The 53,383-nt window shown below is 69.4% G+C and carries 32 protein-coding genes and 3 pseudogenes; 14 read left to right on the top strand and 21 right to left on the bottom strand.

Annotated elements, in window-relative coordinates; all coding sequences use genetic code 11:
• Positions 1–157 precede the first annotated feature (157 nt).
• On the bottom strand, positions 158–547 hold the full coding sequence (locus ACFXAZ_RS17140; protein WP_384591065.1) for a RidA family protein: 390 nt from the start codon (positions 545–547) through the stop codon (positions 158–160).
• A 39-nt stretch (positions 548–586) separates the two neighbouring features.
• Complete coding sequence (locus ACFXAZ_RS17145; RefSeq protein WP_384591068.1) at positions 587–2,053, bottom strand: FAD-dependent monooxygenase; 1,467 nt, start codon at positions 2,051–2,053, stop codon at positions 587–589.
• Between the two features lie 144 nt (positions 2,054–2,197).
• On the opposite strand from ACFXAZ_RS17145, the gene ACFXAZ_RS17150 reads away from it, so the two are divergent.
• On the top strand, positions 2,198–2,671 hold the full coding sequence (locus tag ACFXAZ_RS17150; protein ID WP_384591071.1) for a MarR family winged helix-turn-helix transcriptional regulator: 474 nt from the start codon (positions 2,198–2,200) through the stop codon (positions 2,669–2,671).
• Positions 2,672–2,690: 19 nt separating this feature from the next.
• On the opposite strand, the gene ACFXAZ_RS17155 is transcribed toward ACFXAZ_RS17150, so the two are convergent.
• The 3 genes and pseudogenes from ACFXAZ_RS17155 to ACFXAZ_RS17165 form a co-directional block, all read right to left on the bottom strand.
• Positions 2,691–4,256: a hypothetical protein gene (locus tag ACFXAZ_RS17155; protein ID WP_384591074.1), complete on the bottom strand. Its 1,566-nt coding sequence runs from the start codon at positions 4,254–4,256 to the stop codon at positions 2,691–2,693.
• 419 nt (positions 4,257–4,675) lie between these two features.
• Entirely contained in the window at positions 4,676–6,205 is a 1,530-nt protein-coding gene (locus tag ACFXAZ_RS17160) for a helix-turn-helix domain-containing protein (protein ID WP_384591077.1), read from the bottom strand.
• A 181-nt stretch (positions 6,206–6,386) separates the two neighbouring features.
• Positions 6,387–6,729 (bottom strand): annotated as a pseudogene (locus ACFXAZ_RS17165) (helix-turn-helix domain-containing protein); the annotation flags it as partial.
• 22 nt (positions 6,730–6,751) lie between these two features.
• Between ACFXAZ_RS17165 and ACFXAZ_RS17170 the strand changes: the two are divergent.
• From ACFXAZ_RS17170 to ACFXAZ_RS17180, 3 genes and pseudogenes are all read left to right on the top strand, one after another.
• Positions 6,752–7,087: pseudogene (locus ACFXAZ_RS17170) on the top strand (FAD binding domain-containing protein); the annotation flags it as partial.
• 304 nt (positions 7,088–7,391) lie between these two features.
• A complete protein-coding gene (locus tag ACFXAZ_RS17175; protein WP_384591080.1) occupies positions 7,392–8,558 on the top strand; it encodes an XdhC family protein in 1,167 nt (388 codons plus the stop codon).
• A gap of 78 nt (positions 8,559–8,636) precedes the next feature.
• The gene (locus ACFXAZ_RS17180; protein WP_384591083.1) at positions 8,637–9,221 is read left to right on the top strand and encodes a short chain dehydrogenase; all 585 of its coding nucleotides are present in this window, start codon (positions 8,637–8,639) and stop codon (positions 9,219–9,221) included.
• A 179-nt stretch (positions 9,222–9,400) separates the two neighbouring features.
• On the opposite strand, the gene ACFXAZ_RS17185 is transcribed toward ACFXAZ_RS17180, so the two are convergent.
• The 7 genes and pseudogenes from ACFXAZ_RS17185 to ACFXAZ_RS17215 all read right to left on the bottom strand — a co-directional run bounded on the left by ACFXAZ_RS17185 (position 9,401) and on the right by ACFXAZ_RS17215 (position 19,288).
• On the bottom strand, positions 9,401–10,543 hold the full coding sequence (locus tag ACFXAZ_RS17185) for a CaiB/BaiF CoA transferase family protein (RefSeq protein ID WP_384591158.1): 1,143 nt from the start codon (positions 10,541–10,543) through the stop codon (positions 9,401–9,403).
• A 177-nt stretch (positions 10,544–10,720) separates the two neighbouring features.
• Positions 10,721–12,640, bottom strand: coding sequence for an APC family permease (locus ACFXAZ_RS17190; RefSeq protein ID WP_384591160.1), 1,920 nt, complete (start codon positions 12,638–12,640; stop codon positions 10,721–10,723).
• Between the two features lie 707 nt (positions 12,641–13,347).
• Complete coding sequence (locus ACFXAZ_RS17195; RefSeq protein ID WP_384591086.1) at positions 13,348–14,802, bottom strand: ATP-dependent endonuclease; 1,455 nt, start codon at positions 14,800–14,802, stop codon at positions 13,348–13,350.
• Between the two features lie 195 nt (positions 14,803–14,997).
• Positions 14,998–15,156 carry a hypothetical protein gene (locus ACFXAZ_RS17200; RefSeq protein ID WP_384591089.1) on the bottom strand — a complete coding sequence of 53 codons (159 nt, stop codon included), beginning with the start codon at positions 15,154–15,156 and terminating at the stop codon, positions 14,998–15,000.
• Positions 15,157–15,637: 481 nt separating this feature from the next.
• Positions 15,638–16,669 (bottom strand): ATP-binding protein, encoded by a 1,032-nt coding sequence (locus tag ACFXAZ_RS17205; RefSeq protein ID WP_384591092.1) that lies wholly within the window; start codon positions 16,667–16,669, stop codon positions 15,638–15,640.
• Positions 16,666–18,179, bottom strand: a pseudogene (locus ACFXAZ_RS17210) (Mu transposase C-terminal domain-containing protein). Before ACFXAZ_RS17210 ends, ACFXAZ_RS17205 begins: the two are co-directional and overlap by 4 nt.
• 356 nt (positions 18,180–18,535) lie before the next feature.
• The gene (locus ACFXAZ_RS17215) at positions 18,536–19,288 is read right to left on the bottom strand and encodes a TnsA-like heteromeric transposase endonuclease subunit (protein ID WP_384591095.1); all 753 of its coding nucleotides are present in this window, start codon (positions 19,286–19,288) and stop codon (positions 18,536–18,538) included.
• A 303-nt stretch (positions 19,289–19,591) separates the two neighbouring features.
• On the opposite strand from ACFXAZ_RS17215, the gene acnA reads away from it, so the two are divergent.
• On the top strand, positions 19,592–22,306 hold the full coding sequence (gene acnA, locus ACFXAZ_RS17220) for an aconitate hydratase AcnA (protein ID WP_384591163.1): 2,715 nt from the start codon (positions 19,592–19,594) through the stop codon (positions 22,304–22,306).
• 67 nt (positions 22,307–22,373) lie between these two features.
• Here acnA and ACFXAZ_RS17225 read toward each other — a convergent pair whose 3' ends face one another.
• From ACFXAZ_RS17225 to ACFXAZ_RS17265, 9 genes are all read right to left on the bottom strand, one after another.
• Positions 22,374–23,774, bottom strand: coding sequence for a hypothetical protein (locus tag ACFXAZ_RS17225; protein ID WP_384591098.1), 1,401 nt, complete (start codon positions 23,772–23,774; stop codon positions 22,374–22,376).
• Between the two features lie 101 nt (positions 23,775–23,875).
• Complete coding sequence (locus ACFXAZ_RS17230) at positions 23,876–27,706, bottom strand: hypothetical protein (RefSeq protein WP_384591101.1); 3,831 nt, start codon at positions 27,704–27,706, stop codon at positions 23,876–23,878.
• Positions 27,703–30,072: a hypothetical protein gene (locus tag ACFXAZ_RS17235; protein WP_384591103.1), complete on the bottom strand. Its 2,370-nt coding sequence runs from the start codon at positions 30,070–30,072 to the stop codon at positions 27,703–27,705. The genes ACFXAZ_RS17230 and ACFXAZ_RS17235 overlap by 4 nt, the downstream gene beginning before the upstream one ends.
• Before the next feature lie 14 nt (positions 30,073–30,086).
• Entirely contained in the window at positions 30,087–34,142 is a 4,056-nt protein-coding gene (locus ACFXAZ_RS17240) for a DUF6603 domain-containing protein (RefSeq protein ID WP_384591106.1), read from the bottom strand.
• Positions 34,143–34,184: 42 nt separating this feature from the next.
• Complete coding sequence (locus tag ACFXAZ_RS17245) at positions 34,185–34,904, bottom strand: ribosome-inactivating family protein (protein ID WP_384591109.1); 720 nt, start codon at positions 34,902–34,904, stop codon at positions 34,185–34,187.
• 400 nt (positions 34,905–35,304) lie between these two features.
• On the bottom strand, positions 35,305–35,907 hold the full coding sequence (locus ACFXAZ_RS17250; protein ID WP_384591112.1) for an HAAS signaling domain-containing protein: 603 nt from the start codon (positions 35,905–35,907) through the stop codon (positions 35,305–35,307).
• Positions 35,904–36,278 (bottom strand): PadR family transcriptional regulator, encoded by a 375-nt coding sequence (locus tag ACFXAZ_RS17255; RefSeq protein ID WP_384591115.1) that lies wholly within the window; start codon positions 36,276–36,278, stop codon positions 35,904–35,906. Before ACFXAZ_RS17255 ends, ACFXAZ_RS17250 begins: the two co-directional genes overlap by 4 nt.
• A 190-nt stretch (positions 36,279–36,468) precedes the next feature.
• On the bottom strand, positions 36,469–40,293 hold the full coding sequence (locus tag ACFXAZ_RS17260; protein WP_384591119.1) for a GH92 family glycosyl hydrolase: 3,825 nt from the start codon (positions 40,291–40,293) through the stop codon (positions 36,469–36,471).
• Positions 40,294–40,516: 223 nt separating this feature from the next.
• Positions 40,517–41,155, bottom strand: coding sequence for a hypothetical protein (locus ACFXAZ_RS17265; protein ID WP_384591122.1), 639 nt, complete (start codon positions 41,153–41,155; stop codon positions 40,517–40,519).
• A gap of 284 nt (positions 41,156–41,439) precedes the next feature.
• On the opposite strand from ACFXAZ_RS17265, the gene ACFXAZ_RS17270 reads away from it, so the two are divergent.
• The 9 genes from ACFXAZ_RS17270 (at position 41,440) to dxs (ending at position 53,208) form a co-directional block, all read left to right on the top strand.
• Positions 41,440–42,048, top strand: coding sequence for a LuxR C-terminal-related transcriptional regulator (locus tag ACFXAZ_RS17270; protein WP_384591125.1), 609 nt, complete (start codon positions 41,440–41,442; stop codon positions 42,046–42,048).
• 578 nt (positions 42,049–42,626) lie between these two features.
• Positions 42,627–44,078, top strand: coding sequence for an N-acetylglucosamine/diacetylchitobiose ABC transporter substrate-binding protein (gene ngcE, locus ACFXAZ_RS17275; protein WP_384591128.1), 1,452 nt, complete (start codon positions 42,627–42,629; stop codon positions 44,076–44,078).
• 90 nt (positions 44,079–44,168) lie between these two features.
• Complete coding sequence (locus ACFXAZ_RS17280; RefSeq protein ID WP_384591131.1) at positions 44,169–45,095, top strand: carbohydrate ABC transporter permease; 927 nt, start codon at positions 44,169–44,171, stop codon at positions 45,093–45,095.
• 5 nt (positions 45,096–45,100) lie between these two features.
• Complete coding sequence (locus ACFXAZ_RS17285; protein ID WP_384591134.1) at positions 45,101–46,048, top strand: carbohydrate ABC transporter permease; 948 nt, start codon at positions 45,101–45,103, stop codon at positions 46,046–46,048.
• A 183-nt stretch (positions 46,049–46,231) separates the two neighbouring features.
• Positions 46,232–47,431, top strand: a complete 1,200-nt coding sequence (locus ACFXAZ_RS17290; protein ID WP_384591137.1) for an ROK family protein — start codon at positions 46,232–46,234, stop codon at positions 47,429–47,431.
• Positions 47,432–47,564: 133 nt separating this feature from the next.
• Positions 47,565–48,668 carry a sugar ABC transporter substrate-binding protein gene (locus ACFXAZ_RS17295; protein ID WP_384591166.1) on the top strand — a complete coding sequence of 368 codons (1,104 nt, stop codon included), beginning with the start codon at positions 47,565–47,567 and terminating at the stop codon, positions 48,666–48,668.
• A gap of 230 nt (positions 48,669–48,898) precedes the next feature.
• Complete coding sequence (locus ACFXAZ_RS17300; protein ID WP_384591140.1) at positions 48,899–49,690, top strand: ATP-binding cassette domain-containing protein; 792 nt, start codon at positions 48,899–48,901, stop codon at positions 49,688–49,690.
• Positions 49,687–50,979: a sugar ABC transporter permease gene (locus ACFXAZ_RS17305; RefSeq protein WP_384591143.1), complete on the top strand. Its 1,293-nt coding sequence runs from the start codon at positions 49,687–49,689 to the stop codon at positions 50,977–50,979. The genes ACFXAZ_RS17300 and ACFXAZ_RS17305 overlap by 4 nt, the downstream gene beginning before the upstream one ends.
• Positions 50,980–51,288: 309 nt before the next feature.
• Positions 51,289–53,208 (top strand): 1-deoxy-D-xylulose-5-phosphate synthase, encoded by a 1,920-nt coding sequence (gene dxs / locus ACFXAZ_RS17310; protein ID WP_384591146.1) that lies wholly within the window; start codon positions 51,289–51,291, stop codon positions 53,206–53,208.
• Positions 53,209–53,383 lie beyond the last annotated feature (175 nt).

Consider the following 53,383-nt stretch of genomic DNA (forward strand, 5'->3'; position numbering starts at 1 on the left):
TCGCCCCGCCGCCCGGGCCCCAATACTATCCCCCGTTTGTGTCTTTGGTTGGTGTTGGCCGGCGCCGCGGGGGGGGGGGGCCCCCCCCCGCGGCACGATCGAGAGCGCGATCGGTCGCCAGGACTCCCGAGAACGCCGTCGGTCCCGGCCCGGGGCCCTAGGCGTCCAGATCGATCACCGCGTTCACCTCGACGAGGACCTCCGGCGCGTACAGGGCTTCGACGCCGATGTACGTGCTCGCGGGCGGCGGTGCGCCGTTGGCCCGGAGGGTGGGCACGATCACGGCGGACAGTTCCGGCGTATGACCCACGACGAAGATCGTCTCGCTGACGATCGCCTCCGGGCCGACCCCGAGTTCATCGAGGACGTGCTGGAGGTTCCTGCTGATCTGCTCGGTCTGCTCGCGGTGGGTCGCACCGACGATGTTCCCCTGGGCGTCCCAGGCGACCTGCCCGGACACGAAGGCCAGCGACCCGCTCACCACGATCTGGCTGATCCGGTCCGGGATCCGGTGCAGGGTGTCCGGGTCGAGACGACGGACGGTCATGTCGATTTCTCTCCTGTCGTTGCGTGCTTGCCGGGTCCGCTACCGGGTCCCCGGCCGCAACCGGGCGGCGGCGTCCAGGAGTTCGGGATGCGCCCGGCGCTCGTCGGCCTCGGTGGCCCAGGCCACATATCCATCGGGGCGGATCAGCGCCGCGGTGACGCCCGCCCACGCGCCGCGCTCCTGGCGGGCGAGGGTCCGTACGGCGATGTCGTGGTGGTGGAGCTGTGCGGCCGTCGTCCCGTCGGCGACCCCGGGAGCCGCGACGACCACCGGCCGCGCCTCGCGCAGCGCGTCGAACAGACCGGCCTCCGCCCCGGCGAGGGGAAGGTCCGGCGCCCGGGACCCCGCGAGCGGATGCCCCGGCAGGGCGTACCGCACGGCGAAACCGGACAGCCGCTCCGCGAGGGCCCTGGAGAACTCCGGGACGGTCGCGATCAGTTCCGCCAGCAGCGCGCGCAGCGCCAGACCGTCGGTCGTGTACGAGCGCAGCGCGGCCTGCGCGCGCGTGGCGAGGAGCAGATCCAGCCCGACCGGACGGCGCTCGGCGTCGTACCGGTCGAGATACGACTCGGGCGCGCGGCCCTCGATGACGTCCGCGAGCCGCCAGGCGAGGTTGGCCGCGTCCTGGATGCCCACGTTCATGCCGACGCCACCCGCCGGCAGATGGATGTGCGCCGCGTCGCCCGCCAGGAAGACGCGGCCCGCCCGGTAGGACGCCGCGATCTTCGCCGCGTCCCCGTAGCGCGAGAGCCAGACCGGATCGCGCATGCCGAAGTCGGTGCCCGCGACATCCACGACCGCGGCCCGGAACTGCTCGAACGTCAGCTCATTGTTCTCGGCGAGGAGCGGCGAGCCGCCGACGATCCGGTACAGCCCGTCCTTCGGCAGCGGGACCACCATCAAGCCCCCGTGCTCGTCGGCCTTGCTGTAGACCGGCACGCCGGGCGGTTCGTCGAGGACCACATCGCCGAGGAATCCCCAGTGCGAGGAACTCGTGCCCTCGAACGCGATCCCGGCCGCGTGCCGTACGAGACTGCGCGCCCCGTCGGCGCCGATCAGATAGCCGGACTCGATGACGTACGTCGAGCCGTCGCCGCGCACCCGCGTGCTCACCAGACTGCCGTTGTCCTCGACGCCGAGGACTTCGTGCCCGCGGCGAATGACGGCGCCCAGCTCGCGAGCCGTCCGTTCGAGCAGGATCTCGGTGTCCTCCTGCGGGTACAGCAGCGTGAAGGGGTAGGGCGTGTCGAGCGGGCGGAAGTCCATCCGCTGGTCGAGGTTGGCGAAGTGGCCGCTCGGGAGCTGGATCCCCGCCCCGATCGCTTCCCCGACTATCCCGCGCTGGCCGAGAACCTCCAGGGTGCGCGGATGGATCGTGAGTGCCTTCGAGTGCGGGGAAGGGCGGTCGAGCTTTTCCAGCACGACGACTTCGATGTTCCGCCGCGCCAGCTCACCCGCGGCCCAGAGCCCGACCGGACCCGCTCCGACAATCGTGACGTCAACCATGGGTGACCACCTCTCGCACCAGGATCAGGATTTGGTCACTGAACAAGTGGCGCCATTGGTATCAGCGGGTGCCGGTCACGTCAACAGTTCGCGGAGCGCCTTCGCCTCTTTATTGACACATCAACAATGTGATAGTTTCGGCATATGTCCGAACCGCGATGGCTCACCCCGCGCGAGGCCGAGATCTGGGCGATGTACCGCCGGCTGGGCCGCGGCCTTCAGCGGGCCCAGGACCAGCAGTTGCAGCGGGATTCCGGTATCTCGGCCGCCGACTACGCTCTGCTCGCCCCGTTGTCGGAGTCCGAGGACGGCGTCCTGCGGGCCCGTGAACTCGGCGCGTGGGTCGACTGGGAGCGCAGCCGGCTGTCCCATCAGATCAGCCGTATGGAGAAGCGCGGCCTGGTCGTACGGGAAGCGTGTGCGGACGACGCCCGTGGCTCGATGGTGCGCCTGACCGCGAAAGGCAGGGAGACCGTCGAGGGAGCCGCGCCCGGTCATGTGGACATCGTGCGGCAGCTGTTCTTCGGCCCGCTGGACGCGGACGAGACGAAGACGCTCGGGGACCTCCTGGGCCGCATCGTGGCCGCGGTGGAGGGGGACACCGAGGGCGGCGCCTGAGCGCGGCCCGCGGCTCGTGTCAGACCAGGAACTCGGCGAGCGGGAAGGAGCGATGGCGGCGCGGTGGCACCAGATAGTTCTGCCGGTGGGTCGTCTGCAGGACGGAGTTGATGCCGGCGTGGGGGCTGCGCGGCGCGACAGGGAGTGTCCGGTCGGCATAGTGGCCGTCCATCGAGAGCCGAACGAGATTGAAGAGTCCGATCGTCGGCTGGAACTGAATGAAGTGCAACCCGGCCGCCGGACGCTCGCTGTAGTGATCCGCCACCGGATCTGAGGTGTAGTGGAACGGATTGTCCAGCGTGTCGAAATCGCCGCGCACCGGGATGGTCGTCCCCGAGGGATACGCCTTCCCGTAATTGCTGGTCATCGCCGATGTCGTGCTGTCCACCTCCGACATGCTCCCCGTGTGCCCGTAGGAGCGGTACCGCTCGACCCCGCGCGCCACTTCGGCCTCACTTTGACCTGGCGGTTGGAGGGCGAGGGTACCCGGAGCGGGCGCGGGCGAGAGACCGGGCTGGAGCATCGCCGTGACACGATCCGCGTACTGAGGGAAATTCTGCTCGTACCAGGTCACCAGATCTTGGAACAGGTGCGAGAGATGCATGGTGGTGCCCTGTTTGAAGTAACCGTTGGGCCACTGATCGGTGTAGCCGGGCAGGGTCTCCAGATTGGCGATGATGCCGGGGCCCATGTTCGAGTCCAGGGTGGTGGCGAAGCCGAGGAAACCCTGAGCCTGTCGAGGGATCGACTGTGCGCCGGGGATATCGGCCGCCAGCGCCAGCTTGCTCGGCAGGCCCTGCTGCCCGTAGAAACCGCCCCCGGAGAAACCCTGGCGGATACTCGTCACCTTGAACAGGTCCCCCGCCTGGTTGCTTCCGGACCCGAAAAGGATGTTGGAGGCTGCCTTGATATTGGCGAGCGAATCACTGCGGAGCAGCACGGCCACGTCATTCTGTTCCAGCCGGACCGGCCCGAATCCGGGCGGGGGCTGGTCGCTGGGGAACGTCCTGGCCTCTTGCAGCGCGTACACGGTACTGCCCGCCGATTTGGAGGTCACCAAATCGACCGGCAGATACGCTGGGTAGGACGTTCCCGCCTTGAAGAAGCCCGATGTCCTGCCCAGGGTCGGAATGTAGTGCTGGAAGTAAGGCAGTCCCCAGGCCACCGTGGTGCCCACGCCTGCGGGAGTGGACGGGAATTGGCGTTCCACATCGAGGAGGGCGGCCTCAAGATGATGCTGTGCCTCCCGCAACGCCTTGGCGTTCGCCGACACGTTCAGCCGTGCGGTGATGACATGGTCGTGCAGGGCAGGCACCCGGACCGCGATCGTGCCCTTGCTGCTCTTCACCCCCGTGCCATCGACCATGACCACCTGCTCGTTCTGCAGGATGTACTGTTCCTGGCCGGGCTGGGTGTCGGCGACCGTGGGCCGGTCCGGTGGTTTCGCCATGGTGTCGATCAGCTGGTAGACGCCGGTGGACGCCAGAACGGCACCGAAGGTGCCCGCTGTCCCTTGAAGAAGGCGTCGTCGGTTCAGACCGCCGAGTGATCTTTCCGCACCCGTATTTTCGTCGCCATCTTTCACGAGAACGTATTCCTTTACTGTGAACAGATGTCCGCCGTCGCCCGACATCGAACGTTGCCGTCGCGTCTCCTTCGCTGTCGCGATACAACCACATGATTCTGGGGCATTGAAGCCAACACGCGGCCGGGGGCATTGAAGCCGGCATGGTCCGGTGGGAATGTCAGCCCGCTGAATCGCCCTTCCTGTTCACAGCAATTGGGCGTCTTCCCCGAATTCCCGGACCTGCCACCGGACAAGTCAAGTCCCGGACCTGCCACCGGACAAGTCCCGGACCTGCCACCGAACAAGTCCCGGAGAAACTACCGGACAAGTCCCGGAGAAGCCCTCAGGGACGGACACCCCCGCATCCCCCGAACACAGCCGCACCCCGCCCGACTTGCGATCTCGCAGGACGGACGGAGTGCGACGGCGTCCATGCGTCAGATATCCCGGAAGATCTCGATCTGCGCCCCGATCGAATTCAGCCGCTCCGCCAGATCCTCGTACCCCCGGTTGATGACGTACACATTGCGCAGTACCGATGTGCCGTCCGCGGCCATCATGGCGAGGAGGACGACGACGGCCGGGCGCAGGGCCGGGGGGCACATCATCTCGGCGGCGCGCCAGCGGGTGGGGCCCTCGACCAGGACGCGATGGGGGTCGAGGAGCTGGAGGCGGCCACCGAGGCGGTTGAGGTCGGTGAGGTAGATGGCGCGGTTGTCGTAGACCCAGTCGTGGATGAGGGTCTTGCCCTGGGCCACGGCCGCGATCGCGGCGAAGAAGGGGACGTTGTCGATGTTGAGGCCGGGGAACGGCATCGGGTGGATCTTGTCGATCGGGGCTTCGAGCTTGGAGGGGCGGACGGTCAGGTCCACCAGCCGGGTGCGGCCGTTGTCGGCGACGTACTCGGGGCTGCGGTCGTGGTCGAGGCCCATCTCCTCCAGGACCGCCAGCTCGATCTCCAGGAACTCGATGGGGACCCGGCGGACGGTGAGTTCGGACTCCGTGACGACCGCCGCGGCCACCAGGCTCATCGCCTCCACCGGGTCCTCCGACGGGGAGTAGTCCACGTCCACGTCGATGGTGGGCACTCCGTGGACGGTCAGTGTCGTCGTGCCGATGCCCTCCACCTGCACGCCCAGCGCCTCCAGGAAGAAGCACAGGTCCTGGACCATGTAGTTCGATGACGCGTTGCGGATCGTCGTCACGCCGTCGTGGCGGGCCGCCGCGAGGAGCGCGTTCTCGGTCACCGTGTCGCCGCGCTCGGTCAGCACGATCGGGCGGTCCGGGCGTACGGCGCGGTCCACCAGCGCGTGGTACTGGCCCTCCGTCGCCGCGATCTCCAGGCCGAACCGGCGCAGCGCGATCATGTGCGGCTCGATGGTCCGGGTGCCGAGGTCGCAGCCGCCCGCGTAGGGCAGCTTGAAGCGGTCCATGCGGTGCAGCAGCGGGCCGAAGAACATGATGATCGAGCGGGTCCGCACGGCCGCGTCCGCGTCGATCGCGTCCATGTCCAGGTCCGCCGGGGGCACGATCTCCAGGTCCACCCCGCCATTGATCCAACGGGTGCGCACGCCGATGGAGTTGAGCACCTCAAGGAGCCGGTAGACCTCCTCGATCCGAGCCACCCGGCGCAGTGTCGTACGGCCCTTGTTGAGCAGGGAGGCGCACAGCAGCGCCACGCACGCGTTCTTGCTGGTCTTCACGTCGATCGCGCCGGAGAGCCGACGGCCGCCGACGACCCTCAGATGCATCGGGCCGGCGTAGCCCAGTGAGACGATTTCGCTGTCCAGCGCCTCACCGATTCGGGCGATCATCTCAAGGCTGATGTTCTGGTTGCCGCGCTCGATGCGGTTGACGGCGCTCTGGCTGGTGCCGAGCGCTTCCGCGAGTTGTGCCTGTGTCCAGCCTCGGTGCTGCCGGGCGTCACGGATGAGCCTGCCGATGCGTTCGAGGTAGTCGTCTGCCATGAGGTTGAGGCTATCTCAGATATGAGATGGCGCCTGCTGGGGGGTGCATTCGGGTGAAGGGGTGTCAATCCCGGCTGGTGGGGCGAGATGTGGGAGAAGGGGCGCAAGCGGCCTGGAGGGGCGTGAGGGGTAAAGATACTTCTAAATCGGGCTATGTCGTATTGATCGTGCACGCTGCCGCTCAGGCCCGCAAACCGCGCATCACCAGATCCAGCAACCGCTCCGCCCTCGGCTCCCAGTCGCCCGCCGGGTCGATCTGCCACAGGCCCGCGATCGCCAGGAGGAAGTCGTCCGTCGTGACCCCCGGGCGTACGGTCCCGGCCCGCTCGTTCGCTTCGAGGAGGAGTTCGATCGCGCGGAGGAGGGGCGTGGAGCCCGGGGCTGTTCCGCCACCCGGGGTGCTCGTCGCCCAGCGGATCGCCTCGGCCGGGCCGATCTTCGTCGACGAGCGCCTCGCGGTTCGGGAAGTGGCGGTAGAGGGTGCCCTGCCCGACGCGCGCCTTCTTGGCGATCGCGCTCAGGGGGCGACGCACGCCCCGCACCCCCATGAGGGAGTTCGGCTACGACCGGGCCCACGACGTCCCCGGCGCCCTTTACCTCGGCGGCGGCACCCATCTCGTCGATGTCAGCGGGCTGCCGCTGGACCGCGTCGAGCGGTCCGCCGAGGGCTCCCTGTGGATCGGCGCCACCGTCACCAACAGCGACCTCGCCGCCCACCCGGACGTGCGCCGCGACTACCCCGCCCTCACCCAGGCCGTTCTGGCGGGCGCCTCCGGCCAACTGCGCAACATGGCGACCGTCGGCGGCAACCTCCTCCAGCGCACCCGCTGCCCCTACTTCACCGACCCCACCGCCCCCTGCAACAAACGCGGCCCGTCGGCATCAAGGGCATCGGCGAGATCGGCATCGTCGGCACGGCGGCGGCCATCGCCAACGCCGCCTGGCACGCGACCGGCGTTCGCCATCGCGATCTGCCCCTGCGCCCGGACCGCGTCCTGATGGCCGGACAGCCACCCGCCCCCGCCCCGGCACCCGGCTCCTGAACCCGGCAACTCTCCGGCCCCCACCCCGAGAACCCCACAACCGACAACAACGTTCTCCTCAGACCACACACAGCACACCCTCGGTGAGCGGGACACCGAGGCCCGACCCGCCTGCCCTGACGGGCAGGTGCACGGAGGCCAGCATGTTCGACATCGCCCGTGAACTGGATCACTGGGTGGCCGAGGGGCGCGAATTCGCCATCGCCACCGTCGTGTCCGTGGGCGGCAGCGCACCCCGCGGCCCCGGCGGCGCCCTCGCCGTCGACCGCGAGGGCACCGCGATCGGCTCGGTCTCCGGCGGCTGCGTCGAGGGCGCGGTCTACGAACTGTGCGAGCGCGCACTCAGCGAGGGCCGGACGCTACGGGAGACCTTCGGCTACAGCGACGACGACGCCTTCGCCGTCGGCCTCACCTGCGGCGGCACCGTCGAGGTCCTGGTCACCCCGGTCCGTACGACGTCCCCGGACCGCCGGGCGTTCGCCACCGCCCTCGCCGCCGCCGCGCGGGGCGAGGCCGCCGCCTTCGTCCGGGTGGCCCGCGGCCCGGCCGGACAGCTGGGCCGGGCCCTGACGGTCCGCCCGGACGGCACGTACGACGGCGGACTCGGCCTCTCCCGGCAACTCGACCGGATCGCGGCGGCCGAGGCCCGCGCCCTGCTGGAGGTCGGCCGCACCGGCAGCGTGGACATCTCGGAGCACGGCTCGCACTGCCCCGGCGGACTCACCCTGTTCGTCGAGTCGAGCGTGCCCCCGCCCCGGATGATCGTCTTCGGCGCGATCGACTTCGCCGCCGCCCTCGTCCGCGCGGGCAAGTTCCTCGGCTACCACGTCACGGTCTGCGACGCCCGCCCGGTCTTCGCCACCCGGACGCGCTTCCCGGACGCCGACGAGATCGTGATCGACTGGCCGCACCGCTATCTGCGCGGTACCCCCACCGACGCCCGCACGGTCCTGTGCGTCCTCACCCATGACGCCAAGTTCGATGTACCGCTGCTGGTGGAGGCGTTGCGGCTGCCCGCCGCCTACATCGGCGCGATGGGCTCCCGCCGCACCCACGCCGACCGTGACACCCGCCTGCGCGCGGCGGGCCTGACCGACGGCGAACTGACCCGCCTGCGTTCCCCCATCGGCCTCGACCTCGGCGCCCGCACCCCGGAGGAGACGGCCCTGTCCATCGCGGCGGAGATCATCGCCACCCGCCGCGGCGGCACGGGCGCCCCGCTGACCGGCACGGAAACCCCGATCCACCGCGACACGGACGACCCGAACGGCATAGCCGGCACGGGCCGGGCGAAGGCGGTGGCGGCCTGAGCGGAAGGCACCGCCGTTGACACCGGGCGCCCGGAAATCCGCTCGCGACCGGGGCCGCCCACCCCTACCCTGCGCGCCATGAAGGTACTTGTGGTCGGGGCGACGGGCATGATCGGCGGCGCGGTGGCGGACACCCTGGAGGCTTCTCACGAGGTGGTCCGCGCCGCGCGCCGGGGACCGGTCGCCGTGGATCTGGCCGACCCGCCGTCCTTGGACGCCCTGTTCGACCAGGTCACCGCCCTGGACGCGGTGGTGTGCTGCGCCGCGAGCGGCCCCCTGGTCGACCTGGCGACGGTCACCGACGACGCCTTCGAGGCCGGGGTGCGCGGCAAACTGCTCGGCCAGGTCGCCCTCGCCCGCCGCGCGCTACGGCACCTGCGCGACGGCGGCTCCATCACCCTGACCGGCGGCACCTTCACCGACCCCCTGGAGCACGGCTCCCTGGGCGCCCTCGTCAACACCGGCCTGGAGGGCTTCGTACGCAACGCCTCCGCCGAACTCCCCCGCGGACTGCGCATCAACCTGATCAGCCCCGGCTGGATCAGGGAGACGCTGGAGGCGATGGGGCTGGACGGGGGAGCGGGAACGCCGGTGACCGAGGTGGCCCGCGCGTACGCGGACGCCGTGGAGGGCACGGGCCAGGGGAGGATCTGGCGGGGGTGAGCCGCCGCCCTGGCACCGCCGAGCAGCCGACGAGCCCCGACGCCGGTCGGCGGGCCGTGCGTGTGGGCGGTGCGTGTGGGCCGTGCGCGGGGGCCGTGTGCGGGGGCCGTGTGCGTGGGCCGTGCCCCGGCCTCGGCGGCAATTGGCCCCGGCGACGGCAGTCGGCGAGCCCCTCCGGCCTACTCCTCCCCACCCACCTGCCGCTCCGGCGGCGGCAGTCGGTACGACGGTGGTGTCCGGGACATCCCGATCGGGTTGCTCGGTGTCGCGACCTGACCGATATGGGCGATGGGGTTGAGGCCAAACGATTCTGCGAGGGCGAACGCGCCCGCGATGTCATTGACCGGCCCGGCGGGGACCCCCGCCCGGTTCAGCAGGTCGGCCCAGTGCGCCGTGGTCCCGCCCGCCAGCCGCGCCGTGAGCGCGGCCCGCAGGGCGGGGCGGTGGGCGACCCGGTCCGTGTTCGTGACGAAACGGGGGTCCTGGGCGAGGGCCGGGTCCCCCAGCCGCGCGCACAGCGCCGCGAACTGCCGGTCGTTGCCCACGGCGAGGGCCAGCTGTCCGTCCTCCGTCGGCAGGGTCTCGTACGGGGCGATGGACGGATGCTCGTTGCCGAGCCGGGCGGCGACGACCCCGCCCGCCGTGAAGCCGGTGGCCTGGTTCGCCAGCGCGGCGAGGAGGCTGCTGAGCAGATTCACCTCGACCAGTTGTCCCACGCCCGTGCGCTCCCGGTGCCGTACCGCCGAGAGCAGCCCCACGCAGGTGAACAGCCCGGCGAGGACGTCGACCAGGGCCACGCCCACCTTCTGCGGCTCGCCCTCGGGGTCGCCGGTGATGCTCATCAGGCCCCCGACGGCCTGCACGATCAGGTCGTAGCCGGGCACCGCCGCCCCCGCGCCCGAGCCGAAGGCGCTGATGGAGCAGTAGACGATGTCCGGCCGCTCGGCCCGCAGCTCCTCGTAGCCGAGCCCGAAGCGGGCCATCACCCCCGGCCGGAAGTTCTCCACGACGATCCCGGACTCGACGGCCAGCTCCCGCGCGGCCTTCTGGCCCTCGGGCGTGGTCAGGTCGAGCGTGACGCTCGTCTTGTTCCGGTTCGCGGCGAGGAAGTACGTCGCCGTGCCCGCCGCGTCGTACGGCGGCCCCCAGGCGCGGGTGTCGTCACCGCCGCCGGGCCGCTCCACCTTCACGACCTCGGCGCCCAGATCCGCCAGGATCATCGTGGCGAACGGGCCCGCGAGGACGCGGGAGAAGTCGGCGATCCGGATCCCGGAGAGCGCCCCCGGCTCCGCCGCTGACGGATCCGCTGCTGAACTGGCCATCGACAGGTCACCTTCCGTAGTGGACACCGGGCCGCTCCCTGGCGGAGGCGCGGTGTGCCCCTGTCCGGTCATCCGTATCAGCTCGGGCGTCCCGTCCGCCAGCCCCTGCGGGACACCACAAACCAAGGTCCCCTCGGTTCTCGGACCGGCCGGCAGGGGGTGGGTCGGCCCGTCGGCCTACACATGGAAGGGCACGGTGGTGATGACGATCTTGGTGAGGGGGCGCAGGGCGCGTCGCAGCCGTGGGGCGGTGCGGCTGTGCAGGAGCTGGTGGCGCCGGTGCCGGGTGATGATCTCCGGGAGGATCACCGTGAGGGTGAGGTCGGGGTGTTGCCGGTGCAGGGTCTCGATGTAGTGGGCGAGGGGTGCCACGGTCGCCCGGTAGGGGGAGACGACGATCTCCAGGGGGAGGTGGTCGCCCCACAGGGCCCAGTAGGCGCGCAGACGGTCGGCCTCCTGGTCGGTGAGGCTGATGTGGAGGGCGAGCACGGGCCGGCGGAGCGAGGCGGCGTAGGCCAGGGCCCGCATACCGGCGAGGTCGAGGGTGGCGAGGGGGACGATGAGCAGGTGGTGGATCTCCTCGGGTAGTTCCTCGTACTCCCCGTTCACCTCGTACTCCCCGTTCACCTCGGTCTCCCCGTTCACGTCGCTCTCCCCCTCCTTCACCCCCTTCACGCCCTTCACCTCCGCCTCTCCCTCCGCCTGCGCCTCCACCTCTGCCTCCGCCTCCCTTGTGACCCCCATCTCCCCCGGGGCGGGCAGCTCCATGGTGTGCGGGCGTAGCCGGAGGCGGGCGCGGACGTCGGTGTAGTGGCGGTGGATGCGCAGGGTGACCAGGAGGAACAGCCCGACGGCGACGATCGCGACCCAGGCGCCGGAGGTGAACTTGCTGATGCCCGCGGTGATGAACACCACGGCCGACAGCAGGGCGCCCAGGGCGTTGAAGAGCAGACTCTTGCGCCAGTGCCGGTCGCGCAGGCGCCACCAGTGCACGACCATGCCCGCCTGGGAGAAGGTGAAGGCGAGAAAGACGCCGACCGCGTACAGCGGGATCAGGGCCGCGGTCTGTCCGTCGAACGCCACGTAGACCAGGGCGGCGGCCACGGAGAGCAGGATGATCCCGTTGCTGTAGGCCAGCCGGTCGCCCAGGCGCATGAATCCCCGGGGCGCGTAGTCGTCGCGCGCGAGGAGGGACAGGACGCGGGGGAAGTCGTTGTACGCCGTGTTCGCGGCGAGCAGCAGGACGGCCGCGGTGGCCGCCTGGACGAAGACGTAGAGCCACCCGGAGCCGAAGCTGAGATGGGCGAGCTGGGAGAGCACGGTCTCCCGGCTGCTGGGCACCACCCCGGTGAGATGGGTCAGGGCGACGATGCCGGCGAACATCGCGATGAGCAGTCCCACCATCCAGGTGAGCGTCGTACGGGCCTGGCGCCACTCGACGCGCCGGAAGACCGGTACCGCGTTGGAGATGGCCTCGATACCGGTCATCGCCGTGGCGCCGGAGGAGAAGGCCCGCATGATCAGGTAGAGCCCGGCGCTCTCGGTGACGGTGATCACCGGGGTGGGGCGCGGCTCGAAGCCCCGCTCGGCGGACTGGACGAGTCCCCAGGTGATGAGGGCGAACATGGCGACGATGAAGGCGTAGGTGGGAGCGGCGAAAAGGGCCCCCGCCTGCCGGACGCCGCGCAGGTTCCCGGCGAGCAGGAGGACGATCACCGCGACGCCGATGGGCACGGCCTCGGGGGCCAGCGAGGGGATCGCCGAGGTGACGGCGGCCACGCCCGAGGCGATCGACACCGCGACGGTCAGGACGTAGTCGGTCATCAGCCCCGCCGCGGCGATCAGGCCGGGCACCGGGCCGAGGTTGTCACTGGCCACGATGTAGGAGCCGCCACCGTGCGGATAGGCGCGGATGGTCTGGCGGTACGACACGCCGACCGCCAGGATGAGGAAGACGATCGCGGCGGAGATGGGGAACGAGTACGCGAGCCCGGCCGTCCCGGCGAGGACGAGGATCGCCAGCATGGCCTCGGGACCGTAGGCGACCGAGGACAGCGCGTCGGCGGACAGCACGGGCAGGGCCACGAGCTTGCGCATCCGCTCGGACACCAGGGCGGAGCTGCGCAGCGGCGCCCCCAGGACGAGTTTCCGCGCCCACGCCGCGGCCCGACCGGAGAAGTGGTCCTCCGTGTCGACCTGCTCGCCCGGCGAGGTCGCGCCCAGGGGCGAGAGGGGGACGAAGCGTCCGAACCGGGCCGGCCGGAGCTGTTCCGCCGGAGGGAACGTGCCCAGGTCGGGGTCGACGGGCAGCGCCCGGCGCCATGCCTCGGGGGGCGCCGATTCCCGGCCCCAGGCCCGGCCCAGGTGGCGCAGGACGTGCAGTTGTTCGTTGTCCAGCTCGGCCAGTTGCGCGGCGGGTCCCGGCGGCCCCGCCAGTTTCGCGTCCCGATTGCTCTCCGTATCCGTCACGCCGCGCAGTGTGCTCGACGGGAAGCGCCGAGCGGCGATGACATGCCGGTACCGAACGCGCGCCCGAGCGGGCCGGGTCCCGCCACGGGTGTCCTGTCTCAACGAAGTTTGCCGACGCCGAGTCGCTGACGTGGGCGGACTCTCTTCGCTGAGACAGGATGTGAGCCCGGTAGACAGTGAGACGGGCCGCGGCAGATTGGTCGGCCGTGTTTCGTCTCAGCGAAATTAGTCGTCGCACCTAGGTCGACCTGCGTCAAGCACAGCATTTGCGCCCTTCGTGTGTTGTCCGGCTGAAGGGGCGCCCCAAGCGCTGTCCGCGTGTGCTTCGGGACGGGTCATGGCTGGTTGCTCTCCCGGCGGGGAAGCTTGTCGCCGATCGCCTCCACCAGAACCTTGACTTCCTCGGGGAACTTGTGGGCCCAGGTAGTCAGGAACGCGCTCTTTACGATGTGGCCGGAGGTGAAGTCCAGGTCGCCGCCGATCTGCTCCCAGACTATGTGCCTGTCCCAGTTGGTCAGTGCGCGCTCCTTCACGACCTTTTTCACTCGCTCCTGGTCGTGTAGGCCGAGGTGGAGGGCCACCGCAAGCCGACCTGCTTCTTCGTCCAGACAACCCAGCACCCGATTCAGCACGTGGGCCTCGGGCGAGCTGGCCCCGGGCAGGGCGAATATGCCCTCGTCGGGATTGGCGCGCTCGATCTGGTCACCGTCGAGAATGCAAATCGACGGATAAGTGCGGGTTGGGTCGATGTTGTGGTGAGCGTTGACCTTGATGGCCGGGTCGGCGCCGCCCATCGCATGAACCTTGACCTCATCCAACTCGACGCCGCCGTGGCTGCGAAGGGCGGTGGTGACCATGAGTTCGGCGAACTCGTCCTCGACGAAGATCGCAAGCTTGGCCTCAATCTGACCAGTAATGGTCCGCAGGGCTTTGACGTCGAGCTTTCCCTGGATCACGTTGCCAAGGTATGCCGCCCAGATGGCCTTGGAGGGCAGTGGGGCGAGCGCGTCATTTGAGTGCGTGGTGAAAATGACCTGGCAAGACTTGCGGTGGGCAACGCCGATCAAGTACTCGACCATGCGCTGAGTAGCCACCGGGTGCAGGCCGTTTTCGATCTCCTCGATAAAAATCATGGCCCCGGGGGAGGCAGCTTCGACACCGGCGACGATACGGATGACGCTCGCTTCGCCGGCTCCGAAGTGGAACTCGGAGTACCCATCACCCTGAGGGGTGAGCCCGGAGAAGAGCTTGACCTTGCCAGCAGCGTCCACGTAGAGCTGCTGGAACCCATTTATGGGCTTGGCCAGGATTTTCGTGGCATGCTCTGCGACCTCGGGGGCAAGGGTCACCTCGCGCACTGCTGCGAAGGACCCGCCGATGGCGACCTTGAAGTTAGACCGTTCTGTGGCGGGCACGGTCCGCTCGACTCCGAACACCAGCACTTCCCGCTCCGGGGCGGTTCGGTTCCACTTGAGCTGTTTGAAGCTCGCGGTGCGTGAGACCGACAGGCGAGGGTTGAGCCCCTTGTCGATAATTTCGTACTCGATTGACCAGTTCTGCATGCTTGCATCGTATTTACCGCTTTTGGCGAAGAATCGCCCCGGAGCAACACTCTTGTAGGCCAGTGCCGCCGCCCCCAGGACGGTAGTCTTGCCCCCGCCGTTCGGCCCGACCAGTGCGGTAACCGGGAACTCGAAAGTGACTTCACGGTCGGTGAAGCCTCGGAGCTTCCGCAAGGTCAGCCGCTTTAGGTACTTGCCGTAGTTCTCCTTGGAGACCTTGGTCTCCAAGTCGGTGATTACGCTCTGCCGGACTTCGCTCCTGTAGTCAGCCACCACTGCCCCGTCTGAGACTCGAAGAGTTATCGGGTTATCTTTGCAGATTCGACGAACTGGGAGGTGGTGTTCCTGCGTGGGGGTAGCCGCCAGAGCGTGTGATCTAGATTGACTGTTATGCGCATAAATGCGGCAATTCATCCATGCTGGTCAGGATTGCCACTGTGTCGCGTAGCGCTGAGGGAATCGATAGCGGACGTAGTGGCGGAGCAGGGTGTAGGACACGGAGACGTCGTGGTCGTCCATGAGGTTCAGCCAGATCTGTTTCGGTCCGAGGCCCTGATCCAGCATGGCCTGGATGGGCTCCATGAGGTCGTTGTCGAGATGCGAGTGGCTCCGTTCAACTCCTCGGGGAGGCGGCTGCATCGTGTCCAGGGCGAGGCGGACGAGACGGCGGGGGACGTGGTGTCGCAGGGCCAGGTCTTGAATGCTGTGGCCTCTGCGGGCGTCGATGTAGATGAGCAAGGCGAGGTGGGGCTGGCCAGGGAACAGTTCGGTTCGGGCAGTGCGCGGGTTGGGTTTCATGCGGCCACGAGGGGAGCTAGCGTCAGCGAGTGCCCGGTCCAGGGACTGCTCGGAGCGACCGGAAACCGCAGCCAGGCGGCCCAGCTGGGGCTTGCCGAACCAGAAGGGCGGTCCGTTGAGGAAGCAGTGGAGATAACTCGGCTTGAGATGGTTCGCGTGTGCGAGGCGGCGGACGTAGGAGTCAGTGATCTCGCCGACGCAGGGGCGTAGCCGGACGGGCAGCGGAGCCAGTGGGCGAGGCAGCTCTGGCAGCGGGCGGGACACTTCAGCGGCCCGTCTTCGCGGCTTCTGCGGTATGGTCCAGGGGGATTGCGTCGAGACCTGCCTTGGTCACACGTTCTGTGCCGCTGAGGATCGCGTCGATCGCGGCGCCTCGGACCGCATGGGAGAGCGCGCCGATCATGCCGTCGGCCCGCTTGTGGAGGTAGCGGTCCAGTTTGACCAGGCTGCCCGGCGGGTGATCGTGGAGCAGCAAGGTCTTGTCCATCGTTGCGACCAGTCCCTTCCACTCGTCGCCGTAGGGGAACGGGCGGGTGGGGACGAGGGTGAAGCGGCCTGCGATCTGGGAGCCCCGGGTGCCGGCCAGGAGCTCGCTGGTCTCAAGGTTGATCCCTGCGTAGACGAACGTCGCGGGGATGCGCTCGGAGAAATACTTCAGGGTGTCGGAGACCTCGGCCCCGGCCCGTGTGACCTGCGAGACGTTGTGGATTTCGTCGACGAGGACCAGACCGGTGCGGGTGTCCGTGCAGACGCCGACCACCGCTTCGATGATGTCGGTCATGTTTGACCTGGCCCGGATCGGCAGCCCCAGGAAGCGCGCGAACTCGGCCGCGACCATGCGGGCGGACGCCGCGGGCGGGACGGTGATGTAGAGCACCGGGATGCGGTCGGTGACGTTCGGGTGGCGGGCCCGGTCGAGGAGTTCGTGGGCGAGCCCGAGCTGGGTGATCGCGCTGGTCTTGCCCGTTCCGGGGAGCCCGGAGACCATCAGGCCGCGGTGGGCGCTGATCGCGTGCCGGTTGAGTAGGACCAGCCGTCGGCCGCAGACCACGGTCTTCTCGACGAACGAGGTGGCGACCACCAGCATCCGTGCGTGGTGGTCGAGCCGGTCGTCGTCATAGAGCACCCGCTCGGTCGGGGACAGCTTGGCCAGCTCGGCGGGAGTCAGCAGGACCGGAGGGCTGGGTGGGTCGGCGGCGAACTTCCGCCATCCGTCCAGGGTGGTCAACTGCCGGTTGGCCTCGGCATCCGCTCCCTGGAGTGTGGTGTGCCGGGTTGCTGGTTCGGAGATGGTCACGGACGCCTCCAGGGGTTCGCGAGCGGGTCGAACAGACCCAGCGGGATGACTTCGGCCAGCTCGGTGTCAGCCTGGTCTTCCTGAACGGTCTCGTCGGCGGGCGGATCGGGGGTCGGCCGGTCAGGGGCGGTGGCCCGGGTTCGTGCAGCGACGCGCCGGGACCGTTTGGCCGCAGGCCCCTGCTTGGGGGTGGGACCCTCGTGGGCCCTCCGCAGCAGCGCGGCGGCGGCGTCTGCGATCTGTTCCTCCGTGCCGCCGGGGACCTGCTCGCGGGCGTGGTCCCAGGCCAGTTCCCCGAATGGGATGCCGACGCGGTGCAGGTGTTTCCAGAACACGGTGATCCACCGATTGCGCTGGCGGTCGCGTACCCAGATCCGGGAGATGTCGTAGGGGTCGTGGTGGATCTCCCACAAGCCTTTCTTCTCCATCACCCCGGAGTGCTGGCGGCGCAACGGGCCCAGTTCGCCGTCGTCGTAGGTGCGGTGCTTGATCCGGATGCCGTAGCTGTTGATCGCCTGCCAGCGTTCGGGCAGCAACTCGACGTAGTCCTCGCCGTTCAGCGGAACCGGGACGTAGCCGCAGGAGTGAAGCAGCGTCGCGTACTTCTCGTTCGGCGAGAACGCCCGCCCCGGCGCCTGCGGATCACGCAGCCCGTCATGCGGCCTGGTCTGCCAGAGAGCGATGACCCACTCATCGAGCAGACTCTGGAGTTCAGGAAGAGACCACAGCGGCCCGTCCTCCAGCTTCCGGCCGCGGCGGTCCGTGGTCGAACCGGTGTAGCCCGCGACGAACTGGGCGAACAGCGTGGCCACCGAGCCCAGAGTCTTTTCGATCGTGCCCTTGTCGGTCGGCGTCGCCTTGTGGGCTGGTTGCAGGTTGATGCCCAGATACCGGCAGGAGGCCCGGAAGTTCTGCGAGACGAACACCTTGCCGTGGTCGCAGACGATCGTCTCCGGCACGATCACCGGCCGTGCCGCCGCGTGCTCCAGGCGCTCGTCCAACGTCAGCAACCGCCGGTGCGGCAGCACCGAACGGGACATCCGCAGGGCCTGTGACCAGCCGGGCCGCATCGCCTCCGGGGTGACGCTGCGGGCCAGCAGTGCGGAAGCATCCGCAGCCTTCGTGGTCGGCCGCAGCACCGCCGCAGTGATCGACCTCGTCGCGATGTCGACCATCGCCGTCAGCTCGACCTTCTCCGCGATTCCGTCGTCCAGCCGCACCAGCACATCCAGCGGGGTCGAGTCGATCTGCATCAGCTCGCCCGGCGCACTGGCCGGAACCTCTCCGAACGGGCCGGACGGCCGTGCCTTGACCGACCGGCGTGTGCGTGCGGAACCCGTCGCGTGCGTGCCCGTCGCCAGCTTGTTGTAGAGCCGGTAGAGAGTGGCCCGGGAAGGACCTCAACACCTGCGGCGTCCTCACGGCCGACCAGGATCTCCTTGGTCCGCCAGACGAGGAATCCGATCGTCTTCGACGAGTCCTCGGCCGTCTCGTCGATCGCCTGCCTCATTGCCTCCACCACCGCCGCATCGACCTTGCCGAAGGCCGGCATTTGCTTGGCCGACCGGCCGTCTGCCAGTCCGACCAGGCCGTCACGCTGGTAGCGCTGGCGCCGCTGCTTGATCCCGCTGGCCGTCACCTTGTGCCCGGCCGCCGTCAATTCGGCCGCCTTGGCCCGCTCGCGCTCAGCCAACGAGTGCTGTCCGGGGTCGAACTCCGGCCGAGGCACTGCCTCATCCGACGCCCCCGTCGGCAGCCCGTGCAGCAGCTCCAGGATGTGACTCTCCCACCAAAGTGCCTGTTCAGCCGCTGTCTCGGGAAACTCCGCGAGCCTGGCTGTGGGCGGGACCTTCCGCCCCTGCCTGTTCAATGGGCACCCCTTTCGACCTGGCCCACGCCCGTGCGCGGACCCAGCAACTGGACCGCCAAGTCCTCGGCAGCCAGTTCCTGACGCCAGAGCAGATGGAACAGCGCGGGCAGCGTCGTGAGCCGGTCACCCGCCGCGTCGGCCCCGGGCAGCAGCGGCCCCGGCGCCGCGAAGACCTCCCGCAGGCGGTCCGCAGCCGTGGGATGCAGGCACCGCGGGTGCCGGTAGCGGGACAGCCACCGGACATTCGCCAGCAACACCGGTTCCGGCATCCCGACCCGCTCGAAGTGCCAACCCGCCCGAGCGCAGGCGATGCGCATCACCTCGAACGCTTCCGCGTCCTTCGGCTCGATCCGCTCGTCGGCGCGGACATTGACGACCACGGCCGAGCCGTCCACGCGGCGCACGAAGTAGTCCGGAGCGTGCCGACGCTCCCGTTTCCCGTCGTGCCAGTGCAGCCAGAAGGGCTGCGAGGCGATCCCCGCCACCTGCGGATCGAAGTCCATGAGCACAAGCCGGTCCCGCTCCAGCCAGGACTCGAAGCCCACGTGCTGCACGGTCGTCGCCGCCCAGTACCAGCCAGCGAAGTGACGCTCACCACGAGACCACCGGAACGGCCGTACGGGAGCCGCGTCCTCGAACCGAGCCGTCACACAGTCCAGCAGGGGACGGCGCTGCCGCTGATGTACGGCGTCCACGTACGACAGCTCGACGTACGGCCCTGCGAGATCCACCCCAGCCGGTACGGCCACCAGTACCCCCAGCGTGTTTAGCCTGTACGGCTAGGTTCACTGAGACGGAAGGCCGAACGACTGGGTTCGCTGAGTAAACGCTTCGATTGGATGAGAGCGGACAACGGGCCCAGGGCATGACCAGCGCGCCCCCATGTACTAGAGTTATCTCGACATCGAGATATCTGCCGAGGCGTGCCGCAGCCACCCACCCCGGCGAGGTGCCGGTAAGGGTTACCTAACTTAGCCGTACCTTAGCGGATCGGCCAAGGGGGCGTGGCGGCAGGATGCGGTGGTACGCGCACATGAATGAAGGAGACTGTCGTGTCGGCGAACAGCTTCGACGCCCGCAGCACGCTGCGCGTGGGCGACGAGTCGTACGAGATCTTCCGGCTGGACAAGGTCGAGGGCTCCGCGCGCCTTCCCTACAGCCTGAAGGTGCTGCTGGAGAACCTGCTCCGCACCGAGGACGGCGCGAACATCACCGCCGACCACATCCGCGCCCTCGGCGGCTGGGACTCGCAGGCCCAGCCCAGCCAGGAGATCCAGTTCACGCCCGCCCGCGTGATCATGCAGGACTTCACGGGTGTGCCGTGCGTCGTGGACCTCGCGACCATGCGTGAGGCCGTCAAGGAGCTGGGCGGTGACCCGGCGAAGATCAACCCGCTGGCCCCCGCCGAGCTGGTCATCGACCACTCGGTCATCGCCGACAAGTTCGGCACCAACGACGCCTTCAAGATCAACGTCGATCTGGAGTACGGGCGTAACAAGGAGCGCTACCAGTTCCTGCGCTGGGGCCAGACCGCGTTCGACGAGTTCAAGGTCGTCCCGCCCGGCACCGGCATCGTCCACCAGGTGAACATCGAGCACCTCGCCCGGGTCGTCATGATCCGCGACGGCAAGGCGTACCCGGACACCCTGGTCGGCACCGACTCGCACACCACCATGGTCAACGGCCTCGGGGTGCTCGGCTGGGGCGTCGGCGGCATCGAGGCCGAGGCCGCGATGCTGGGCCAGCCGGTCTCCATGCTCATCCCGCGCGTCGTCGGCTTCAAGCTGACCGGTGAGCTGACCCCCGGCACCACCGCCACCGACCTCGTGCTCACCATCACCGAGATGCTCCGCAAGCACGGCGTGGTCGGCAAGTTCGTGGAGTTCTACGGCGAGGGCGTGGCCGCCACCAGCCTCGCCAACCGCGCCACCATCGGCAACATGTCCCCGGAGTTCGGCTCCACCGCCGCGATCTTCCCGATCGACGACGAGACGCTGAACTACCTGCGGCTGACCGGCCGCAGCGACCAGCAGGTCGCGCTGGTCGAGGCGTACGCCAAGGAGCAGGGCCTGTGGCTGGACCCGGCCGCCGAGCCGGACTTCTCCGAGAAGCTGGAGCTGGACCTCTCCACGGTCGTCCCGTCGATCGCCGGTCCCAAGCGCCCGCAGGACCGGATCGTCCTCGCGAACGCCGCCGAGCAGTTCAAGAAGGACGTCCTCAACTACGTCTCCACCGCCGACGAGGCCGGTGAGGAGTCCTTCCCGGCCTCCGACTCCCCGGCCAGCGCCAACGGCGTCCCGAGCAACCCGGTCACCGTCACCGCCCCCGACGGCACGTCGTACGAGATCGACCACGGTGCCGTGACCGTCGCCGCGATCACCTCGTGCACCAACACCTCCAACCCGTACGTCATGGTCGCCGCCGCGCTCGTCGCGAAGAAGGCCGTGGAGAAGGGGCTGACCCGCAAGCCGTGGGTCAAGACCACCCTCGCGCCGGGCTCCAAGGTCGTCACCGACTACTTCGACAAGGCGGGCCTGACCCCCTACCTGGACAAGGTCGGCTTCAACCTCGTCGGCTACGGCTGCACCACCTGCATCGGCAACTCCGGCCCGCTGCCGGAGGAGGTCTCCAAGGCGGTCAACGACCACGACCTCGCCGTGACCTCGGTGCTCTCCGGCAACCGTAACTTCGAGGGCCGGATCAACCCCGACGTCAAGATGAACTACCTCGCCTCCCCGCCGCTGGTCGTCGCGTACGCCCTCGCCGGTTCGATGAAGGTGGACATCACCCGCGACGCCCTCGGCACCGACCAGGACGGCAAGCCCGTCCACCTCGCCGACATCTGGCCCACCGAGGCCGAGGTCAACGACGTCGTCGCCAACGCCATCGGCGAGGACATGTTCAACAAGTCGTACGCCGACGTCTTCGCCGGTGACGCCCAGTGGCAGGCGCTGCCCATCCCCACCGGCAACACCTTCGAGTGGGACGCCCAGTCCACCTACGTCCGCAAGCCCCCGTACTTCGAGGGCATGCGGATGGACCCGACCCCGGTCACCGACATCTCCGGCGCCCGCGTCCTCGCCAAGCTCGGCGACTCGGTCACCACGGACCACATCTCCCCGGCCGGTGCCATCAAGGCCGACACCCCGGCCGGCCAGTACCTCACCGGGCACGGCGTGGAGCGCCGCGACTTCAACAGCTACGGCTCGCGCCGCGGCAACCACGAGGTCATGATCCGCGGCACGTTCGCCAACATCCGCCTGCGCAACCAGATCGCGCCGGGCACCGAGGGCGGCTACACCCGCGACTTCACCCAGCCCGACGCGCCCGTCTCCTTCATCTACGACGCGTCCCGCAACTACATCGAGCAGGGCATCCCGCTCGCGATCCTGGCGGGCAAGGAGTACGGCTCCGGCTCGTCCCGCGACTGGGCCGCCAAGGGCACCGCCCTGCTCGGCGTGAAGGCCGTCATCGCCGAGTCCTACGAGCGCATCCACCGCTCCAACCTGATCGGCATGGGCGTCCTCCCGCTGCAGTTCCCCGAGGGCCAGAGCGCCGAGACCCTCGGCCTGACCGGCGAGGAGGCGTTCTCCTTCACCGGCGTCACCGAGCTGAACGACGGCACCACCCCGCGCACGGTCAAGGTCACCACCGACACGGGCGTGGAGTTCGACGCGGTCGTCCGCATCGACACCCCGGGCGAGGCGGACTACTACCGCAACGGCGGGATCATGCAGTACGTGCTGCGGAACCTGATCCGCGGCTGACACCAGGCACGTCCAGGGCCGCACTCCCGAGTGATCGGGGGTGCGGCCCTCGTGCGTCGCGGGCCCGTCAGCTGTCGAAGGAGAGCGTCCACTGCGCCGAGTTCACGTCGTTGCCCGGCTCCCACACCGCCACTTGGCGGCGGTTGTCGTCGACGAACATGGTGGCGTAGAAGTAGCCCTGGTAGTGCTTGTTCCACAGCGAGACGGTGTCGTTGTTGGAGAACACCTTGTAGCCCTTGATCCAGATGTCCTCCGCCGTCTTGACGCTGCACCCCGAGAGCACCTCAAGGTTGCTGTTGATGGAGAGCTTCTCGCCGGAGGGGCCGCGCAGTTCGCGGATGCGCACGTAGTAGTCGCTGACCGCGTTGACCTGGCCGTAGGCGTTCAGTGTGCTGTTGGCGTTCAGGTCGCCGTTGGCGTGCAGGGTGCCGCTGACCGTGAGGTCGCTCCGGGCGTACACACTGCTCGCGGCGTTGAGGTCGCCGTTCACCGAGAGACTGCGCTGCGCGTAGGTGCTGCCGTTGACCGTCAGATCCCAGCCCACGCTGGCCGCGTTCTGCACGGTGAGGGAGGACCTCACGGTCAGATCGGCTCCCACCGTGGTGCTCCCGCGCACGTCCAGCGTGGACTCGGCCTCGACGTTCCCCCGCACGGTCAGCGCGCTCAGGGTCGGGTCCGTCACGGTGAGGGAGAGGGTGGAGTACTGGTAGACCGGCTCGAAGTCGTTGCCGCCCTCTCCGCTCCCCGAGGCGAAGGATGCCTCCAGCGTGTAGGTGGTGTCCGCGGTGAGTGACCCGGCGTCGACGGAGTAGAAGGTGTCGGGTCCCTCGTAGACGATGGTGCCGTCACCGTCGTACAGCCGGAAGTTGGAGCCGTTGCTCTCCCAGGAGAGGTAGGGGCTGCTGTCGCTGGAGAACCTCGTCTTCGGGGCGGTGGCGCTGTCGTCGTCGCGGGCCAGGAAGGCGTGCAGGTAGAGGACGGGCGCCGTGACGGGCAGCGGGACGACCTGCCGCCTGGCCGTGTAGTCCTCGGGGTCGGACGATGTGTCGGAGTGCTCCGTGATGTGGTAGTCGAGCGTGCCGGTGATGGTGCTCAGCGGGCCGCTGACGCCGAAGTGCACGGTGCCGCTGATCGGGTCGGTGTCGTCGCCCGAGTAGCGGAAGATGGCCCGGTAGTACTCGTCGTCGTCGTTCTTCAGGCCGAGGTGCTTCCCGGACACCTGGGCCAGGGATGCCAGGGCCCATTCGTCGTCGTCCGTGGAGAAGTCCGGCGTGTCGGTGAAGTAGGCACCGCCTGCCGGGCTGTTCTTCGGCACGGCGATCTGTATCCAGTCGCAGTACACATCGTCCTGGCCGGTGGTGACGGTGACGTTGATACGCCCTTGGCTGGCGGTTTCCGGAGTGCTGGCCTGGAGCGGTGACGGGCTGGTCGCGAAGCGGTAGGTGAGCAACGGGGACTGAGCGGACATGGCGGGGCCTCCTGCTGGTTCGGTTGCTGGTTCGGTGACTTCTGCTGCCAGGGGGTTGGTGCGGCTACTGCCGCTACTGCGGCTCGATCACTGCTGTTCGGTTACTGCTCTCCGGGCTGCGGCTCGGGCTCGGGGAGGAGACGGAGCAGACCGTCTTCGAGCGTGGGCGGACGGTCCGGGAACCGCGCGTCCGGCAGCACCGGGGACACGTCGTACGGCGTCCAGGCGCCGCCCGGCGGCGGGGCCGGGCGCAGCCAGGACCAGGTGCCGTGCCGGGTGCTGGGCCGGGGGAACGCGAGGGCCTGGTCCGGGCCGCCGTCGCCGCCGAGGACGGGGCCGAAGCGGAACAGGGCCTGGAGGCGGCGCAGCGCGGTGTCGACGTGCTGCGGCTGGACGGTGACGGCGGTCGTGGGGGTGATGCCGCTGATGGCGTGGACGCTCGCACGCGGGTCGACGAGCAGCAGCAGCCGGGTGGGCGCGGGGTCGCCGAACGTCAGACTCAGGTAGTTGGCGGGCTGCGGCGGGTTCGGGGCGGCGGCGCCGGGCGGGCCGATCCGGACGATGAGGTCCTGGCCGTCGTCGGGGGCCGTGACACTGTCGAAGCGCTCGTAGTCGTACCCGCCGCCCGGGGCGGTCCGGTAGAAGCCGATGAGGCCGTCGTCGCGGGCGGGCTGGTCGCCGAGCCGGATGTCGAACGCGTCGGCGGTGAAGGTGGCCGGCGGCGGGCGCAGGGTGGCCGCCCAGCCGGTGTCGGTCAGCGGCGGCCCGTCCAGGGTCAGCCGCAGGCCCGCCTGGACCAGGGCCAACGGCCGCCCGATGAGGGCGGACAGGGTCTGGTCGGTGCGGCGGCCGAGCGGGTCCGTCGTCCACAGCGTCGAGTCGATGACGTCCAGGAACGCGCTGAGGCCCGCCTCGCCGGCCAGGCCCCGCGAGCGCAGCAGACCGGCGATGGTCGGGGCGAGCGCCTCGACCTCGGCGAGGGTGGTGAGCGAGCCGTCGGGTGGCGGCTCCCACTGGCCGGTGCGCGTGCCGTCCGGGCCGGTGAGCAGCCGGTGGGTGCCCAGGAACCGGCCCGCCGGGTCGTACAGCAGCAGACTGCGGTCGAGGTGGTTGGGCAGCAGCCAGCCGGTGACGGGGCTCGGGTCGGCGGCCGTCTCCACCACGCGGGTGCCGGTGGCGGCGTCGAGGAGGTCGAAGTCGAGCCGGGCGGGCTTGAGAGGGCGCGGGGGCAGTTGCGCGACGGCGGCCACGGTCGGGGTGAGCGAGGACTGGGTGGTCAGGGCGGAGTCGATGACCAGCGGGAAGCTGCGGTAGTCGTGCAGACCGCCCTGCTGGAGGTCGGGGCTGACGACATCGAGGACCCGGCCGAACTTGTCGTAGAGGAAGAGTTCTTCGAGGTGGATCTGGCCCTGCCGCATCTCGTGGAACGTCCCGCTCTCGCCTCCGGGGAGGTACGGGACGCTGGTGACCCGGCCCCGGTAGCGGGCGGGCAGACCATCCTCGGTGGCGGCGTCGGGGTAGCCGACCAGGCCCGCGACCTGCGGAAAGTGCCGGTCCTGGGCGGTGGGGCGGCGGAAGGCCCGGGTGTCACGGGCGGCGACGCGGTCGTTGAAGCCGGTGAGTTCCTGGGCGAGGATGCCCCAGTCGCCGATCGCCCCGAGCCAGGAGTCGAGCTGGTCGCGCTGGGCGGTGGAGCCGTGCCGGGAGACGAACTCCTTCAGCCGGGCGGCGAACAGGGAGCGCGGGTGCGGGCTGAGCGGGGAGACACCCTTGACGGAGACCGGTTTCGGGGCGGGTGCCGAGCCGGGGACGTACCGGTAGTCGGTGCCGTCGAAGGCCCAGCAGCTCTGGCCTTTGCTGCTGTGCGGGATGTGGTGGTAGGAGGTCTTCCACTCCATGAACAGCGGCTGCCAGGGCTGGTTCCAGGGGTCCAGGCCCAGCGCGGGCAGGGTGCCGGTGTAGTCGCCGGGCCGGTGCGCGGCGAGGGCGGTGGTGAGGTCGGCCTCCGCCAGCCCGGTGGCCGAGGCGAGGGCGGCGGCGTTGCCCGGGTCCAGCAGGTAGTACTCCGTGAGCAGCCCGGCCACCTCACCCGGCAGCGCGCCGAGGCCCGGGAGGCCGGGCAACGGCCCCTGACCCGGCGTCGCGGTCACGGCCCGCCCCCGGACCGTGACGGCGCTGACCAGCGGGGCGGGGGTGCCGTCGGCGAGCGGCCGGACGGGTACGGGCTGGTCGGTGACGGTCGCGTCGGCCGGGGGCAGGACGCCCGACAGGCTCACCACCGGGTTGACGCTCTGCCAGTACGCGGGCCGGGGCACGGCCTTGAGCGTGGCGCCCCCGGACAGCCCCTTGGCCTCGGCGAAGGCGCTGATCCCGGCCTGGAGCGCGTCCTGGGCGCCCGTGTGCGCCGCGGCCGGATCCGGCTGGGGCACCTGGCTCGCGAGGGCACGCGCCCGCGTGGTCCGTTCCCGCAGGGTGTGCGCGAGGGAGCCCTCGCGGTCGGGGTCCAGTTCCGCCTGGATGTCGTCCTGGTCCGGCGCGTGGGCGGGGAGCGGGTCCAGGACGCCGAGGAGACCGTTCTTCAGCCACAGGGAGTTGAGCCGCCACTGAAGCGCCTGTACCTCGCCGAGCAGCTCGTCCAGCCGGCGCTGGTCGTCGTTGAGGGTGGTGAGCCAGGCGGGCGGGACGAAGGGCGCCGGGGGTGTTCCGTCGGGAGAGCCGGGGGAGTCAGCAGAGTCGGGGGAGTCGGGAGAGGGGTCGGCGGGCGGTGGGGTCACCGTCCACCGGTATCCGCCCGACGCGGCACCGAACGACGCGGCGTGCACGCCCCGCCGTACCCGCTCGTCGCCGCCCTTCTCGTCGGCGACGGGGAGCAGGTCGTGCAGGAACGCGCGCAGGAGCTGTATGTCCTCGGCGGCGGGCCGGGCGCCGGTGGCCTGGAGCGCGTGCCCGGCGAGCGCGGTGAAGGCGTCCTCGGTGGTGGTGCCGAGGGCGACGTTGAGCGCCCCGCTGTCCTTGACGGTGTGCAGGGGGTCGGGGGAGGGCGCGGCGGTGGCGGCCGGGTCCCAGCGGACGGTCAGCGCGAGGCCCTGGTAGAGGCTGCGCACGGCCGGGGTGACATCGCCGTCCAGGACGGGATTGCCGGTGAGACGCGGGTCCCGCCAGCCCAGCCGGGTGAGCCGGTCGGCGTAGGAGGTGCCCGGCGGCAGCGTGGCGAGGACGTCGGCGGCCGGGTCGGAGTACCAGCCGACGACCTGATACCCGAGGGTGTCCGCCGTGCCGAGGTCGGAGAGGTCGTCCAGGAAGGAGAAGACGTTGGTGTTGTGCGGGGTGTAGGTGGTGAAGTACGGGTCGCCCGTGTCCATGGCGGTGAGGAACAGCGGGTCCCGCGCGGCCCGTTCCGTCCAGGGCGCGCTGTCGGTGTGCGGGAAGGCGAGCCCGATGGGCCCCTGGAGCGCCTTGGACGTCCGGGCGCTGCGGTAGGGGTCGGCGCTGGCCCGCCAGGCGCTCAGCGTGTCGGCGGTGACCAGGTAGGGGCTGGAGTGGTCGAGGGGATGCCCCTGCTGGCGGGCGTACGTGGTGTGCGGGCAGTCGCTCTCGACCACCCAGGCCCTGACCCGCCGGGTGCCGGTGCCGCTGAACCGGGTGACCAGCCACCGGTTGGGCACCAGCGGGTAGTCGACGTGGCCGGTCGCCGGGTCCTCCACGCCGTGCCGCAGCCCCCGGGGCAGCGTCCAGTGCAGATGCACCCCGGTGTGGGTGAACAGCGGGTCGGTGGTCTGACGGTCGCCCTCGTCGGTCTCGGGGCTCATGTAGTCGTTCAGGGCCAGATAGTTCTGGCGCCAGGTCCGGAAGCCGTCCCGGCGCAGCACGGCCGCGTTCACCACGAGGGCGTCGAGGCCGACCGGCACGACGAGGGCGGGGCGCGTGCTCATCGCGGATCTCCTTGGGAGGCGGGGAACCGGTCCCCGTCCGGGCCGTCGAAACGAATGGCCTCGGGCACCTTGACCAGTTGCAGGGCGAGATCGGCGGGCCCGACCCCGCCCACCGGCCTGCCGTGCGCGGAGTCCAGGGCGCCGGTCAGCGCCGGGACGAGCGAACCGAGGTCCAGGACGCGCACGGCCGGGTCGGCGCAGGGCCGCAGATGGTCCAGTACCGGGAAGGTGACGTCGGTACCGAGCTGCTCACCGAGCGGCAGCCGTGGCCCGGAGCCGGGCAGCAGACTGCGCAGCGGGATCCGCCCGTCGTCCTCGACGCCGAAACGGAACCCTTCCTGCGGCTCGGCGAGTTCGACGGTCGCGGGCACCCCGTTGAACAGACACAGCAGCACGGACGGCGAGAGATGCTCCATCCGCAGCACCGCCAGTGGCCCGCCGCCCGCGTCGACGGCCCGTACGGCGAGATTGGGCCACCCGGAGACGAGCGCGGAACGCAGCAGCAGACCGGAGACGCTGCCCAGGGCGGCCGGGGGAGCGTCACCCGGGACCTCGCGCAGCCCGTCCCGGTGCCGGGCCGCCGCCTCCGCCACCCGCGCCCGTACGACGGAGGTCACCACCGCGTCCTGGAGCGTGTCCCGGCTCGACTGCGTGCCGACGCCGAGCGCCCCGCCGATCAGCGCGTCCAGCCAGTTCGGGTCGGCGTGGAAGAACCGCAGCGACTCCGGCGGCAGCATCCGCGCGTCGGGCACGAGGTGGCTGAACGGCACCGGGACGAGCAGCAGCAGCCGCGCCAGCCAGTCCACCACCGGGGCGAGCTGCCGGCCCAGCGCCTCGTCCGCCGCCAGCGCCCGCGTGACGGCCGCCCGGCAGGCGTCGGACCGTACGAAGGCGTCCAGATCGGCGCTCGGGTCGCCCGGCGCGGGCGCGGGTGCGGGCGGCGACCACGGGTCACCGGGCCGGCCCGGCGTCGCGCCGAGCGTCGCGAGCAACGGCCCGTCGAGCAGCGCCCCGAAGGCACTGCGGGCGGAGCGCGCCCCGCCCTCGCCGTCCGGCGGCAGATGCGTGCTGGTCGCCTGGTGGTACAGGGTGTCCACCAGCTCATGGGTGGCCCGCTTGAACGCGATCAGCTGCTGGACGTAGGCCGCGTCGGCCAGGGCGAGCGCCCGGCCCGTCTCGAACGCGCCGGCCAGCGACACGTCGAAGCTGCCCCAGGCGGGGTCGTAGCCGAGCAGCGAGTCGGCGGTGGTGGCCGTCGCCACCCGGTCGACGGCCTGGGGCAGTACGGGGGTGAGCGGCCCCCGGTACCAGCCGAAGGTGGACTCGCCGGAGCGGGTCAGGTAGGGCAGCGGCACATACCCGTCACCGATCCGCCGGGCCACCTGCCGCCGGGCGGCCGGGGTGCCCTCGCTGTCCTGGTAAGGGGAGGGCAGCCGCAGCCACATCTCCTCACGGGTCGCCGCCCGCGAGCCGTCCGGCGTCCGGGTGAGCCCTTCGGCGAGGTCCCGGAAGTGCGCCTTGCCGTCGGGGTAGGCCCAGAAGGTCCAGCTGCACAGCGACAGCAGGGCGACGGACGTACGGCGCTGGAAGTCCGGGTCGGTTCCGAGGATTCCCTCGTGGCCCTCCAGGGAGACCAGGTGCACGATGTTCTTGGTGCGGGCGTCCGGGGGTGAGCCGGGCGGGGCGGCGGCCGGGAAGCGGTTCGCGACGACGACGGAGAACAGCCCGTCCTCCTGGACGCCCAGGATGGCCCGGTCCCCGGTGTTGGCGCCCCGGCAGTGCGCCAGGAACGGCAGTTCGTCCAGCCGGGGCGCCACCGCCGCGAACACGGACGTCGGCATCCGGATGACCTCGCACGGATCGTCCGGCCCGATGTCGGACTCCAGGGGCGTCGCGGGCTTGAGCACGTCCGGGTCGGCGGCGAGGAAGTCCCCGACGGTGGTCGCCTCGGTCCGGGTCGGGGCGGTGTCGCCGCCGATGAGCTGATCGTCGGTGAGCACCAGCAGCGCCAGCCACGGTGTGCTCCGGCCCGCCCCGCGCAACGGCCGCTCCCACGGCAGCAGCGGGTCACCGAGCACCAGATGCGGCAGCACCTCCGCGAACCGCCCGCCGGAGGAGTCCGGCGGCTGCTTGGCGACCACCGCCGTGGTGTCGATGGCCACCTGCGGCGCCCGTACGGTGAACCGCTGCACGGCCCGGAACGGCTCCCCGACGACCCGCGCGCCCCCGTCCGTCCCGGTGCGCAGGGTGTGCGTGGCCTCGATCCGGTAGTCACCGGCGGGCAGGGCGGGCAGATAGTGGTCGTGCAGTTCGATGTCCCCGATGGGGATGGTGTCGCGGGCGGGGTGCGGCGGGCTCGCACTCACGTCTTCGTACTCCCTCAGTTCCGGTCCGGGTTCTGGACCATCGGCGCCTGGCTGTACAGATGACCGGCACCGGCCGCCAGCGCGGTCAGGGCGTCGGACGGCCCGTCGAGCAGCTTGGCGTCGGCCAGCGCCGCCCACACCTGGTCCCGCCCGCCGCGCGCCGTACCCCGGTCGATCCGCGCGATCCGCTCCACACACGCGTCGTCCGGTACGGGGACGTAGTCGCGGTCGGCGACGGGGGAGGAGGGCAGCGGGGCGAGGCCGGGCGGGATCTCGTCGGACGTGTACTCGCTGAGCGGGAACACCCCGCGCGAGGTGGCCAGTTCGGGCCGGGGCGCCTGGACGTCGTACCCGACCGCGCGGTTCGCGAGGACGTCGGCGCTGGGCGCGTCCGGGGTGTGGCTGAAGGGCGAGGGCGGTGCGCCCCACAGGGAGGCCGGCAGATTGTGGGTGCGGGGGGCGAAGGTCCAGCCGTCCATCGAGGCGGGCGCGTTCCCGTAGTACAGCGTCAGCCGGTGCTCACCGACGAGTCCGGAACGGTCCATGGGCCGGATGTCGACACCGAGCCCGTCACCGGACTGCGGCGAGGCCAGCGAGTCGGGGCCGACCCGCAGATGGCTGGCGGGCACTGCGGACTGGGTGAAGAAACGCAGGTCACGAGCGCGGACGTACCACGCTTTGCCGCTGTTGCCGCGGTCGTGGGCGGCGGTGTCGTCCACGGCTTTGTCGATGCCGTTGACGGGCGCGATGGTGACGACGTCGGCCGCTTTCGGCAGCATGGAGGCGAACTCGTCCCACTCCAGTGCCTTCGCGTCCGTCCCGGCGGACCGGGAGCCGAAGCTGATGGTCTTGGAGAAGCCGACGAAGTGCGCGGTGACCGAGCCGGCGGTGGGCGGCCCCCACAGCTCCAGATCGGCGCCGACGGACACACTGAACGTCTTGTGGACGAACCCGGCGTTGACGGTGTAGGACGCCCCGATGCTCACCGAGATCCGGGCGGTGAAGAAGAACGGCCGCCAGGACAGCAGCAGGTCCGCCTGGGCGGTGAACCAAGCCCGGAAGTCCCCGGCGTGAAAATTGATGCTCAGCCTGCCGCCGGCCATCGCGCAGGACGGGGTCACCGCGAGATACGCCTCGGCGGTGATCGACACCTTCGAGCTGACCGCCCAGTTGATGCCGAGCCGCGGTGGGTCGGGGTAGTGGGCGGGGCGCCGGAACGCCGGATGGTAGCCGCCGAGGGTGACCACGAACTGCCCGGCGTTCGGATGGGGCCCGAACCACACGGCGGCGCCGAACCCCCCGGTGAGATGGCAGTCGGGCGTGAGCACGTACGACGCGGACGCGAGCTGCGCGCCTATCTCGATGCTCCCGGAGAGCGGCTTGATCTCCGCCTCAAGCCCCAGCTCGGCGTACACATACGTACGGGTCGCGGACTCGGCCGGTATCGGCAGCTGGAGCGTGGCGAGCCCGAGGACCGCCAGCGCCAGCTCCTGGCCGAACTCGGCGGCCAGCAGCACCTTCGCGTTGACCAGTTCGGCGACGGTGAACTCGATGCCGAGGGCCAGCCAGTACGACCCTTCCTTCGGGGCGATCCACTCCTGCGGGTCCTTACCCGGTACGGCGGACACCCGCCCCTCCAGGACGTCCAGCACGTCGGAGGGCCGTTTGGGGGCGTCCGGCCCCTGCTTGTTGAGGGTCAGCAGCGGGAAGCCGGACACCTCACCGGCGCTCGGCAATTTCAGTTCCCGGTTGAACCCGAACCCGGCCATCAGCCCCGTGACCAGGATCGGCGGCGGCCCCCCGAGCGGCGCCTCCAACTGCCCGAACAGGAACAACGACGGCCAGCCGTCCTCCAGTTGGGCGTACGACCCGATGGCGGCCAGTGAGAAGTCCGGTACGGCGATGGTCGCCGACCCGTCGAACTGGAACAGCACCCCGTCGTCCAACTGGGCCGGGGGAATCCGCAGCAGCGCCCCCGCGATCTCCACCGGGGGCGCCATATAGCCGACACCGACGCCGTCGAGCTGGAAGGCGGGCGCGAACTTGTCCAGCGCCGAGCCGACGGCGAGCCCGTCGAGGGACAGGGCGAGCGGCCCGAGCTGCACTCCGGCGTCCAGACCGAAGAGCAGCGCGTTGTTCTGGTACAGCACGCCGATCCGGTTGATCTGGATGACACCGAGCTGCTTTTGGACGGTGATCCAGACGCCGGTGGAGGAGCCGGTGGGTTTGGCGGGGGTGGAGGGAGTGGCGGGCGCGGAGGGGGCGGGGGCCGGGGTGCCGGATCCCCCGGTGTTCCCGGTGCTGCTCCCCGTACCTCCAGTACCTCCAGTACCTCCCGTACCTCCTGTGCTCCCGGCGGCTGTGGGCAGCCCCAGGGCCACCGGCACGCTCTCCGCCCCGATCTTCAGCGCGGCCAGCGCGGCCGGTCCCGCCTTGAGCCCGCCCGCGGGGAGGGCGACCACCCCGGCCTGCGTGAGCAGGGCATTGGCGGAGGCGGTGGCGGCGCCGTCGAACACCCCGGAGGAGTAAAGGACTTGCAGATCGTCGACGCCGAGGCTGCCCGCCTCCGACAGGAACCCCCCGACAAGCGGCAACTGCGCCAGATCGATCCCGGCCGAGAGATCCACCCCGAGGGCGAACACCGGCGGCCCGCTCTGCGGCTTGACCCGGACGAACTTGGCGTCCTTGAGCCCGATCTTCAGACTGTCCGGGACATCGGCGGCCAGCTCCTCGGAGAAGTGCGCCACCCAGTCCCGCAGCGCGATCTGCCCCCCGTCCCTGGGGGCGTGATAGGTGGCGGCCAGCACATCGGCGCCGGACCTCTCGTGATCGAGGGCGACCTCGAAGGCGAAACCGTCCACGGACAGGGTGCCGCCGTAGTGGGTCGCGGAACCGTCACGGGTGGCGGTCAGCCCCAGCTCGGCGGTGATCCCGTCGGCGATGGTGATCTCGCCCAGGCACAGGAACTCGAAAGCCTTGGATGTGGTGGTGTACGACAGCCGCAGTGAGGTGAGCTTCAGTGACTTGAGCGGTTCGGGTGCGTCGGGCAGGTGCAGTTCGTCGATGACATCGCCGATGCCGATCTCCCCGGCGGCCAGCTCGCCGCTGAAGGTCCAGCCGCCCTGTCCGCCACCGCTCCGCCCGGCGCTCACATCGAAGCTGATCTTCTGCCCGACCGCGAGAGTGCCCGTGACCCGCACGGTGAACTTCCGTACCGGGTCGTAGTACAGGTACAGGGACAGGGAGGTGAGCTGGTAGGAACCGATGCCCCAGGCGCCCGTGAGCTTCAGTTGGGCCAGATACGCCTCGCCGAGCTGGGCTCCGAAGGACAGCTCGGCGACGGCGAGCGAGTCGGGTATCTCGTCCGAGGGCAGCCCGAACGACTTCAGCAGAGAGCGTACGTTGACCGGCTTGCGGTCGCGTAGTTCGCCCGTGACCCCCAGATCCGGCAGCCACACGGAGATGCTCATCGGCAACGCCTTGAGGTCCAGGGCGGCGACGACCGCCATGGAGGTGACCTCGTAGGTGGCCGGCACGGCACCTGCCTTCGGCGTCAGCCGGTAGTCGAACCCGGCGACATCGCGGGCCGCGAAGTCGAGCGCGTGCAGCCCTTCGACCGCGCTCTGCCACACGGCCGCGTCGGCGAGCCGTCCGCCGAGCCGGTCGAGGGCGTTCGCAAACGCCCCCGCCTGCCGGGGCCGTACGGCGGCGGTGAGCCGTCCGTCGTCGCCCTCGGTGAGGGTGGCCACCACCTCCACCGAGTCGAAGGCGCCGCTGAGCACCAGGCTGACGGAGTCGTCCGCCGCCACGGTCAGCGTCACCCCGGTCACCGCGAGGGTCACCTTGCCGCCAACCGGCCATGCGGTGGAGGCGCAGGTGAGGGCGAGGGTGAGACGGGTGCGCCCGCCGTCGATCTGCGGCACCCCGGAACCGGCCGTGCCCTGGCAGGTGCCGTCCGGGAAGGTGGCGAGCAGATCGAGTAGCCGGGGCGGCAGAGCGGTGTCCGTGGTGCGCAGCGCGGGCGGGGCCCCGAGACCGGTGAGATGCGCTTTCAGGGCGTCGAGATCCATCGAAGTCTCTCCGTCGGATTGCGGCGTCGGGTGTGGCTCTGCCTACCTTCGGGATGCGTACGCAACACCGTTCCCGATGAGTTGGGTGGCTTCCGCCGGGGTCACGGCGCGCGCACCTATTTTGACGGTGGCTGGCTTTCCTTCACTCAGCTTCGAGAGCTGTGCCCAGTTGGCGATTGCCCAACCGAAGTGCATGTCCCCGATGGCCGTCGACTGAGGCCACGCATCGGCCCAGGTTCCCAGGAAACTCTCGAAGAAAGCACCGAACCGGGCCATTTCCGCTGTCGTTTTGGCAAGAACGCTGAACGCCCCCTCGGCTTTTCGGCGATCGGGGTCGGTCGGCGGCCTGCCCTCCTCCCACTTGTTCAGGTAGCCGCGGAGGGTCCGCAAGCTCTCCAGTAATTGAGAGTGCCCTAGATCCGACTGCCCGAACCCCGTACTGTACGAGAGCGAGATGGTCTGACGACTACCGACCTGTCGTACATTTGGAGGGATCGCAGCCTCGGCTCCTGCGACGTGAAAGTACGGAAAGGGAGCTGCGGCGCCGATCGCCCATCCTATGAGATAGAGGTCCTTCTTCTGGAAACAGATCCGAATCGGCTTTTGGTCCACCATGAAAACGACCCAGAAGTTGGGGACATTGGTAGGCCAATCCCTGTATTTATCGCGGAGAAAATCGATCACGGCACGGAAATCATTGTCAACTGCTCCGCGATTCAGGCCGTCATAGGTACACACGTCCCCGTTCACCTGGACAGCCACTACGTAATCCCCCCACCGGATTCACCGCCGCGATCCGCCATAGGCTCGCTGCCACGCGCCGGAGAACGCAAGTGTGCTACGCGGGTAGGCGGAAGTTTTCGGACAAGTGCGCGATGTGGGGCGTGGGGCGTATGTCGCCAATGATCACGGACGGGGTGTGCCACAGCTTTCGCACCCGGTGTCCGGCGGGCCGAGCGGGTCCGGGCGGGCGTTGGGGAGGGGATCGATCACCCGGACGGTGACGAGGTCCTGCGCATGCGGAACGAGGGGTCGAAGATCCGGCTGATTGTGATTCATGCCGGTCCGGCCCGCCCTCGCCGGGACCCAGGCCCGCCCGGTCACCGGAACGCCCCCGGCGCCGACGCGGGCCGCGCCCCACCCTCCGCACCGGAGACACCGCTCAGTCGCGCCGCACCCGCCACAGCCATGCCGCCGTGCCGCCCAGCAGGACGAGCGTCACCAGGTTGGCGAGGTGGGCCGCGGTCGTGCCCAACGGGGCGTCGGACGAGACCCAGATGCTGATGGCGACGGTCGGCAGGACGGCGGCGAGCAGCACGCCGGTGGTCTTCTGGACGGCGACCCAGTGCACCGAGGTGCAGAGCAGCACCGCGCCGACGACACGGAACACGGTGCTGAAGAACTGCGCGGCGCCGACATCGGGCAGAACCGCCGCGAGGAGAAACGGGAGGGTGAGCATCAGCAGCGGAACCAGGGGATGCACCTTCCCTCTCCGGCCGGCCGCCCCAGCACCGCCACGACCGCCTCCACTTTCACCTCCCTCACCCGGCCCCGCCTCGGCCAGCGCCGTCGCCACGATCGTGCGTGGATCCCCCAGCTCCGCCAGCACCTCACCGATCACCGCGCCGGGCCGTTCGGCGCGCGTCACCTCGATGTGCTCGGCGAGGTCGGCGAGGAGTTCCTGGCGCCGGTCGGCGGGAAGCGCGGCGGCCTCGCGCTCGACGGTGGAGAGATAGTCACGTACGGGATCGGCAGAGGTCTTCATGCGGGGTCTCCGGAAGAGGGGCGCGGGGTGGTCAGGAAGCCGTCGACGGCGTCACGGAAGCCGGGCCAGACACGAGTGAACTCGTCGAGCGCGGCCCGGCCGCTGTCGGTGAGCGCGTAGTAGCGACGCGGTGGCCCGGAGGCGGACTCCTGCCAGGTGGTGGTCACCAGGTCGTCTCGGCGCAGCCGGGAGAGCAGCGGGTAGACCGTGCCCTGGCTGGTGGCCAGCGCGCCGGAGTCCTCCAGGGCATGGAGAAGTTCCACGCCGTACCGGGGCCGGTCCCGCATCAGGGCGAGTACGCAGTACTCCAGAACCCCCTTGCGCAGCTGGGCGGCTGCCCGCGCCTGCTTGGTCGAATCACCTGGTTCCATGCGATGCAAGATACCTGGTGCGGCAAGTAGAGGGGAGAGGGGGGTGGGCCCGGTGCCGAATCCTCGCCGGCGATTCCGCCAGGGACGGCCCCCCCGGCCGCCCGCGCAGAAGCCCACGACAGCGGAGACGACGAACCCCGACTCGTCCACGGCACGGACGAGTCGGGGTGAGGTCTGTTCCTGACAGGACTCAGGAAAGCAACTCCACCTCCGCGAGCGTCGCCGCCCGGTCGCCGCTGAACACCAGCCGGTACTGCGCGTACGACCCCGGCCGGTCGACGGAGAACGCCCGCACCTGCCGGTCCCACTCGAACGACTCACCGGAACGCGTATCCAGCGTCCGCCACTTGGCGCCGTCCGTGGAGCCCTGCAAGGTCCACCCTGTCGGCGCCCCCGCCTTGTCCTTCGGGGACGTCAATGTGTACTGCACGGCCTTGGTCCGCTGCTCGACCGGCAGGTCGACCACACCGCCGCTCACCGCCGCCTCGGTCGCCGACGTGTTGTCGAAGAGCGCCCCCGCCCCCAGCGAGACATCCCCCCGAGGCGTCGGCACCTCGCCATCCTTGGTGATCGACACCGGCGCCGCGTTCTTCCCCGTGCCCCACTTCGACGGCTTCGAGCCCATGTCGAACTCCAGCACCCCACCCTCGGCGATCACCGAGTGCGGAAGCGCCGTCGAGTTCCACGCCTTCCCGTTCACCTTCAGCCCCTGCACATACACGTTCTTCGCGCTGTTCTTGGGCGCCTTGACCACCAGCTCACGCCCGTTCTCCAGATTCACGGTCACCTTCGTGAAGAGCGGCGATCCGATCGCGTACTCCCCGCTCCCCATCACCAGCGGATAGAACCCCAGAGCCGAGAACAGGAACCACGCCGACTGCTCCCCGTTGTCCTCGTCACCGTGATAGCCCTGTCCGATCTCGCTGCCGGTGTAGAGCCGCGACAGCACCTCGCGGACGTTCTCCTGCGTCTTCCAGGGCTGGCCCGCCGCGTCGTACATGTACAGCGCGTGGTGAGCGACCTGGTTGGAATGCCCGTACATGCCCATCCGGACATCCCGCGCCTCGGTCATCTCATGGATGACCCCGCCGTACGACCCGACGAAGTCCGGAGAGGCGGTCTCCGGGGTCGCCAGATACTCATCCAGCTTCTCCCCGAGCCCAGCACGCCCCCCATAGAGATTCGCCAGCCCCAAACTGTCCTGCGGAGCGGTGAACGCGTACCCCCACCCATTCGTCTCGGTGTAGTCATAACCCCACACACGCGGGTCGTACTTCTCCGACTCCACCCGCCAGTCACCCGCGAGATCACGCCCCTGGAAGAACCCGGCAGTCGAATCGAACAGGCTCACATATTCCTGCGCCCGATTCAGGAAATACGCCGACTCCTCCTTGTACCGCTCCTCTCCCGTCTCCTCATACAGCTTCTCGCCCATCTTCGCGATGCCGTAGTCATTGAGGTAACCCTCCAGCGCCCACGAAAGACCCTCGTGCGTCGCCGTGCTGGTGTAGCCGAGGAACGGCGATGTCTCCATGCCCTTGCGGCCCACCCCCGACATCGGCGGTACGACCGTCGCGTTCTTCACCGCCGCGTCGTACGCCGCCTCCGCGTCGAAGTCGACCTCCTTGACGTACGCGTCCGCGAACGCCACATCCGACGACGTACCGGTCATCAGGTCGGCGTACCCGGGTGACGACCACCGCGAGGTCCAGCCCCCGTCCTTGTACTGCTGCACGAAACCGTCGACCATGTCACCCGCCTGCGACGGAGACAGCAGCGAGTACGCCGGCCAGGTCGTCCGATACGTGTCCCAGAAACCGTTGTTGACATACACCTGCCCCTCCACGATCTTCGCGCCCGTATGGGTCGGGGTGTCCGGACCCGGCATCGGGGAGAACGGCGACGCGTACTTGTCCACCCCGTCGACCGTCTCGAAGCCCGAGTTCGGATAGAGGTAGAGGCGGTACAGGCTGGAGTAGAGGGTGGTCAGCTGGTCCGGCGTCGCGCCCTCCACCTCGACCTTCCCCAGGATCCGGTCCCACTGGCTCTGCGCCTTCTTCTTGACCGTCTCAAAAGACGTGCCGTCCGGGATCTCCTGGCGCAGATTGTCCTTGGCCTGGTCGACGCTGATGAGGGAGGTGGCCAGACGCAGGGTGACTTGCTGATCGTCCCCCGCGTCGAACCTCAGGTAACCCTTCACCCCGCTCGACGAACCCTCCACCACCGGCTTGTCGAACACCCCGTACACGAACAGCCGCGTCGCGCCCGTCGACAACCCGGACTTCACATCCGAGTACCCGGTCACGACCCCGTTCTCCTGATCGAGTGTCAGGCCCGCCTGGTCGGTGACATTGTCGAAGAGGATGCTGGTGTCGTCGCCGGGGTAGCTGAAGCGCATGACCGCCGCGTGGTCGGTCGGCGCGATCTCCGTCTTGAGGCCGTTCTCGAACGTCACGCCGTAGTAATAGGGGCGGGCCGTCTCGTTCTCGTGCCGGAAGGGGAGCGCTCGGGCCGTGCGGCCGGTGTCCGGGGTGCCGGAGGCGGCGGACGGCATCAGCTGGAAGGTCTGCCGGTCACCCATCCAGGGGCTGGGCTCATGGCTGGCGCTGAACGCCTGGATCGTCGGCAGATTGTCCGCGTTGTTGGCGCGCGCGTAGTCGTACAGCCAGCTCAGCGAGCCCGCGTTCGTCACCGGCGTCCAGAAGTTGAAGCCGTGCGGGACGGCCGTCGCCGGGAAGTTGTTGCCGCGCGAGAAACCGCCGGAGGAGTTCGTACCACGGGTGGTGATCGCGTAGTCCGACAGATGGGCCTTGGGCTTCTCCGGCTCGACCTGCTCGATCGTCACATCGTCCAGCCAGCCCCGGAACTTCGCCGGTCCCTTCGGCGAGTCGTACGCGACGAGAATCCGGTCGATCCGCTTGCCCGCCGCGACCGACCCGATCCGCGACTCCACGCTGTTCCACTGATTGACGTAGAGGATCTTCGACTCGCCCTGGCCGCCCGGCGTCAGCGGGAAACCGTGCTGGTCGGTGGCGCGCAGGTCGCTCAGGTAGGTGCCGTCCGTGAACGCCAGGTCCACGGCGACATTCGTCGCGTCGTAGTCGAGATCGCCGTCCGCCATGGACGGAAACACCTTGTACGACAACTCCGTGTCGCGGCCCACCGCCACATCCACGTCGAAGACCTTGTTGTACGAGTAGGCGCGGCCGTCCGTGAGATGGCGCCCCGCGTAGCGCAGCGCCCGCGTACCGGTGAAGCCCGCCCGCGCCTTCGCGGTCGCCGAGCCGACCGGGCCGGTGTCGACCAGCGACAGCATGTCCTGGGGCACCGGGTTGTCACCGCCGCCGGTGGAGAACTGGATGTCGGCGAGCTGGGTGATCGGGCCGCCGTTGTTCTGGGTGATCTCCAGCCGGAAGTGCCGGTACTCGGCCGGTGCGGCGAGATCGTACGACGTGGTCTGGAACCGCTCGCCGAAGGTCTCGCCCTCGCGGGTGTCGAGGGTCTTCCAGTCACTGCCGTCGGCGGACCCCTTCAGGGTCCAGTTCCTCGGGTCGCGCTCGTCGTAGTCGTTCGCCGAGGTGAGCGCGTACGTCACGACGGCGGCCGGTTTGTCGAGGTCGAACTCCAGCCAGGCGGTGGGCGCGAACGCCAGCCACTTGGTGACCGGCTCCCCGTCGATCAGGTTCTCCTTGACCTCGCCCCCGCCCGTGTTCTCGGCGCTGGCGCGGACATCGGTCACATGGTCGGTGATGTTGCCCGGGATACCGGTGGTGTAGCCGCCGTCGACACCCGAGGCGCGCCCGGCGCCGTCGGCTCCGGTGTCCACGGTGTTCAGCCAGTCGGGGGCCGGGTCGTCCGCCTCGAACGAGGAAGCGAACTGACGGTCGGCGGGGACCGGGGCGGCGGGCAGGGCGATCGCCGCACCCTGCGAGCCGGCGGTCAGTGCGAAGGCGGCCGAGAGGACGACCGCCGTACCCCCTCTGTGCCGGGCCTTGCGCCGAGTTCTGTGCCGCATGCGCGAGCACCACCCTCCCTGTGCTGGACAACGTTGTCAGCTTCTGGTTCGCAAGGACCAGTAGTTGCGCAGGTGGTCTGTGCTGTCAAGGGTGTTGGGCCCGACCCCGGCCCGGGATCCAGAACCGCCGGATCCCGGGCCCGGTCTGTTCGCGCGCGGCGATGGGCCCGTCACCTGATACCTCGCCAGGTGACGGGCTCCTGCTCGCCCTGGGCCTGCGGGATCAGGACCAGAGGATCGAGCTGGCCTTGTCGTCCAGGATGCCGAGATCGGTGCGGGTGCCCCAGAAATCGATCGAGCCACCCGACCAGCCGCGGTGCTCGAAGAGCTTGAGCCGGCATCCCCGGTACGCTCGGTACGAGCCGATCTCGTCGTTGAAGCCCGACCCTATGAGTTCGAGCGTGTAGTTGACGTCGGTGAGCTCCCAGGAACAGTCGAAATCGCCTACGTAGATCAGCGAATCGCCACCGAAGTCGGCGTTCTTGTACATGATGCTGATCGGCGCCGAGGCCGCGGCGCCTGTGTCGGATTTCGTGGTCGTTCTCTCATTCAGCCGGTTCACCAGACGAGTGTCGTTCACCGCGGCCCGGGAGTCGTCCGGTGCGTCGGTGATGCGTCCCTCGGTGCTTTTGGCGATGGCGTCGGTGAAGCTCGTGTAGCAGCTCTCCGCACCGGTCGACACGTTCACGACGCAGTGGCGGCTGTTTTCCGCTGCCTGGGTCGGCGCCGCTGTGAGCGCGATTCCCATTGCCGCGACGGCGGTGGCTGCCGCGATCATTCGGTTGCGCATTCTCAGTCCCTCGTCAAGGTCGGTCCCGCCGGGCCGGACGGCCGGGCCTGGGCTCATTTCGTCGCCCATCATGAGGAAGTGACTCTGCGGAGGACAGTGCGCGTTCCGCCACCTTGACAACTGCTCGGACGGACTGTTAGCGACCTCGCCTTCGCCTATCCTCTCCACACCAGATGCGAGGGGGCACCGTGAACGAGGGAAATCTGTTAGGGCACGCGTCGCACGCCGCCAATGCCATCGTCAATAATGAGCCCTACGCAGAGGAATTGGCCGAAAGCTTACTCCGTACCGTCGGTGCGGACTGTGTATGCATCGACATATGTCATTCCTGGCGGACTCAGACGCCGTCGGTCACGATGGCCGGGGAACCCCACTCCCTGTCCGAGGGCGAGATCGACCAATGGATGGCCCTGTCCGCCGCTGACGACCCGTACATCGGGAACCTTGTCGCCACCGGCGACCCGCGCCCGTACCGCACAAGCGACCTCATGACCTTCAACCGCTTCCGGCGGACTCGCGTCTACCAGGAAGTGTTCGCCCGGTACGAGATGCGCCACCTGCTGGTCATGGCACCTCGCATCACCGCCGAGAGCCTGGTGCTCATCGGTCTGACGCGCAGGCTGCACGATTTCTCCGACCGCGAGACCCAGGCGCTCCATCCCCTGCGCGACCTCATCGCCACAGCACTGGACTACCGGGCCCAGGTCACCGCGATCCAGGCCAGGATCGCCGCCGGCCCACCCGGTGCCCCACCCCGGCGGGCCACCCTCACCGAACGCGAGACCCAGGTGCTCGCGCTCATCGCCACCGGCCACACCAACGACCAGGCCGCTCGCGAACTCGGCATCAGCCCACGAACCATCCGCAAACACCTCGAAGGCGTCTTCACCAAGGCCAAGGTGCCCAGCCGGGCCGCCGCGGTCGCCTGGTGGCTGCGCCAGCCCCGTGGTCATACCCGACGGTGACAGGGCGCCGCCCGAAGGGGTGGCCGGCGGCCCGCACGGAGACTGGGGCGCCATGGTGCGGGTGGATGAATCCGCCGCACGGACGCGGAACGCGGTCCGGCTCTGGGACGAACACCGCCACGCCCCTTTTCCAGCCAGTATTACGAGCGGCTGCGACAGCTCGCCCTACTTGTTTCAAGGGCTCTCTCCGACGCCACCTGAGACGACGTCCCGGAAGGAGTCCGAGAGCTTGAGGAGCGTGCCCGGCAGGTGGCCGCATTCCGGTCCGCCCGATCCGGCCCGCCCGCTCGGACGGCCCACAGCGAACACCGATATCCGAGAGGTCTCAACTCGGAAAAGACCGCCACCGAACCCGGTATTCGGTCTTGCTCCATCCGAGGGAAGTGGACTATACCTGTCGGCCACCAGGCGGTTTTCGTCCTGGGAAACGCGGCATGTCACGCACCGATTTCCGTGCGTCCCGTAAGACCCTCGATTCACGCAAAGCCCCTCCTGCACGAACCAGCTCGACCCGATCGCGGTGCCGGGGGCAGGATCCGGCTCACCGCCTGAGTCCTGGAGAAGGCGAGGACCTGAGCATGGGATCCACTTCTGCCGAGAACGAGCGGGCGACCGGCGTCGGTCGTCGCGATCTGATCAGGCGTTCGGCCGCACTCGGCCTGATCACCATCCCCACGATGAGCTTTCTGACCGGTTGTGCCAGCGGTGGCGGGGGGAACGGAGAGAAAGCCGCGCCGGGGGAGAAGACCGAGAAGAATCCGCTCGGCGTCAACAACTCCGCGCAACTGGAATTCGTGCTGTTCGACGGCGGATTCGGCAAGGAATACGCCGAGGACGCCGTCAGGATCTATGAGAAGGACTTTCCCGGGGCCACCGTCAAGTTCTCCGCGACCCAGAAGATCCAGACGACCCTTCAGCCCCGCTTCAACCAGGGCAGCCCGCCGGACCTCATCGACAACTCCGGCGCCGAGCAGATGGACATGGGCGTCCTGGCCGGCAAGGACCAGCTCACCGACCTCACCCCGCTGCTCGACGCGGCGTCGTACGACGACCCGGGCAAGAAGGTCCGTGACACCCTGCGCCCCGGCATCGTGGAGATGGGCCGGCTCGACGGCGAGCCGGTGCGGATCCTCTACTACGCCTACACGGTGTACGGCGTCTGGTACTCGCGAAAGGCGCTGGACTCGCTGGACGCCGAGTATCCGCAGACCTGGGACCAGATGCTCGCCGTGTGCGCCGCCGCCAGGAAGAAGGGCGTGGCGGGCTGGACGTACGCGGGCAAATACCCGTACTACCTGCCCTTCTCGCTCTACCCGATGATCGGCAAGGTGGGCGGGGCCGAGGTGCTCGACGCCATTGACAACCTGGAGCCGAACGCCTGGAGACACCCGGCCGTCAAGGCGTGCTTCGAGGCGTACTACGAGCTGTACGCGAAGGGGTACGTCCTGAAGGGGACGCCGGGGCTCGACCACATCCAGTCCCAGACCGCGTGGGCCCAGGGCAAGGCGCTGTTCCTCCCGAACGGCTCCTGGGTGGAGAACGAGTCGGCGAACGTCATCCCCGCCGACTTCGACCTCGCCGTGTCCGCGCCGACCGGCATCGACGGCTCCGACAAGCTGCCCTTCGGGACCATCTGGGCCTCCGGCGGCGAGCCCTTCATCGTCCCCGCCAACGCCAGGAACCCGGCGGGCGGCATGGAACAGCTCCGCATCATGCTGAGCGAGGCGTCCTCGAAGAACTTCACCAGCAAGGTCAAGTCCCTGACCGCGTACGACGGCGGCACCGACGGCATCACCCTCACCCCGGGTCTCCGATCGGGCGTGGCGGCGCTCGAACTGGCCGGGGACAACGTGGTGAATCCGCGGGTGCAGGACTGGTACGTCAAGCTCCAGAAGGAGCAGATCGGCGTGTCCGGGCTGGGCGAGATGATGGCCGGACGGCTCACCCCGGCCGAGGCGATCAACAAGATCCAGGCATACGCCGACGAGACCGCCCGGGACGACTCCATCCAGCACTACCAGCACCAGTAGACCGGGCGGCGATCAGGTGAGGATCCGTCAGCAGCGTCTCCACCCGCGCAGAGAGCGTCTCCACCCGCGCACAGAACGAGGGCGGTAGCGATGCGGCACGGCAAAAACCGGTTCATCGTGGGGTTCCTCGTGGCACCCCTCGGGGTGTACATCCTCTTTGTCGTCTGGCCGTTCCTCCAGTCCATCTACTACTCGTTCACGGACTGGACCGGCCTCAGCCCCGACTTCACCATGGTCGGCTTCGACAATTACGAACGCATGCTCGACGACGACGTCTTCTGGAAGTCGTTGCAGCACAGCCTGCTGTTCGCCCTGCTGCTGCCACTGGTGACCATCGGCATGGCGCTGTTCTTCGCCTTCATGATCAATGTGGGCGGGCGGAAGCGGAAGGGCGGCCCGGCGATCCGGGGGGTGCGCGGGTCCGGCTTCTACAAGATCGTCTACTTCTTCCCGCAGGTGCTGTCGATCGCGATCGTCGCGCTGCTGTTCGCCTTCGCCTACAACCCGGACAGCGGCGCCATCAACTCCCTGCTGCGCGGGATCGGCCTCGACAGCGTCCAGCCGCTCTGGCTCGGTGACCCGGACCTCGCCCTGTGGGCCGTGATGGCGGTCCTGGTGTGGTCCACGGTCGGCTTCTTCGTGGTCCTCTTCTCCGCGGGCATGGCGTCCATCCCGGCGGATCTGTACGAGGCGGCGCTGCTCGACGGCGCCGGGCGGGCCGACACGTTCTTCCGGATCACGCTGCCGCTGCTGTGGGACACCGTGCGGTCCGGGTGGGTCTACCTGGGCATCCTCGCCCTGGGCGCCGAGTCCTTCGCCGTCGTACAGATCATGACGACCGGACCCGGCGGGCCCGACTACTCGACGACCGTGATGGTCCTGTACGTGTACCAGAAGGCGTTCCGGGACGGACAGGCTGCCTACGCCACCACCATCGGCGTCGCCCTGCTCGTCGTCACCCTGGTCTTCGCCGCCGCCGTGATGCGGCTCGGGCGGCGCGAGCGGCTGGAGTACTGAGACCGATGAGGACGACCGAGACACCCGCCGCAGGGCCCACCGGGCCTACCGGGCCTACCGAGTCCGGCGGCCCGTCCGTCGGCAAGACCGTCGGGCCGGGCGACGGCCCACCCCCGCCCGAGAAGACGCAAGGCGCCGTCCTCAATGTCTTCTCGCACGGCGTCCTGGTCATCTGGGCGATCATGGTCGTGCTGCCGCTGCTGTGGGCGGTGACGACCTCCTTCAAGGACGACCGCTCGATCTTCACCTCGCCCTGGTCGCTGCCCGACCGGCTGCACTTCGAGAACTGGTCGCGGGCCTGGACCGAGGCCAACATGAGCGACTACTTCCTCAACACCGTCCTGGTGGTGGGCGGCTCGCTCATCGGCACCCTGCTGCTCGGCTCGATGGCCGCCTATGTGCTGGCCCGGTTCGAGTTCCCGGGCAACCGGTTCCTCTACTACCTGTTCATCGGCGGCATGAGCTTCCCGATCATGCTCGCGCTGGTCCCGCTGTTCTACGTGGTGAACAACATGGGCCTGCTGAACACCATCCACGGCCTGATCCTCGTCTACATCGCCTACTCGCTGCCGTTCACGGTGTTCTTCCTGACGGCGTTCTTCCGTACCCTGCCGACCTCGATCGCCGAGGCGGCCTTCGTCGACGGCGCCTCGCACTCGCGTACGTTCTTCCAGATCATGCTGCCCATGGCCAAGCCCGGCCTGGTCAGCGTGGGCATCTTCAACTTCCTGGGCCAGTGGAACCAGTACATGCTGCCCACGGTCCTCAACACCGACCCGGACAAACGCGTCCTCACCCAGGGCCTGGTGCAGCTCGCCGTCAGCCAGGGATACAAAGGGGACTGGTCCGGTCTTTTCGCCGGCCTCGTGATGGCCATGCTGCCGGTGCTCGCCGCGTACATCGTCTTCCAGCGACAGGTGGTGCAGGGGCTGACGGCGGGCGCCCTGAAGTAACGCTCCGGATTCCGTTGTGCGCACGCCGTTCCCGGTGCAGGGCAGCGGCCTACCAGGCTGTGTGCTGCATGGGGATCTAGTTCAACCTCTTGACGGGAGGTGACCCGAACAGCTCAGCTTAGAGTTCACTAGTTGGACATAGACGGGGCCCCATCGAAGCGGCCCCGTGCGCAGGAGGTCGTCGTGGAGACTCCGGGGTCGCAGTCGTCGCTGCACCGAGCCAACCTGGAACGGGTGGTACGGGCGGTACGGCTCGCGGGATCGCTCACGCAGGCGGAGATCGCCCGCACCACCGGCTTGTCCGCGGCCACCGTCTCGAACATCGTGCGGGAACTGAAGGAGCGCGGGACCGTGGAGGTCACGCCCACCTCCGCAGGCGGACGCCGGGCCCGCAGCGTCTCGCTGAGCGGGGACGCCGGGATCGTGATCGGCGTGGACTTCGGGCACAGCCATCTGCGGGTCGCCGTCGGCAACCTCGCCCACCAGGTGCTGGCCGAGGAGGCCGAGCCGCTGGACGTGGACGCCTCCGCCGCCCAGGGCTTCGACGCGGCGGAAGAGCTGGTCAACCGCCTGATCGCGGCGACCGGAGTGGACCGTACGAAGATCGCCGGGATCGGCCTCGGCGTGCCCGGACCCATCGACGTGGAGTCCGGCACCCTCGGCTCCACCGCCATCCTGCCGGGCTGGACCGGCACCCGGCCCGCCGAGGAACTGCGCGGGCGTCTCGGCGTCCCGGTGCACGTGGACAACGACGCCAATCTCGGCGCCCTCGGCGAGCTGGTCTGGGGCGGCGGCAAGGGGGTCAAGGACCTCGCCTACATCAAGGTCAGCAGCGGGGTCGGGGCCGGTCTGGTGATCGACGGGAAGATCTACCGGGGGCCCGGCGGCACCGCCGGGGAGATCGGGCACATCACGCTGGACGAGTCCGGGCCGGTCTGCCGCTGCGGCAACCGCGGCTGCCTGGAGACCTTCACCGCCGCCCGCTATGTGCTCCCGCTGCTGCGCTCCAGCCATGGCAGCGACCTCACCATGGAGGGCGTCGTCCGCCTCGCCCGGGACGGCGACCCGGGCTGCCGCCGGGTGATCGCCGACGTCGGACGGCACATCGGCAGCGGCGTCGCCAACCTCTGCAACCTGCTCAACCCCAGCCGGGTCGTCCTCGGCGGCGACCTCGCCGAAGCCGGTGAACTGGTGCTCGGCCCGATCCGCGAATCCGTCGGCCGCTACGCCATACCGAGCGCCGCCCGCCAACTCACCCTGCTCCCGGGCGCGCTCGGCGGCCGGGCGGAGGTGCTGGGCGCGCTCGCCCTCGCGCTCAGTGAGATGGGTGATTCGGCACTTTTGGACGGCACCCTCACGTCCGCCGCACCCGCCTTCACTTAGAGAACGTATGGCACCGTTGCCATCTCGTTAAGGATTTACTTCTTGACGCCGTACGTGTGGCCGAGTTGACTTCCAGCCACCTCGGCCGCAACGACGCGGCCTCGTCAGGGAGGTTTCTGAAGTGAACACGCGTATGCGTCGTGCCGCAGTAGCCGTCGCAGCAGGTGCGATGGCCGTCTCGCTCGCCGCCTGTGGCAGCGCCGAGGAAGCGGGAAGTGACAGCGCCGACTCCAGCAGCTCCGCCCCCGCGAAGGGTGATGACATCAAGGTCGGCCTTCTCCTCCCGGAGAACAAGACCGCCCGCTACGAGAAGTTCGACCGCCCCCTGATCGAGAAGAAGATCAAGGAGCTGACGAACAACAAGGCGGAGATCCAGTACAACAACGCCCGCCAGGACGCCAACCTCCAGGCCCAGCAGGTCGACACGATGATCACCAACAAGGTGGACGTGCTGATCCTGGACGCCGTGGACGCGAAGGCGATCAAGAACTCCGTGCAGAAGGCCGTCGACGCCGGCATCGAGGTCGTCGCCTACGACCGGCTCGCCGAGGGCCCGATCAGCGCCTACACCTCCTTCGACAACGTCGAGGTCGGCAAGACCCAGGGCGAGGCCCTCCTCGCGGAGCTGGGCGACAAGGCCGGTGACGGCGAGATCGTCATGATGAACGGCTCCGTCACCGACCCGAACGCCGCCATGTTCAAGGAGGGCGCGCACTCCGTCCTCGACGGCAAGGTCACCGTCGGCAAGGAGTACGACACCAAGGAGTGGTCGCCGGACAACGCCAACGCCAACATGGAGGCGGCGATCTCGGCGATCGGCAAGGACAAGATCGTCGGCGTCTACTCCGCCAACGACGGCATGGCCGGCGGCATCATCACCGCCCTGAAGGCCGCCGGGATCGACGTCCCGGTCACCGGCCAGGACGCGGAACTGGCCGCGGTGCAGCGGATCGTCGCCGGTGAGCAGTTCATGAGCGTCTACAAGCCGTACGCCCCCGAGGCCGACGCCGCCGCCGAGATGGCCGTCGCGCTCGCCAAGGGTGAGCCCCTGGACGCCGTCGCCAAGGACAAGGTCTCCAGCGACAGCGCCACCGACGTCCCGTCCGTCCTGGTCCCGGTCACCTCGCTGACCCAGGACAACATCAACGACACCGTCATCAAGGACGGCGTCTACACGGCCGCCGAGATCTGCACGGCCAAGTACAAGGCCGCGTGCGACGAGCTGGGCATCGGCTGAGCACCGACTCCGTATCGACTGATCACCGGCTCGACAGCGGCTGAGCTTCGGCTCGGCACCGGCTGATCACCCGCTCGGCAGCGACCGAGCCCCGGTCGGCCCGAAGAACTCCTCCGGCGCCCCGTATCCCGCCCCGCTAAGCAGTGCGGGGCGCCGGACGGAATCTTCCTCCCCCCACCAGTCCCCCCAGTCTTTGCAGAACCCTTCCGCCGGGTCAGGCGGCGAAGGAGATGGTTCACGTGTCCGCTACGCCCGTGCTGGCGTTGCGCGGGGTCTCCAAGCGGTTCGGTGCCGTCCAGGCGCTCACCGACGTAGAGCTTGAGGTCCACGCCGGTGAGGTGGTCGCCCTGGTGGGCGACAACGGCGCCGGAAAGTCCACGCTGGTCAAGACGATCGCCGGCGTGCACCCCATCGATGAGGGTGTCATCGAATGGGACGGCCGGGCCGTCTCGATCAACCGGCCGCACGACGCCCAGTCCCTGGGTGTCGCGACCGTCTACCAGGATCTCGCCCTGTGCGACAACATCGATGTCGTCGGCAACCTGTTCCTCGGCCGTGAGCTGAAGCGCTTCGGGGTGCTGGACGAGGTCGAGATGGAGCGCCGCTCGCGCGAGCTGCTCCAGACGCTGTCGATCCGCATCCCCAGCGTCCGTATCCCGATCGCCTCGCTCTCCGGCGGTCAGCGCCAGACCGTGGCCATCGCCCGCTCCATGCTCGGCGAGCCCAAGCTGGTCATCCTCGACGAGCCCACCGCGGCGCTCGGCGTCGAGCAGACCGCGCAGGTGCTCGACCTCGTGGAGCGGCTGCGCGAACGCGGCCTCGCGGTCCTGCTGATCAGCCACAACATGGCCGATGTCAAGGCCGTCGCCGACAAGGTGGCGGTGCTGCGGCTGGGCCGCAACAACGGCGTCTTCGAGGTCAGGACGACCTCCCAGGAGGAGATCATCTCCGCCATCACCGGCGCCACCGACAATGCCGTGACCCGCCGTGCGGCGCGCGCGACCGGGGAGGTATCCCAGTGAGCAGCCTTGACAAGACCTCCCCGGCGGACGCGACGCCTGTGGGGAACCCCGAGGCCGCCGCAGCCGCGGTGACCGCCGTCGACCCGCGGCTGCTGGTCCGCGAGCAGGGCTTCGCCGGATACCTCGGCGAGTTCAAGCGCAAGATCCGCGCCGGTGAGCTGGGCTCGATACCGGTGATCATCGGCCTGATCGTGATCTGCGTCGTCTTCCAGAGCATGAACTCGGCGTTCCTGTCGGCGCAGAACATCAGTGACATCACCGTCACCATGGTCGGCACCGGCATGATCTCCGTCGGCATCGTCTTCGTGCTGCTGCTCGGCGAGATCGACCTGTCCGTCGGCTCGGTCAGCGGCGCCGCCAGCGCCATCGCGGCCGTCCTCGCGGTCAACCAGGGCTGGCCCGAGTGGGCGGCGGTGCTCTTCGCGATCGGCGCGGGCGCGCTGATCGGCGCGGCGCACGGCTTCTTCTTCGCGGTGCTAGGCGCCCCCGCCTTCGCGGTCACGCTCGCCGGGCTGCTGTTCTGGCTCGGGTTCATGCTCCAGACGCTGGGCGAGAACGGCACGATCAACCTCGACAGCGACGGTCTGATCGGCAACCTCACGACGTACTTCTTCACGGATGTGGCCGCCGCGTACGGCCTCGCGGCCGTGGTGACCGGTGTGTTCCTCGTGACGTCGTTCCTCGGGAACCGGCGCCGGGAGGCCGCCGGGGTGCCGTCGCGGCCGATGAGCGACACGCTGCTGCGGACCGTGGTGCTGGGTGTCGTCTCGTTCGCCGCCGCCTTTATGTACAACCAGTACAAGGGGCTGCCGCTCGCGACGGTGATCTTCCTGGTGTTCCTGGTCGCGACGGACTTCGTGCTGCGGCGGACGTCGTACGGGCGCAAGGTGTTCGCGCTCGGCGGCAGCGTCGAGGCGTCCCGCCGGGCCGGTATCAATGTCACCGCCGTACGGATCTCCGTCTTCGCGATCTCCGGTGGGTTCGCGGCGATCGGCGGGCTGTTCCTGGCGTCGAAGATCGCGTCCGCGAACCAGAGCGCGGGCGCGGGGGATCTGCTGATGAACGCCATCGCCGCCGCCGTCATCGGGGGAACGTCGCTGTTCGGCGGGCGGGGGCGGACGTGGAACGCGCTGCTGGGTGTGCTGGTGATCGTCTCCATTCAGTACGGGTTGCAGCTTGAGTCGATCGCCGAGCCGGTGAAGTACATGATCACGGCGGGTGTGCTGTTGACCACGGTGGTGATCGACTCCGTCACCCGGCGTACGCAGAAGACTGCGGGGCGGGCCTGATCGGGGGATCGCCGTAGGGGTTCCGGTGGGTTGCCGGGTGCCGGTCGGCCGTGGCTGGTCGCGCAGTTCCCCGCGCCCCTTAGGGGGTGGTGGTTGCCCGGCGATCCAAGAAGAGGCCCTCCAGCTGGTTTCAGTGCCCCGGCATCGAACACGGTGTCGGGGTACTGGTATGTCATACGTAAGGGTGCTTGTGGGTAGAGCCGATCGCGTGATGTATGACGCACGGTCCGGGCACCGGGGCTCGGGGCGGAAGATTAGACTCGACGAGCCCGGCAACCGCTCGAACGGCTCTACTGCAAGGAGGCACGGGTGCCGCTGTTGACCCGCATCAGGGGACCGCGTGATCTGGACCGGCTCAGCCAGGAGGAGCTGGAGCAGCTGGCGGGGGAGATCCGCAGCTTCCTGGTCGACGCCGTGTCCAAGACCGGCGGCCACCTCGGCCCCAACCTCGGTGTGGTGGAGCTGACCCTCGCCCTGCACCGGGTGTTCGAATCGCCCAAGGACAAGGTCCTCTGGGACACCGGCCACCAGGCGTACGTGCACAAGCTGATCACCGGCCGCCGCGACTTCGGCCGGCTGCGCGCCAAGGGCGGCCTGTCCGGCTACCCCTCGCGCGCCGAGTCCGAGCACGACGTCATCGAGAACAGCCACGCCTCGACCGTCCTCGGCTGGGCCGACGGACTCGCCAAGGCCAACCAGCTGCTGAAGCGGGACGACCATGTCGTCGCCGTGATCGGCGACGGCGCCCTGACCGGCGGCATGGCCTGGGAGGCGCTCAACAACATCGCCGACGGCGACCGGCCGCTGGTGATCGTCGTCAACGACAACGAGCGGTCCTACGCGCCCACCATCGGCGGCCTCGCCAACCATCTGGCGACCCTGCGCACCACCGACGGCTACGAGCGTTTCCTGGCCCGCGGCAAGGATCTGCTGGAGCGCACGCCGGTCGTGGGACGGCCGCTGTACGACACGCTGCACGGCGCCAAGAAGGGCCTGAAGGACTTCATCGCCCCGCAGGGCATGTTCGAGGACCTCGGGCTGAAGTACGTGGGCCCGATCGACGGGCATGACATCGAGGCCCTGGAATCCGCCCTGAACCGGGCCAAGCGGTTCAACGGGCCGGTCATCGTGCACTGCCTCACCGAGAAGGGGCGGGGCTACGAGCCCGCCGAGCAGGACGAGGCCGACCGCTTCCACGGCATCGGCCCCATCCACCCCGACACCGGACTGCCCATCAAGACGTCCGCCGCGAGCTGGACCTCCGTCTTCGGCGACGAGATGGTCAAGCTGGGACGCGAGCGCGAGGACATCGTCGCCATCACCGCCGCGATGCTCCAGCCGGTCGGCCTGAAGAAGTTCGCCGAGGAATTCCCCGAGCGGATCTACGACGTCGGCATCGCCGAGCAGCACGCCGCCGTCTCCGCGGCCGGACTCGCCACGGGCGGGGCGCACCCCGTGTTCGCGGTGTACGCCACCTTCCTCAACCGCGCCTTCGACCAGGTGCTGATGGATGTCGCCCTGCACAAGTGCGGAGTGACGTTCGTTCTGGACCGGGCCGGGGTGACCGGCGACGACGGCGCCTCCCACAACGGCATGTGGGACATGTCGATGCTCCAGGTCGTACCGGGCCTCAGGATCGCCGCCCCCCGGGACGCCGAGCAGTTGCGGGCGCAACTGCGCGAGGCCGTGGTCGTCGAGGACGCGCCGACCGTGCTGCGCTACTCCAAGGGCGTCGTCGGTCCCGCCGTACCCGCCGTGGGACGCGTCGGCGGCATGGACGTACTGCGCCAGCCCGGCACCGACACCCCGGACGTGCTGCTGGTCTCCGTGGGCGCCCTCGCGCCCATGTGCCTGGACATCGCCCGGCTCCTCGACCAGCAGGGCATCTCCACCACCGTCGTGGACCCCCGCTGGGTCAAGCCGGTGGACGAGGCCATGGCCCCGCTCGCCGAACGGCACCGCGTCGTCGTCACCGTCGAGGACAACTCGCGGGTCGGCGGGGTCGGCTCCGCCGTCGCGCAGGCGCTGCGGGACGCGGGAGTGGACGTACCGCTGCGGGACTTCGGGATTCCGCCCCGGTTCCTGGACCATGCCTCGCGCGCCGAGGTGATGGCCGAGATCGGGCTGACCGCGCCGGACATCGCCCGGCAGGTCACCGGGCTGGTCGCCAAGCTGGACGGCAAGTACGGACAGGCCGCCGCCAGCGAGGTCGAGGCCACGCGCGACTGACACGCACGGCTGTCGAGGCGGCACGCCGCCGGGACACCCGAACGGGGGGGGGGGTCGGGCCAGCGCCAAGGGTGTGGGTGGGGGGGGGGGGGGGGCGGGGGGGGGGGCGGGGGGGGGGGGGGGCGCCGCCCGAGGGCGAGGGCGGGGGGCGGGCGAGCTGCGCGGGCGACGCGGT

The sequence above is a fragment of the Streptomyces sp. NPDC059477 genome (assembly GCF_042749375.1).
Classification (GTDB): Bacteria; Actinomycetota; Actinomycetes; order Streptomycetales; family Streptomycetaceae; genus Streptomyces.

What these genes read in the sequence shown, in the direction of transcription:
- ACFXAZ_RS17140 (WP_384591065.1), bottom strand. Translation starts at nt 547, where the DNA reads ATGACCGTCCGTCGTCTCGACCCGGACACCCTGCACCGGATCCCGGAC.
- ACFXAZ_RS17145 (WP_384591068.1), bottom strand. Translation starts at nt 2,053, where the DNA reads ATGGTTGACGTCACGATTGTCGGAGCGGGTCCGGTCGGGCTCTGGGCC.
- ACFXAZ_RS17150 (WP_384591071.1), top strand. Translation starts at nt 2,198, where the DNA reads ATGTCCGAACCGCGATGGCTCACCCCGCGCGAGGCCGAGATCTGGGCG.
- ACFXAZ_RS17160 (WP_384591077.1), bottom strand. Translation starts at nt 6,205, where the DNA reads ATGGCAGACGACTACCTCGAACGCATCGGCAGGCTCATCCGTGACGCC.
- ACFXAZ_RS17175 (WP_384591080.1), top strand. Translation starts at nt 7,392, where the DNA reads ATGTTCGACATCGCCCGTGAACTGGATCACTGGGTGGCCGAGGGGCGC.
- ACFXAZ_RS17180 (WP_384591083.1), top strand. Translation starts at nt 8,637, where the DNA reads ATGAAGGTACTTGTGGTCGGGGCGACGGGCATGATCGGCGGCGCGGTG.
- ACFXAZ_RS17185 (WP_384591158.1), bottom strand. Translation starts at nt 10,543, where the DNA reads ATGGCCAGTTCAGCAGCGGATCCGTCAGCGGCGGAGCCGGGGGCGCTC.
- ACFXAZ_RS17190 (WP_384591160.1), bottom strand. Translation starts at nt 12,640, where the DNA reads ATGCGCAAGCTCGTGGCCCTGCCCGTGCTGTCCGCCGACGCGCTGTCC.
- ACFXAZ_RS17200 (WP_384591089.1), bottom strand. Translation starts at nt 15,156, where the DNA reads ATGGAGCCCATCCAGGCCATGCTGGATCAGGGCCTCGGACCGAAACAG.
- ACFXAZ_RS17225 (WP_384591098.1), bottom strand. Translation starts at nt 23,774, where the DNA reads ATGTCCGCTCAGTCCCCGTTGCTCACCTACCGCTTCGCGACCAGCCCG.
- ACFXAZ_RS17230 (WP_384591101.1), bottom strand. Translation starts at nt 27,706, where the DNA reads ATGAGCACGCGCCCCGCCCTCGTCGTGCCGGTCGGCCTCGACGCCCTC.
- ACFXAZ_RS17240 (WP_384591106.1), bottom strand. Translation starts at nt 34,142, where the DNA reads ATGGATCTCGACGCCCTGAAAGCGCATCTCACCGGTCTCGGGGCCCCG.
- ACFXAZ_RS17250 (WP_384591112.1), bottom strand. Translation starts at nt 35,907, where the DNA reads ATGAAGACCTCTGCCGATCCCGTACGTGACTATCTCTCCACCGTCGAG.
- ACFXAZ_RS17255 (WP_384591115.1), bottom strand. Translation starts at nt 36,278, where the DNA reads ATGGAACCAGGTGATTCGACCAAGCAGGCGCGGGCAGCCGCCCAGCTG.
- ACFXAZ_RS17260 (WP_384591119.1), bottom strand. Translation starts at nt 40,293, where the DNA reads ATGCGGCACAGAACTCGGCGCAAGGCCCGGCACAGAGGGGGTACGGCG.
- ACFXAZ_RS17265 (WP_384591122.1), bottom strand. Translation starts at nt 41,155, where the DNA reads ATGATGGGCGACGAAATGAGCCCAGGCCCGGCCGTCCGGCCCGGCGGG.
- ACFXAZ_RS17270 (WP_384591125.1), top strand. Translation starts at nt 41,440, where the DNA reads ATGGCCGGGGAACCCCACTCCCTGTCCGAGGGCGAGATCGACCAATGG.
- ngcE (WP_384591128.1), top strand. Translation starts at nt 42,627, where the DNA reads ATGGGATCCACTTCTGCCGAGAACGAGCGGGCGACCGGCGTCGGTCGT.
- ACFXAZ_RS17280 (WP_384591131.1), top strand. Translation starts at nt 44,169, where the DNA reads ATGCGGCACGGCAAAAACCGGTTCATCGTGGGGTTCCTCGTGGCACCC.
- ACFXAZ_RS17285 (WP_384591134.1), top strand. Translation starts at nt 45,101, where the DNA reads ATGAGGACGACCGAGACACCCGCCGCAGGGCCCACCGGGCCTACCGGG.
- ACFXAZ_RS17295 (WP_384591166.1), top strand. Translation starts at nt 47,565, where the DNA reads ATGCGTCGTGCCGCAGTAGCCGTCGCAGCAGGTGCGATGGCCGTCTCG.
- ACFXAZ_RS17300 (WP_384591140.1), top strand. Translation starts at nt 48,899, where the DNA reads ATGGTTCACGTGTCCGCTACGCCCGTGCTGGCGTTGCGCGGGGTCTCC.